The following is a 40444-nucleotide window of genomic DNA, read 5'->3' on the forward strand; positions in this document are numbered from 1 at the left end:
ATATTATTGAAATTGCAAAGTATAATATAACACCAAGTTTTTACAAAAAAGTATTGAAATATATTAAATTTTATGTTAGTATAATTTTAAAAATAAAATATTATAAAGCCCTTTAAATGATCCTGAGAGATTGTAAGGTAGATATCTAATAAGTCTATATAAATGTCTTGGCTATGGGTCAAGGCATTTTTGATTTTAATATAGATGAAGGGTGGAATTAGGTTGAATTTAAAGGCTGTAATAATGGACGATGTAAAGATCAAAAGATCCATAATTAGAATTTCTCATGAAATAATTGAGAAAAATAAAGGTGGACAGGATGTAGTATTAATAGGAATAAAAAGAAGAGGGGTACCAATAGCTAAAAGAATTGCAGAGAATATAAAAGATTTTGAAGGTATAGATATACCAGTGGGAGTTTTAGATATATCTTTATATAGAGATGATTTATCTGAATTGTCACAGGATCCAATAGTTAAAAATAACAAGTTACATATAGATATTCAAGATAAAAAAGTGATTTTAGTAGATGATGTAATTTATACCGGAAGAACAGTGAGAGCTGCTATACAGGCTATATTTGATAATGGTAGACCTAGTAAAATTCAATTAGCTGTTTTGGTAGATAGAGGACATAGGGAACTTCCAATAAGACCAGATTATGTTGGAAAGAATATACCTACTTCATTGAGTGAAGCTATTTTAGTAGAACTTAATGAAATAGATGAAAAAGATTCAGTTAAAATCCTTGTACATCCTTTATATAAATAGTATTAAAGGTTAATTGCAAAAATTTTTATATTATTATATATAAAATTTGTACAAGGTTTTCATAAAATATAAAATATAGAAATATAAACTATGCTGTGTTAATAGTCATGAAAATGTTAGCATTTCTGCAAAATGCAGATATTGTTAAAAAAATGACGAAATGCTAGGAAAATTTATGGTTAAATTTCCCACAAAGCAGCATAGGGTTTAATTTTGCTTTAAATAATGAAAGTAGGTCATTTCTAAATTAGAAATGACCTGCTTTTTTTGTTAAAATATTGGTGTGATTGCAATTAACCTTTAAATATTATATAAAGGAGGAATAATATTGGATAATAAATTTAGTTATTTAAAAGAAAGAGAAGAAGTATTTACACCTCTTCTAGCTATTGAAGAAGCGTCTAGATGTTTATTATGTCATGATGCACCTTGTACAAAGGCATGCCCAGCAGGTACAGATCCTGCAAAATTTATACGTTCATTACGTTTTAGAAATTTTAAGGGTGCTGTAAATACAATACGTGAAAATAATATTTTGGGTGGAGTCTGCGCAAGGGTTTGTCCTACAGATAAATACTGCCAAGGTGCTTGCAGTAGATGTGGTATAGACAAGCCTATTCAAATTGGAAGACTTCAAAGATACTTAACAGATTATGAACAGTCAACAGGAATAAAAGTATTAGAACCTATAGAAACTATAAAGGAAAAGGTAGCTATTATAGGTTCCGGCCCAAGTGGTCTTGCTACAGCTGCTAAGTTATCTTTAGAAGGATACAAAGTTACTGTATTTGAGGCAAGAAATGAATTAGGTGGATGGCTAACTTATGGAATACCAGAAGATAGACTTCCACAAGCAATTGTTGAAAATGAAATTAGATACATAAAAGAATTAGGTATTAATTTTAGAACTAATTGTAAAGTGGGATCAGATATTACTATAGATGAGCTCAAAAAGGAAGGATTTGAAGCATTCTTAGTAGCTGTAGGAATGCAAAAAAGTAAAGATATAGATATAAAAGGAAATAATCTAGAAGGTGTTGTCGCAGGAACAGACTTTTTAGCTAAAGTTAAGACTTCAAGAGGAAAAGTTAATATAGGAAATAAAGTTATAGTTATAGGCGGTGGGGATGTAGCTATGGATTGTGCTGTAACATCTAAACTGTTAGGAGCAGAGGATGTTAAAATAGTGTATAGAAGAACTATAGAAAGAATGCCAGCAGATAGAAAAGAATTAGCTTATACTCAAGAATTAAATATACCTATATTTACTGGGTTAAAGCCTGCTGAGATAATTGGACATGATGGGAAAGTAGTTAGATTTAAAGCTGAAGGAATGTTTGATGATTCAGAGATGAATCTTCCAGCAGATATGATCATATTTGCTATTGGTCAAGAAGCAGAAGAAGTAAATGAATTAAAAGAGGCATTAAAAGAAGTAGCTGCGGCTAAAGAAGTAATAGCAATAGAATTTAATGAAAGAGGAATTATTAAAACTTGTGATTATAGTACTAATGTACCAGGTATTTTCGCTTGTGGAGATATAATTGAAGGGGATAAAACAGTTGTAAGTGCAATAAAACAAGGAAAAGAAGCAGCAATAGTTATAGGAAAATATTTAACAGCTAAGAAAGAAGGTGTAAGATAATGAAAAGAAGAGATCTTTCAATAGAATTTTGTGGAGTAAAATGTGAAAATCCATTTTTCTTATCATCATCACCAGTAGGAAATTGTTATGAAATGTGCGCAAAGGCTTTACAAACTGGTTGGGGCGGTATAGTATTTAAAACTATCGGTTATTTTATTGCAAATGAAGTTTCCCCACGCTTTACTAATTTAGAAAAAGAAGGTACTCCATTTTTAGGATTTAAAAATATGGAGCAAATAGCAGAACATTCATTAGAGGAAAATCTAGAAGCTATGAGAAAATTAAAAAAGAATTATCCCAAGAAAGTTTTAGTAGCTTCAATAATGGGACAAAACGAAGAAGAATGGGAAAAACTTGCAAAGCTTGTTACAGAGGTAGGGGCCGATATAATAGAATGCAATTTTTCATGTCCCCAAATGACCAGTAGTACTATGGGATCAGATGTTGGACAAAATTCACAGTTGGTTAAAAAATATTGCGAAGCAGTAAGAAGAGGAAGTGATCTTCCAATACTATCTAAGATGACTCCTAATATAGGAGATATGACTGTTCCAGCAATAGCTTCTATAGAAGGTGGAGCAACAGGTATAGCTACAATAAATACAATTAAATGTATTACAGGGGTAGATTTAGATAAATTCATAGGATATCCTATAGTAAATGGTAAATCATCAATATCTGGATATTCAGGAAAGGCTGTAAAACCAATAGCTTTAAGATTTATACAACAATTAGTCACAAATGAAAGACTTAAAGATGTTCCTATAAGCGGTATAGGAGGAATAGAAACTTGGGAAGATGCTGCAGAATTCATATTATTAGGTTCAAGAAACTTACAAGTAACTACTGCTATAATGCAATATGGATATAGAATAGTAGAAGATATGATAGAAGGGTTATCATATTATATGGAAGAAAAGGGATTTGAAAAATTAGAGGATATGGTTGGATTAGCAAATAAAAATATAATCCCAGCAGAAGAATTAGATAGAGGATATATTGTATATCCAAAATTTAATGAAGAAAAATGTGTAGGTTGTGGAAGATGCTATATATCTTGCTATGATGGTGGACATCAAGCAATCAAATGGGATGTAGAAAATAGAAAGTCTATATTAGAAAAAGAAAAATGTGTAGGATGCCATTTATGTGCTAATGTATGTCCAGTTCAATGCATATCAAAAGGTGACATAGAGTTAAAAAAAAGTGAAGAATATAGAGAAGTAGTACTTTAATATAAGTAAGATACAGAAGTATAGAAGTATGCTTAAACCTTTAAGGGCTACATTAATTGTTATAATATCTAATTGTTTAGTTAGACTTTTCGTTAGTAGAAATGAAGTTGTTATTGATATAATTAAAAATGAAAGCAACCTGATATGGTAGCTTTCATTTTTATTTTTTATAGTGACAAAATTATAATTAAAGTATAATTATAAAATAGTATTACAAAATATTAATGACTATGTGGTAACCTATTTAGTTATTTCATAAATGTGATTATATTAAGTAATTCTTTTAAATAATTGAACTTTTGATATAATTATATTTAGAATATATAGAGGCTTAAATTTATATTATTGGAAAGGAATTTATACCTATGGATAGAGTTATTATGCACGTTGATATGGACGCATTTTTTGCATCTGTAGAACAAATGGATAATAAAAAACTTAAAGGTAAACCTGTAATAGTAGGAGGAATAGGGGAAAGAGGAGTAGTTGCTACTGCATCTTATGAAGCTAGAAAATATGGTGTTCATTCTGCTATGCCCATTTTTGTAGCTAAAAAGAAATGTCCATTTGGTGTATATGTTCCTACAAGACATAGTAGATATAAGGAGATTTCAAATAATATATTTGAAATATTATTTCAGGTTACATCCATAATTGAACCTGTATCTATAGATGAAGCTTATTTAGATATTAGTCATATTAGTTATGAGCCAATTAAAGTGGCAGAATATATAAAAAATAGAGTTAAAAATGAACTAGGATTAACCTTATCTGTGGGGATTTCTTACAATAAGTTTTTAGCCAAACTGGCTTCTGATTGGCATAAACCTAATGGCATAAAAATGATAAATAAGGATATGGTTCCTAAAGTATTAGAGCCTCTTCCTATAAGTAAGATTTATGGAATGGGTAAAAAATCTGTAGAGAAGTTACATAACATAGGGATTTTTACTGTAAAAGATATGTATAAATTATCTAAAGAATTCTGTGTAGAGTATTTTGGTAAATTTGGACTAGAAATATATGACAGAATAAGAGGAATAGATAAAAGAGAAGTAAAAGTTAGCAGAGAAAGAAAATCTATAGGAAAAGAAATAACCCTAAAAAAAGACATAGTAAATAAGCAAGAAATGAAGAAATATCTTTTAGATTTTTCAAAAAACATATCCTACAATTTATACAAAAAAAATAGTGGTGGAAAAACTATTACTATAAAAATAAAAACTTCTAATTTTGAAACTCATACAAGAAGTAAGACAGTAAATTATTATTTAACAGATAAAGAGGAAATCTATAAATTGGCCTGTGATATATTAGAACAAATAGATTTTAAGGAGCCTATAAGACTCATAGGACTTACAGTGTCTAATTTAGTACAAAATAAAATTCAACAAATAAGTTTTAACATTTATTAAAATATAAAATAATTAAATATATTTATAAAATTAACATATAAGCTATATGAGTTATATATATTTAGGCTCTATTGATAGAATTATTGTATAAATGTATAGTTAAATACAAACAAAATTACCCCTGTGAAATATCATATATTAATGATTCACAGGGGTAATTTTATTTTAATACATTATTGATTTTATCTATATATTCTTTAATTTTTTCATTTTCAATTGGAGCGCCTTTATACCAAGGATCATTTATATTAGTATTTTTTTTAAAATATCTAGATTTTATTATAATTTCTGGTCTATATTCATAATGTAATATATCAAAATGGTTCCATTTTCCACCCCATATAAAGTTGTTTTTTTCAAAAATTTCAACTAATTCTTTTGGATAAGAATTTAATCTTTCTTGTCCTTGTTTTTCTGTAGCCCATTTCCAATAATCTTTATTGTTTCTTACTAAATCAATTGCAATTCCAAATGCATGAGGACTTAAAAGATTAGTACCTGCAATATGTCTATAATTAAAAGTACCATTAATAGGAGATATATTAGAACTAATTTTATTATTATTTTTTGAAATACTATGAATTTCATCTAATGCTTTTTTTAAGCTTTCTGCAGCCTTATTATTATTATTGAATTGGAATGTACCATAAGGTGTATTAATGTTTTTTAAATTCTTCTGGATTATAGCAGAATTATTTCCATAAACATAATTTAATAAGCTATATACTCGAAATCTTCCAGGATCAAAATCTTTATTCATTAACTTACGCGTAGTTTCTAAAGGATATATTTGTTCCAACATGTCTTGTATGTCTGAATTATATATTTTTTCATTAAAAGTTTTATTCTTTTTATCGTCATAAATAATTTTTTCACCAGATTTAGTTATTATATATACTTTATTATCTTTAACTTCAATATCTTTTATATAATCATCATATGCCATCATTAATGATAGAATATCTTGTTTCATAGTTCTATTGTATAATTGTTTGTTATTTTCTATGCCAAAGGCCTTTACTTTAGAAATATTTATACATAAAGCATAAAATAATATATTTAAAATAATAATTTTTTTAAATAATTTTTTTATAATAAATCACCTCTTTTATTGTATATTTAAACAATTTTTATATTTTATATATAATTAATTCAAATTTAAATTCATATTTTTGAAAATATTTTTTTAATATTATTTTATATTAAAAATCATATTAAAAATGTACTCTAACTAACCAGAATTTTATTCCTTTATCATTCCATCCAAGATCCCAAGGAACTTTGTTTCTATCTGTATTATGGCAGGTTACTAAAGAATATCCTTTAGAGTCTGCTCCTGTCACCATTGATATATGAGTTATGTCTCCTTTTTTTTCATAAGCTACAAAATCACCAGGCAGAAGTTTATAAGAAGCTTTATATACTTTTTCATAACTTCCATGGGCAATTATAGATGCTCTACCACTATATATCATATAATCTTTGAAACCATCTGCATTTACCCAAGCTCTAGTAGCCCCTTTGGAATCGTAGTTCCAAGCAGAGTTTTTTTTGAATTTTCCTCCCTCAAATAATATTTGAGAAGCAAAATTAGCACAATCTCCTCCTTTAGGGTTATAATCTCTATATTTTTTGTTATATTTATATTCATATTTTTCATCAGTAGCAGCTCCGCAATATTTTTCAGCATATTCTATAGTATTTAATCTTCTTTTATCTAAATTAGAAAAATCTCTAAAAGAATTATTTATTATATTTTGTTTTATATCATCAGCTTTTAAGTTATTAATATTAAGAGAATCAGCAAAAGGATCTTTATACCATTCTTTTGTAATTACCCATTCATCATCTTTTTTTGTAAGTTTTATTAGATGATATGTACCTATGGTAGATTTATTAATTTTTTTTGGTTCATCTTCATAGGTGTATTTATATTCTGTAGAACATATTAAATTAATTGAATAACTATCTTTTAGATTTTTCATGTTTTTGATAACAACCTTGGGATTTATATCAATAAATTTAACACCCTGTTTTTCTTCCCAATTATGCAGATATTTTATCTTTTTTTTCTCATGTTCATAAGCCCATATACCATATTTACTACTTGTATCATAAATAGATTCAATAAATTCTAAATCTCCTTTTAATAATGCTTTATTTCTATTTTCAAATATATCATTTATTAAATTAGTTATTTTGGCATCATCTGTAGTTTCATGAGCCTTATAAACTAAGACATTTTTCCATTGAAATATTGATATAAAAAAAATTGATAAAATCATTATTATAGTAAGATTAACTATAATTTTTTTACTTTTATTCCTTTGAAAAAATCTCATAATTTTTATCTCCTTTGTTTCATATTATAGCTAATTTACTCAGTATTATTTTATAATTTAGTCTATGATATTATGGCTTAAAACTTAATAAAATAAACACTTTAATTTTTCATAATTATAAAGAAAAAGGATTAACATGAAAATTTATAAAAATAAATTTAATTTCTCATTTGGTTTAAATACAAATTTTAAAATATATAGAAATAAGAGTATAATTGGTATGTATTTATTATAATAATCTTTATATATTATTATTTCATTTATAATTTGTAATTATGTAAGATATAAATAGGGGGAAATTAACAAAATGGAAAATATAAAAAATATAAATCCCATTAGATTAATAATATTTGTAATAATAATAGTAATGGGAATAAGTTTATATAAAAATAGTTTTTTTTATATTGGCTCAAATAATTATTTATCAACAGTACAAGATGCGGAAAGAAGTGTTTATTTTAAAAGAAATGAAAGAGATAGTTTAGATGGAAAGAAATTTGATTTTGGTAAATTTACAGGTAAATGGTCTTTATTAGAATTTACTTCATATAAAGATAATAGAATAGTTATAGAAGATAAAACAAGAATTAGTAAAGGTAGCCTTTATCTTGTAGTATTAGATTCAGACTATAATATTATAGCTAAAAGAAATGAAAGAGAAGAAAATAATGATATAAGCTTTACTACACCAAAAAGTGGAAAATATATTATTAAAATTGTTGGAAAAAATTTAACTGGAAATTTTAATATAAAAATAAAAGCAAATGATAATATAGTAATTAAGCATATAGATTTTTTCAAGTAATTATAAATTAGTAGGAAACTAAAAATTATTAAATAAGGAATAAATGGAGCTTTAACTAATAATAAAATAGAAATAAAGAGCATCTTTTATGAAAAATAATATGGAGATGCTTTTTATTTTTATTAAGTATACTATGAATAAATAATCTTTTTATATAGAAAGAATAGTATAAAATATAAATAAGTATATTTATAAATATAATAAATAATATACAATATATAGTGAAAATATAAGATGCTTATACAATATATTGAGTTTATCCTCATAAATCATATTTTTATATTGTTGATTTTAGATGTAATTACTTATATAATTTATTTAAAAATAATTATTTTATAATATATTTTATTAATTAAACAAATTTTTAAGAAAGTAAGGTTTGAATAATGAGTATTAAAATAAAAAAGAGAAATGGACAATATGAAGAATTACAAGTTGAGAAAACAAAAAAAATGGTTAAGCTAGCATGTGAAGGTATAGAGGGCTGTGATCCTATCGAATTGGAATTAGATTCTAGAATCCAATTTAGAGATGGAATGACTACAAAAGAAATTCAAAAAACATTGATACAAACAGCTATAGAAAAAGTTATCCAAAGTAGCAAAGATAATAATGGGAACAACATAAAAAAAACTAATGTAAATTGGCAATATGTTGCTGCAAGGCTTTTGTGTTTTGATCTATATAAGGAAGCTAAAATTAGTAGATCTTATAATAATTTTGGTTATGGTGATTATTATGAATTAGTAAAAAAGTTAGTTAAGATGAAACTTTATGGTGAATACTTAACTGAAAATTATTCTGATAAAGAAATAAAAAAATTAGCAAAATATATAAAGCCACAAAGAGATGAATTATTTAATTATGAAGGATTGAAATTATTGAATGACAGATATTTGATAAAAGGACATAATAGAGAAATATTAGAACTTCCACAAGAACGATTTATGACTATAGCTATGCATTTAGCTATGCCTGAAGGAAATAAAAAAGTTTTTTATGCAAAACAATTTTATGATCTTTTAAGCCAGTTAAAAGTTACAGTTGCTACGCCAACTTTAGGAAATGCAGGTACACCATTCTACCAGTTAAGTAGTTGCTTTATATCTGCAGTAGGAGATAATTTGTGGTCAATTTACGATGTGAATCAAAAATTTGCTCAAGTTTCAAAACATGGTGGAGCATTAGGCATATATATGGGAAAAATAAGAGCGTTGAATAGTGAAATAAGAGGACATAAGAATGCATCTGGTGGGGTTATACCTTGGATAAGACTTTACAATGATACTGCTGTAGCGGTAGATCAGCTTGGCAAGAGGAAAGGAGGGGCAGCCATAACTTTAGACATATGGCATAAAGATATATTTGATTTTTTAGATCTTAAAACCAATAATGGGGATGATAGAAGAAAGGCACATGATATATTTCCTGCTGTAAGTATTCCAGATTTATTTATGGAAAGATTAGAAAATAGAGAGAGTTGGTCTTTATTTGATCCTTATATGATAAAAAAGATAATGGGATACAATTTAGAAGATAGCTTTGATGATGTAGACAATAAAGAGTTTGCCCAAAAATATGTTGAATTGGAAAAAAATACTAGTATTCCTAGGGAAACAGTACCCGCTCTTGATATTATGAAGAGATTAATGAAAAGTGCAGTAGAAACTGGAACGCCTTTTATTTTCTTTAGAGATACTGTAAATAAAGCAAATCCCAATAAACATAAAGGCATGATATATTCTTCAAATCTTTGTCATGAAATTGCACAGAATATGAGTGAAAGCCATCTTTTAGAGGAAGAGATAGCTGATGATAATGGAGTTAAACAAGTTGTTCAAAAAGTTAAGGCTGGAGATATGGTAACTTGTAATCTAAACTCAATAAATCTTAGTAAGGTAAAAAAAGAAGAGTTTAGTGATTGCATTCCTCTTCAGATAAGGATGTTAGATAATGTTATATCTATTAATAAGCTTCCTGTTAAGGAATCTAGGATTACTAGTGATAAATATAGAGCTATTGGATTAGGTACAAGTGGATATCATCACTTTTTAGCAAATAATAAGATAAGATGGGAAAGTGATGAACATATTAAAATAGCAGATGACATTTATGAAGAAATAGCTTACATAGCCATAAAGGCCTCTATGGAATTGGCTAAAGAGAAGGGTAGTTACCCTGCTTTTAAAGGTTCAGAATGGGATACAGGAAAATATTTTGAAAGAAGAGGTTATAACTCCGAAAGATGGAGAAAACTTCAAGTGTATATTAAAAAATATGGAATGAGAAATGGTTATATTACAGCTATTGCTCCTACAGGTAGCACTTCTAACATAGCTAATACAACAGCAGGAATAGATCCTGTGTTTAAAAAGTTTTTTATGGAAGAAAAGAAAGGCAGCTTTACTCCCAAAACTGCACCAGATTTAAATGAAGAAAATTTTTGGTATTATAAAGAAGCACATACTATAGATCAACAATGGAGTATTAAAGCTTGTGCAGCTAGACAAAAACACATAGATCAAGCTCAATCCTTTAATTTATATATAAATCCAAATATGAGAGCTAAAGACATATTAAACATGTATGTAGAATCTTGGAAACAAGGTATAAAGAGTATTTATTATATAAGAAATAAATCTTTAGAAATGGATGAATGTACAAGTTGCTCAAGCTAATTATATGTTTAATGTAGCAAATAAAAAAGTTATAATTTTTCAGTAAATTTAATATAAATATTTGAAATAATAACTATATAGATAATTATATTTATAAATATAATTATCTATATTACTAATATAAAATAAGTAGATTTAGAAAACGATATGTTAAGAAAGGGGTTTTACAGTAAATGTTGAAAAAAATAATATTTAACGAAAATGGTCAGCGTGGAACGGAATCAATGATAAATGGAAATACTACCAACTTAAGAGAATGGAATAGAATAAAATATAATTGGGCTAGTGATTTTTATAGAACAATGCTTAATAATTTTTGGATACCGGAGGAAATTTCTCTTAATGAAGATGTAAAACAATTTCCTTATTTAACAGATGGAGAGAGAAATGCCTTTGATAAGATCATTTCTTTTTTAAATTTTCTTGATTCAATACAAAGTGAAAATCTCCCTAATATATCAAGATATATAACTGCTTCAGAAGTTTCTTCTTTGTTAAATATTCAAACTTTTCAAGAAGAGATACACGCACAAAGCTATTCTTACATACTAGATACAGTTACAAATCCAATTACTAGAGATAAAATATATGATCAATGGAGAGAAGATGAGCATCTTTTAGAAAGAAATAAATTTATAGCAGGCATTTATGAAGAGTTTAATGAGAATCCTGAACTCCATAATTTTTTAAAAGTAATCATGGCAAATTATATATTAGAAGGTATATATTTTTATTCTGGATTTAGTTTTTTTTATACCTTAGCAAGACAAGGAAAGATGACTTCTACTAGCACAATTTTTAAATATATAAATAGGGATGAAATAACCCATCTTGTGCTCTTTCAAAATATAATTAAGGAGTTAAAAAATGAAAATCCTCATATATTTACAGAGCAATTAGAAGAAGAATTTAGACAAATGATGAGAATGGGAGTAGAACATGAAATTAAATGGGGACAATATGTAACTAACAATGAAATATTAGGGCTCAATGATGAATTAATAGATAGATATATTAAATATCTTTCAAATCTTAGGCTGGAAGCTATAGGTCTAAAAATATTATATCCTGAAGTTCATAAGCATCCTATGGAGTGGATAGATAGTTTTTCAAAATTAAATAGCACAAAAACTGATTTTTTTGAGGCGAAGGTTACAAGTTATACCAAGGCAGCAGCCTTTGATTTTGATGATCTTGATTGATTAAATATGTAATATTTTACTGTGCATTAGAAGTTATTTAATTTGATCCAAAGAAAAACTATAATAAGCAATGCATAACAGAAAAGCTATAGGATTAATTAAAACTGATCTTATAGTTTTTATTTTACATATTTTAATTTTAGAGAGTTTTAATCATATTAATTATTTAATTTATGATTTATAAAAAATATATATTTAAATTTGGTATAAATATCTTATTTTCCCTATTATTATAAAAAAATAGACATAAAATTCTAAAAATATGTTTTAAATTTATATTTTCTAATATATAATGGATATAGTAAAAAATAATGGAGTAAAATTTAGTTTAATGTGTAATAAAATACATATTTTTACAATGAAGAGGGGGAAAATAAATGAAAGTTAAAAATATTATTCAAAAGAGCATTTTTGCTAAAATGATGCTTTATATTCTTACAGCTGTACTTTTTGTATTTTTGACTTCCGGGATTTTTTTGGGGTTGAAAATTAAGAATATTGTGACTAAAATGAATTACGAAAATTTGGTTACGGAAGCTAGGGCTGCGTCTAATCAAAGTAATGAAATGTTTAAAAAAAGTGAAGTTTTAGTAAAACAAATGGCTACAAATCAAGATATTATAAAATTAATGAAGGGCGCAAAAACTAAGGATAAAGTGAAAAGTCATCCTGATTATAAGGATGTAATAAGTTCTCTACAACAAATAAAAAATACAGACAAAAATCTTCAATTAGTATGGGTTGGGTTAGAGGATGCTAGTTATTTAGTTTCACAAGATGAGGTTGCCTCCAATAAGGAGTGGATTATTAAAGAAAGACCTTGGTATGAAGAAGCTTCAAAATTAAAATCTGATGAGGTACTTTATACAGAACCATATATGGATTCAGTAACAGGAAAAATGGTAATCAGTGTTATAAAGATAGTACAGGATGAAAAAGGGAAAAAATTAGGTGTAGTAGCAGTAGATATGCTCCTTGATGAATTACCTAAAATTATGGAAAAATATAAAATAGGTAAAACTGGATTTGTATTTTTAATCAGTAAAAAGGGAGAATTAGTTTATCACCCTGTAAAGGAAATGATTTTAAAAAATAATATGACAAAAGAACAAGGTGGAATGGATGAAATAGGAACAAATATGATGGCCCAAAAACAAGGCACAGGAAAGTATTCCTATAAAGATACTCATAAATATGTAGGGTATTATCCTATAGAGTCTAATAAGTGGTCTGTGGCTGCAGTAATAGATGAAAATGAATTTAATGAAAAGATCTGTGATATAACAAGAATTTTTGTTATTTGTTATGTATTAGGAGCAGCTATTATTGCTATGTTAATTTTCTTAGTAGGAAAAGCTATAGTAAATCCTATAAAAAGTCTTGAAAAATATGGTGATAAAATGGCAGATTTAGATTTTACAGAAGATGTATCCAAAGAATTAGTTAAAAGAGAAGATGAAATTGGATTATTGGCAAAAGCTTTTGATAATATTGTAGTAAATTTAAGAGATTTTGCTAAAAAAACATTGGAAAGTGCAGAGCAAGTGGCAGCATCCTCAGAGGAGCTTACAGCCACTAGTCAACAGACTGCAAAAGCGGCTAATGAAATTACAAAAACTATAGAAGAAATGGCTAATTCTTCAGAAGATCAGGCAAGGCAAACAGAAAGTGGTGCCACAAATGTAAACATGCTTGGAGAGACAATTTACAAAAATCAGCAAATGATGGACGATCTAAATGATGCAATAGAAAAGGTAGATACTTTAAAAGAAGAAGGGGTAACTACTTTAAAGGAATTGGTAGAGCAAACTATGGATAGCCAAAGGATATCAAAAGAAGTATATAAAGTTATTATGGATAGCAGTAACAGTGCAGAAAAAATTAAAAATGCTAGTGAAATGATAAAGAGTATTGCCTCTGAAACTAATCTTTTAGCTTTAAATGCGGCTATTGAAGCAGCTAGAGCAGGAGAGTCAGGAAAAGGTTTTGCAGTAGTAGCAGATGAAATAAGAAAATTAGCAGAGCAATCAAATGCTTTTACTGATGAAATTTCTTTAGTAATTAATGAATTATCAATTCAGACAGAAAAAGCAGTTCAGAGTATGGAAGTTTCTAGTACCAATACAAAAGAACAAACTAAGCGTGTAGATAATACAAATTCAAAATTTGAAGGAATCTCTGTAGCTATAGATGAAATGAAAAAAGTTGTACAAATAGTGAATGAATCAGGAAAGGATATGGAAAATAAAAAGAATGAAATAATTTCAGTAATTGAAAACTTATCTGCTATTTCCGAGGAAAATGCAGCAGGAACAGAAGAAACTGTAGCTGCAGTAGAAGAGCAAACCGCTTCTATTTCAGAATTAGCTAATGCTAGCGAGGAATTAGCAAAGTTATCAGAAGATATGCAAGAAAGTGTTTCAAAGTTTAAATATTAGATGTTTTTAAATTAGTGCCTTAATAGGCACTGATTTTTTTATTTATAATATATATGGTATAATAAAAAAACATTACATAATTAATTTTTATGGTATAATGTAAAGATAATTTTAATAAATAATAGAATAATATTTAATTTATGGTTAGGTTTTCTTATTTTTAAATTTAGTCAAATATACCCATATACTTTACAAAAAGCATATATATATTATAAAATGAGAAGTATTAAACTTTAAAAGTATAAGGCAAATAAAGAATGTATAGATTTACACACAAATTATAGGAGCGTGATAAATTGAGTAAAAAGATGTTATCCTTTATTATAATGCTAACCTTAATTTTAAGTACAGGCAGTAATGTTTTAGCTGCGCCATCAGTTAAGGAGTCAAATAATTTAAAGGAAACTAGAGAACAAAAGAAGGAAATACAGCAAAGAGTTGGGAAAATGGACAGTGAAATTGACAATGTAATAGATGAAATAGATAAAAATAAACAGCTTATGAATAAAATTGATAAGGAAATCAAAGATACAGAAAGTAAATTAGCTGAAGTAAAAAAGAATGTGAAAACAAAAGAAGATTTATTTGCCAAAAGAGTAAGAGCTATGTATATAAGTGGTGGTGATAGCTACTTAAATATAATTTTAGCATCAAAAGATTTAGGCGATTTTATGTCAAGAATAGATATAGTTTCAAAAATAATGAATTTTGATAAAAATGTTGTTACTAAATTAAAAGCAGAAAAAGAATCTATAGCAAAACAGAAAGAAAACCTAAATGAAGAGAATAATAAATTAGCAGAATTAAAGAAAAATAATCAAGAAAAATTAGCAAGACTAAATACAAGTATACAAGAAGAAAAATTGGTACTTAATAAAGTAACAGAAAAAGAAAATCAAATAGTAGCTGATGAGGCTGAAAAAGCTAGACAAGCTGAAGAAAATACTAGAAAAGCCAGAGAAGTAGCAGTTAATAATAGTAATAGTTCACAGGGAGAGACTTTATCTCGTGGTGGGTCAATTTCTGGATCTTTTTCAAAAACATTAACAATGGTAGCAACTGCTTATGCAGGAGATGGTATAACCGCTTCTGGAAATCCTACAGTTAGAAATCCAAATGGATACAGCACCATAGCAGTAGACCCTAGGGTAATAGCTCCTGGGACTAAAGTTTATGTAGAAGGTTATGGTTATGCAGTAGCAGATGATACTGGAGGAGCTATTAAAGGAAACAGAATAGATTTATTTATGCACTCAGAGGCTGAATGTAATAGCTGGGGTGTAAGAACTGTGACAGTTCATATAATAGGGTAATAAAATATATATTTTTAAATAAATAGCATTTTAAAAGATAATTTTGTATGTAATAACAATAAAATTAATTTATAAAAAATAGTTTTATTAAAAGAATTGAGCTTTAGTAATAGATTTATAATGTAAAATATTTAATTTTATAAGATTATACCCTGTAGCGTAGAGGAATGAAGAGAAACTACACTATAGGGTATATTTTGTTTTTAAAAATTAAATATGTTAATTAGAAAGTATATTTGCATACTGTTAAAATAAAGTTAAAGCACTTACATAAGAAAAAATAAAGTTGAAAAACTTACATAGGAGGAAATAGATGGGATATAATATTATAGATCTTATAGATAGATCTATAGATACAGGAAACAATATTATTAAAATATATATTGATATGAATAAACAATATGATGATACTAATCCCTTCAGTATATTTTCTAAGATATTTATGAAATATGAAAAGGAAAAGATAAGTTATTATAATTTTCTTAAGACAACTTTGAAAAAGGAAAAAATGAAAGATATTGATATATATACATATGATAAAATATCTTCTTTAATTGCCCAGTTTAATAATAAGATCTTAATAAAGTGCCATAAGGATAAAACCATAAAAGAATTTATAGAATACATATTAGATATTAATAAGGATATAAGAGCATTATTTATAGATATAAGAGGAAGAATGATACAAAAAAATGGAGATGGAGATAGCTATGAATATGAAGTGTTAACTAATATAATAAAAATGGAAGAAAAATACATAAGGGATTTAGAACAAGTTATGTAAAAATAAAATTTTAACATAAGAGAATGTAAATATACATAAAAATTAGGGGTAAATCATTAAATTTATAGTTGTTTAATGATTTACCCCTAATTTACTCTCATTTACATTAGTGTTAATCATCTTTTCGTGTAATTGCTATGGATTTATTATTATCGTAAATATATAGTAATTGTGCTTTTAGATGCTCTAGGTCATTCTTGTATTAATTTATAGCATTTTTAGGACATATATTTACGCATTTTCCACATTGTATACAATCCGGATGGCTAATGGTGTTGTTTTTGTAATTATAAGGAACTATGCCCATAGGGCAAGTTTTTTTGCAAAGTTTACAAGAAATACAATTTGAATATACAGCTAGTTTTTTGCTATCTCTTTTAAAATAAGATATTAAAGATGAGATACTTCCCATTGGACAAAAATTACACCAAGTTCTGTTGTTATAAAAAAAGCTTAGTATTATACCAACAAATGTTGTAATTACAATCATTCTATAAAAAACCATGCCTATGCCCATAATATCTCCCCAATTTTTATATATTCCACTTCCAAACATATAAAACATAAATATAATAACTAATAGTCTGAAAAATTTTGATTTAAGAAATTTAGGAACATTGTTATGATTGCTAAATTTATATAGAACATTATCAAAGAAACTACCACGTGGACAAATATTTCCACACCAAAACCTTCCTTTACCTAAGATTGCAAGTAAAATAGGTCCAATCATACAAATAATAGCTATTAGAGCTATTTTAGGGTTGAATAATCCTACAACTATAAAAAATATAAGAATAATATAACCATATTTTTTACAAAGATTTAAAAAAGAAGAACTCATTAGATCACCTCATAAAAATGATATATACCCAATAGGGGTATATAAAGATTTTATTATATTACAAAATCTATGTCAATAAAATATATTAAAAAAATAATTTAAATATAACATAATTTGTTTATTATATTTTTAAAAGATGATAGTTTGACATAAGTATAAATAATATACTGTAGCAAAAAAACTTTAATATTACATATAAATCTTTCATATAGGATAAATTACTATTTAAAAATATAAAGTATTAAAATCGTATATAAGTATTGAAATCCATGTGATGGATAATGAAATTACTTTTTTAGTATTTAAAGTATATTAATTTAATAGTTGTCTAATATAACACATTACAAATAATTAATATAACATTTGTTCAGAGAATATGTTGAAATAATACCCAATATATGTTAATATAATAACAAAGATATTGTTAATAAAATAACAAATAACTTTCATCTAAAAATATATTATTATAAATAAAGAGGTGTATTTGTATGGGAAAATTAAAAGTTTTAGTTCCAGTGGATTCATCTGAGAGAAGTAGTTATTCTTTAGATTTATTAAAAGATATGTTTGATAAAAAGCAGGTGGAAGTTACTTTAATAAATGTTAAAGAAGTAAAAGTGAATAATATCTTTTTAATTCAAGAAAAATTAAGAAAGCTTAAAGCTAAAAGTGAAAGAGTCATGAATGAAGCAAAACAGAAAATTATAAACCTGGGATATGAATATGAAATGTATTCTTGTTTTGGTATACCAGCTGATAAAATAGTGGAAAAGGCTGAAAAAGATAATTTTGATATGATAGTTATGAGTAAATCTAATAAAAAAGGATTAAAAAAAATTATGAGTTCTGTAACTGCTAGTGTAGTTAAAAATTCTCAAATACCAGTAATTGTTGTCTAAATAAAATTGAGCTCTTGTTTTTAAACTATAAAATAAAAACATTATGGAATTAATTTAACACTAATTCCATAATGTTTTTGTTTATTAATTATTAAAACTATAAATTGTCTGATTGTGGATTAGAATCTTTATAGTTGTTTTCGGTTTCCTTTCCCATGTTATCAGCATTATCAGCTGAATCTGTAAAGTCTTCATAAAAATCTTTAGAATTTTCTACAACTTTATCTATAGTATCTTCCACTTTATCTTTGCTTTCTTCATATATATTATTTATATCTTCACCAGTTCTATTTATGTTTTCTTCTATCTTTTCAGATTTTTCCTTTAAAATTTCTTTTATATTTTTTCTTTTATCTTTCATTTTATTTTTAAGGTTATGTCCTTCATTCTTCATGTCTTGAATCTTAATTTTGAAACTTTTGCCATAATCTGTTTTTTTAAAATCGCTACATCTAAATTTTTGATGGGCCTTTTTTAATATAAGTACAGAACCTGCTATAGCTATTGTAGAACCTAAAATTTTCCCAATAGTACTTTTATTTCTTTTCATAATGTACCCTCCTTAAAAATCTATAGAATTATATAATTATATTATGTATGTTTTTGAAATAAATACTTTTAAAATATAATTATAATAACCACAATTATAAGTGATTTATATACGATAAATCGAAAAAAATTAAAAATAATTTAGATATATGTGAAATAATTAAGTAAAAAATAAAATGCAGATAATTTAGAAAAAATGAATATATATTAACAGATAATAATTTTTTTAACATTATACCATAAAAAATATATTAAAAAAATAGCTTTAAAACATATTGCATATAAAATTTATTTGTGATATTCTATAGAAAGTGATTTAATAAGATAAAAACTAGGGTCTGCTTTTTTAAGAAGTATAGATTTTTCTTTATTAAATTAAAATAAATTTTCTTAAAAAAGGAGAGATATACAAATGTCAGATAAGAATATTACATGTAAAGATTGCGGAAAAGAATTTGTTTTCACTGAAGGAGAACAAGAATTCTACAAAGAAAAAGGATTCGAAAACGAACCACAAAGATGTCCAGATTGTAGAAGAGCTAGAAAACAATCTAGAAACAACAACAGATCTTTTAGATAATTAGAAAAGATTTTTTATTGGCTGTTGATTATATGTCAACAGCCATTTTTAATTAACAACCAGAAAGGAACATTGTATGGAAAACAAAAACTTTGGAAATTTAAACTTAAATGAAGATGTACTAAAAGCTATAGAACATATGGGATTTGAAACTCCATCTGCAATACAAGAAAAATCAATTCCAGTATTATTGGAAGGTGCAGACGTTATAGCACAAGCCCAAACAGGAACAGGTAAAACTTTAGCTTTTGGAGCTCCTGTAATAAGTGCTTTATGTAATGAGGAAAAAAGAAAAGGAGTAAAAGCTTTAGTGTTAACTCCTACAAGAGAATTAGCTCTTCAAATAAAGGATGAGTTAAAAAGATTGTCTAAATATAGTAAAACAAAAGTACTTCCTGTTTATGGAGGAGAATCTATAGAAAGACAAATAAAGGATATTAAGAGTGGAGTAGATATAGTAGTTGGAACTCCAGGAAGAATATTGGATCATATTAACAGAAGAACTTTAAAACTTGGAGGAATCAATTTCCTAGTTTTAGATGAAGCAGATGAGATGCTTAATATGGGATTTATAGAAGATATAGAAACTATAATGGCAAGCACACCTGAAGAAAAACAAACTATGCTTTTTTCAGCCACTATGCCAGAATCTATTAAAAAATTGGCTTTAAACTACATGAAAGAAGATGTAGAGCATATAGCTATTTTGAAAAAATCTTTAACAGTAGATAAAATAGAACAAAATTATTTTTCAGTAAAAAATAAAGATAAGCTAGAAGCTTTATGTAGAATAATAGATTCTGAGGAACCTGAAAGTGCTATAATATTTTGTAGAACTAAAAGAGGTGTTGATGAATTAGTAGAAGCTATGCAATCAAAAGGATATAATGTAGAAGGTATGCATGGAGATATGAGTCAAAATCAAAGAATAAATACTTTGAAAAAATTTAAAAAGGCTAACTTAAACTTTTTAGTTGCAACAGATGTAGCAGCTAGAGGAATAGATGTAGAGAATATATCTCATGTTATAAATTATGATATACCTCAAGACGCGGAATCCTATGTTCACAGAATAGGAAGAACAGCAAGAGCTGATAAAGAAGGAACAGCCTATTCTTTAGTTACCCCTAGAGAAGTATCTTCTATTAGACAAATAGAAAGAATAACTAAGAGTAAAATTAAGAAAAAAGAGTTACCTACATTAGAAGATATATTAGAAAAGAAATATGATAATTTATTAAATAATGTAACTTCTAAGGTGAAAGAAAATAATTATGAGAATTTTATGCCAATGGTGAAAACTTTAGAGCAGAATTTTGATTTATCTCAGGTTGCAGCAACATTAATGGAAATGTTATTTAGCAAAGAAATGAGTTTTGATTATACTAATAATAAACTAGAGGCAGAAGTTCCAGTAAGATTATTTTTAAGTGTAGGAAGAAAAGATAGTATAAATGTAAAAAGCCTATTAACATTTATTCAAGATACAGCATCTGTAAAAAATCATGAAATTGGAGATATAGACATATTAGATAAATTTACTTTCATAGATGTACCATCAAATGTTGCAGAAAAGATAATAAATAAATGTTCAGGTAAAAAATTAAATAGAAGAAAAGTTAATATCGAGATAGCTAAAAGTAAAAAATAGATTATTTTAATTTTTAGTTATTTAAAGGGGAATTACTAAGGAATTTAGAAGCTAAGAGGTGAATTTTATTTGTTTCTTAGCTTTTGTTATTTTTTGATAAAAATGAGAATAAATTATTGTGTTTTAATTTTATAACATTAATTATTAATATTATAGGCATCATGTATTTTATATTTATAATTTATCTATATTATACAAATATTAAATATAAATATGAAAATTAAGGTAGAATAATTTAATCTCTAAGACTAATAATAAAACATAGAGTGAGCCTAAATAAATATCATAATAAAGATTTAGGAGGGATATGTTTAAGTGAATAGTAAATTTAGAAAGTTCATATATCTATTTTTATTCATAGCGTTAATTTTTAGTGGAATTACTTCATTTAATTATAAGGTTAAAGCTGATAAGAAAAATGATGCACATGAGAAAAAAGAAATTTATTTAACATTTGATGATGGACCCAGTGATAAAACTACAGAAAACATACTTCAAGTATTAAAAGAAAATGATGTGAAAGGTACCTTTTTTATAATAGGAAAATATATAGATGGTAGAGAAGACGTACTTAAAAAAATAGTTAAAGAAGGTCATAGTATAGGACTACATACCTATAGTCATAATTATGAAACTATTTATAAAAATAATAAAATTTTTATAGATGAAATGGAAAAATGTAAAGATGAAATATATAAAGTTACAGGTGTTAATACTAATATAATTAGATTTCCAGGAGGAAGTGTAAAAAGATTAAATCAAGAATTTAAGAATGAATTAGAGAAGAAAGGTTTTAAAATATATGATTGGAATATGGCGCTAACGGATGGTATAAACCCTAAAGCACCTGTAAGTAAATTTTATAAAGAGGGTACTAAAAGAAAAAAAACATTATCTAAAATTATATTACTTATGCATTGCGATCATTTAAACAAAAACACTTGTAAAGCTCTTCCAGATATAATTAAATATTATAGAGCTCAAGGATATGAATTTAAAATCATTCATAAAAACACACCAGAATTTATATTCCCTTACAAGGAGTAATGATGAAAATGAGACTGTGGCACTAAGAATAAATTCTACAATATATTGTGTTGACTTTAAACTTGCGAAACAATATATTGTGCTTAAGTTATCTAGTGCCATAGTCCCATTTTTCTTTTGCAATTGTATGGGATCATAATGTATGGGTACAATTGATGGAATAGCATTTCTGTGAAATAATGGTATCACTTAATTGTAAAATATGAAAAGGGGGATCTATTTATGGAAAATAGACAGAAATTAAATGAAAATTTAGCACAGATGCTTAAAGGCGGAGTTATAATGGATGTTGTAAATGTAGAGCAAGCTAAAATAGCAGAAGAATCTGGAGCAGTGGCTGTAATGGCGCTGGAGAGAGTACCATCAGATATTAGAAAACAAGGTGGAGTTGCAAGAAGCTCAGATCCTAAAATGATAAAAGAGATAATACAGTCAGTTTCTATTCCGGTTATGGCAAAAGTGAGAATAGGGCATTTTGTAGAAGCTCAAATATTAGAAGCTATAGGAGTAGATTATATAGATGAAAGTGAAGTTTTAACACCAGCAGATGATTTATATCATATAAATAAAAGAGATTTTAAGATACCATTTGTTTGTGGAGCAAGAAATTTAGGGGAAGTTTTAAGAAGAATAGGAGAAGGAGCTTCTATGATAAGAACTAAGGGGGAAGCTGGCACAGGAAATGTAGTGGAAGCTGTAAGACATATGAGAACTATAAGTTCAGACATGAGAAAGCTACAACTAATGCCAAAGGAAGAATTAATGACAGCAGCAAAAGAAATGTCTGCTCCATATCATTTAGTAGAATATGTGGCTCAAAATCATAAACTGCCAGTAATAAATTTTGCAGCAGGGGGTATAGCAACACCAGCAGATGCAGCCTTAATGATGCAATTAGGTTGTGATGGAATATTTGTAGGATCTGGAATATTTAAATCAGATAATCCTCAAAAAAGAGCAAAGGCAATAGTTAGAGCAACAACTTACTTTAATGATCCGGAAATTTTAGCTAATGTTTCAAAAGATTTAGGAGAAGCAATGTCAGGTTTAGAAATTAGCAAATTAGAAACAGAATTTGCTGAAAGAGGCTGGTAATATGATAAATGTAGGAGTGCTAGACCTTCAAGGTTCTGTAGCGGAACATATTAAAATTCTAGAAAAAATTCATGATGTATTTCCTGTAAAAGTGAAATACAAAGAGGATTTAGATAATATTCAAGGAATAATATTGCCAGGTGGAGAAAGTACCACATTAGGTAAACTTTTAAAAGATTTTCATATATATTATCCATTAAAAAATAAAATAGAAATGGGACTACCTGTATGGGGGACTTGTGCAGGTATGATATTGTTGGCAAAACATATACAAGAACAAAAAGAAGCATATCTTAAATGTATTGATATAGAAATAAAAAGAAATGCTTATGGTGGCCAATTAAATAGTTTTTCTACAGAAGGAATTATAAATGAGGTGGACAAGAAGCCTATAGAATTAGTTTTTATAAGAGCACCTTATATAACTAAAATTGGACCTAATGTAACCATACTAAAAAAGATACGGGGAAATATAGTAGCTGTAAAAGAAAAAAATATTTTAGTTACATCTTTCCATCCAGAACTTATAGAAGATACAAGATTTCATAAATATTTTATAGATAAATTTATATTAAATAAATAAATAAAGCATTTTAATCATTTATTTTGTATAAATATAATTCAATAAAAGTATACTTAATAGAAACTCTTTTTAATTATATATAAATATAAATTAAAAAGAGTTTCTATTATGTTCAATATTTTCAAATATTATTTTAATTATATAAATAAAAAACTAAAAAATACTTACAAATATTTGAAAAACATTTGTAAAGGATGTATAATATAAATATGCTTTGGAATTTTATTCGAATGGAGGTTGGTCGGTATGCTAGATAGGGGATTTATACAAAATGGATATGTTTATAATGAATGTGGAGATAGAATTTACCTTATAGAAGATATTTATATTTATAATATAAATAATATGCTTTGTGAATTTTACATTAAAGATAATTTAATTTGTGAAATGGAAGGGCCAGGAAAGTATTGGCTAAATAATAATTCTATTTATTTTTTAGGTAAACAAGCTATGTAAAATAAGTAATAAAGTTAAAGAAATAAATATGAAAAGTTATTATTATGGGAACATTACTTAACAATATAATAATGCACAATGAGGATATAATATATTAAAGGCACTATGAAAATTTATATAAATTTTTATAGTGCTTTGTGATTTTTTGAACTAAAGATTTATTTAACCATTAAGATTTTAGAGATCTGATGAGTAATACAATTAATTTTGGAAAATTTGAACATAATATAGATAGGTATATTAATTAAGTTATATTAAGAAAGGATAAAAAATGAAATATATGTTAAATAATAAGATGAAATATATCTTAGATAAACTTAATGAACCAGATAAATTTAATGTAAAAAAGATAAATTTAGGTAAAGGTAATAATATAAAAATAACATTGGTTTATGATAAGGATTTAACAGATAGAAATCTGATGAACAACTACATATTAAAACCTTTAATGCTTCATGTAGATGAAAGTTTTACAGGGAAAGAAAATATCACAGAAATTTTAATAGAAAAATATATATGTGTAGATGATATTATTTTAAAATCAGATAATGAGGAAATAATGGATTTTATAAAAAAAGGATTCACAGCAATTTTTGTTCCTAGTAGTGAAGATATAATAATTATTAATACTGTTAAAAGAGAGTATAAGCCTATTCTACCACCAGAAATAGAAAGCTCTATTAGGGGACCTAAGGAGGCTTTCACGGAAAGCTTAGAAAGTAACTTGTGCATAATTAATAGAAGAATAAAAGATAAGAATTTAAGAATAGAAAGATTTATAATTGGAGAAAGATCACAAACAGAAGTTGCAATTATATATATAGAAGACATAGCAGATGAAAATATAATAAATCAGATAAGAGAAAGGCTAAATTTAATACAAGTAGATCATATAAAAACTATAGGGTATATAGAGCAGTATATAGAAAATAATGCTTATACTGTTTTTCCACAATTTTATACCACGGAAAGACCAGATGTAATGGAAGCTAATATTATGGAAGGTAGGATAGGCATAGTTATGGAAGGATCTCAGCAGGGAATAACTGTACCTGCTATTTTCACAGAATTCTTTCAAACAGTAGAGGATTATAATCAAAAATTTATGTTATCAACGGTTATAAGGATTTTTAGACTAATAGCTGTAATTTCAGTATTAAGCCTGACATCTATATATTTAACTCTTGTAAAATTTAATGTTGAATTACTTCCAGATAAGCTATTGCAACCTATCGTACAATCTAGAGTTGGTATTGCACTAAGTCCAGTGATGGAAATCGTTTTAATGGAACTTATAGTAGAATTTCTAAGAGAAGGGGGTTTAAGATTACCTTCTAAAATAGGGCAAACTCTAAGTGTAGTTGGAGGAATTATAATTGGAGATGCTGCTATAAAATCTCATCTTGTAAGCTCTACAACGCTTTTAGTAGTGGGAGTGTCTACCGTATCTACATTCCTTATCCCTAATTATGAAATGTCTTTAGCCATTAGGATATTAAAATTTCCTATATTGTTTTTAACTAATGCTTTAGGAATAATAGGTGTTGCTATAGGTTGGTTTTTTGTATTGGTGGAATTATGCTCTTTAGATAGTATGGGAGTTCCATATCTTCAATTGAAGAAATCAGACATGAAAGATATATTTATAAGAGCACCTTTGTGGAAAATGGAAAAAAGACCCAAGGCTATCCCAAATAAAAATCCTGTTCGTCAGAAGAACTTTAGAAGAAGATTTAGGGAGGGTGAAAATGGAGAACAGCAATAAAAATACGTTGACTACAACTCAAGCTATATCTATTATAGTAGGATCAATGATAGGCATAGGAATATTATCATTACCTGCTAATTTAGCCAGTATAGCTGGTAATGATGGTTGGATGGGAGTAATTATAGGCAGCATATACCCCTTTTATATGGTGGCATGTGCTATATTTATTTTTAAAGATGCTTCTTATCAAGATAGAAATATAATAGAAATAAGTAAAAATTATTTTGGAAAAGTTATTGGCAGTATACTTGCTTTTATATTCAGCTTTCAATTTTTTACTTATATAATTATTACTACTGCTAATATAAGCAGCATGTTAAGAGTTTATTTAGTTCTATTTTTGGAACAGTATAGATTAGCTATTCCCATACTATTAATTTCAGTATACACTGCTACCAAAGGAATAAAAACTTTAGGAAGAATAAATGAAATTGTTCTTTATTTATCTATTCCATTAATAGCAATCACTGCTTTGGCAATAAAACAAGGTAGTATTTTAAATATTAAACCTATATTTGATGCCCCTCTTTTTTCTATTATAAAATCTAGTATAGAGCCTATATATTCTTTCGTAGGAATAGAGATTATTTTTTTAATTACTCCTTTAATGAAACATAAAGAAAATATAAAAAGTTCTTTTTTAAAAAGTGTATCAATAATAGTTTTTTTGTATGTATGGTTAAGTTTTATAGCTATATATTATTTAGGTGCAGATGTTGCACAAAATTTATACTGGCCTACTTTATCTCTTGCAGAAACAATTGCTATACCAGGAATAAGCAATTTTAAATTTGTATTCATGTTTTTATGGAGTAGTATAGTTTTTAAAACAATAGCAAATCAAAATTACTTTTTTTATTATTCATTGTCTACAATATTTAAAAAAATAAATCCATATATTTTATATATATTAGTATTTTTAGTTGCAGGTAGTATTATTAGTAGAATAAATAGCTTAATGCTTCTTAGAATGATTAATAAGACTATTAGTATATTTTATTTAATATTTAATTTAGTATTTATAACTATCATAACTATTATGAAGATTATAAAATATGGAGGGAAAAATGAAAAAGTTAATGGAGAAATTAAGCAACAATAGAATAATAATAATAATTTTAATAATAATAATTTTAAATATATATTATTATAATCCTGATATAAAATATGCAGAGGAATTGGATATACCATCTGGTATAGGTTATAATTTTCAAACGAAGATAGATAACATTAGGTATTATGAAATACCAATAAGTGCTTACATTTTTAATCCCAATGGTACAACTACAAGCACTATACATGAAGGCAAAGGAGAAACCATATTAAAAACTCGTCAAGATAGACAGAGACAGACAAATAGAAAGTTTTTATTAGGAAACGAAAAGATTTATCTTATTGGAGAAAAGGCTGCTTATGATGGTGTAAGTGAATTTATAAATCTTTTATTTTTTAATCCTTTGGCTAATCCCCAAGCAGTTTCATTAGTTTGTTCTGGAAATCCAAAGGATATGTTAAGTCATAAAGTAAAGGGATATCCTAATGCTGCAGAATATATATATGGATTGATTCAGAATTCACCACAGTATAATTTCTTTCCCACTAAAGGATATCTAACAAATCAAAATTATTATACATTAAAGACTGAAGGCAAAACTCTAGTTCTACCTTATATAGAAGCAAAAAAACATGGCATAGAAATTACGGGCTTGGCACTTTTTAAGGAAGGTAAGATGCAAAGAAAAATAGATTCAGATGAGATGAAAGTATTAAATGGGTTAAGAGAAAATGAAACTAAAGGAATTATTAGTGTTATAAAAAGTAATGATAAATTTATAGATGTAGATTGTTATGTAAAGAGAAGAGTGAAATGTTACAAAGATAAGGGAAAATATAAGTTTGTAATAAAGCTTGATATAAAGGGAGATGTGATTAATTGTAAATCATGTAAATATAATTTATCTACAACAGAAGGAAGAGAGGCTATACAAAGGGAGATCAAAGAAAGAGTATATAATAAATCTACTGCATTTATCAATAAAATGCAAAAGGAATATAGATTAGATGTTTTAAATTTAGGTAGTGTGGCAGCAGCTAAGTATGGAAGACATACTGGGGTGGATTGGGATGAAGTAATAAGTGATTCAGAAATAGATGTGGATGTAGATATAGATTTAGTTAGAGGTGCTAGGGGCACATTTTAAAATTAATGTAACTGTCAATAAGATTGGCTCAAAATTTAATTTACCACAATATGACTTATAAAGATACTTTAACTAGCACAATAGATCAATTTATGTAAAAAATAAATTTGGCTGTTGAAAAAAATATATTTATCAACAGCCATGCATTAATTTATAAACTAATAAATTTAAATTATTTTAAATTTCATGTGAATATATTAGGAATTTTCATAATTCAATTTTTTATTAGATAATATATTAGTATTTATAAGTGTTATGTTTTATTAAAATGCCCAATCTCCATTTTTAAAGATTTGAATTTTATCACCATTTTTATTTTCACCTATAATATCTAGATCAGGGGAGCCTACCATGAAGTCTACGTGAGCTAAAGAATTGTTGGCACCGGCCTTTTCTAATTCTTCTTTTGTCATATTATCTCCATTTTTAATACAAGTAGGATAAGCTTCACCAAGGGCTAAATGACAAGAAGCATTTTCATCAAATAGTGTATTATAAAAAATTATATTTGAATCTGAAATAGGAGAATGAAAAGGTACTAAAGCTACTTCGCCTAAATAGCAGGAACCTTCATCTGTTTCTATTAATTTTTTTAGAGTTTCATAACCTTCTTCAGCAGAGAAATCTACTACTTTACCATTTTTAAATTTTAAAGTGAAATTGTTTATTAAATTTCCACTATAATTTAAAGGTTTTGTACTTTTTACTATACCGTTAACTCCAGTTTTTAGAGGAAGGGTAAATACTTCTTCAGTAGGCATATTTGCTACAAAATAAGTTTTATTTTTATTGTATTCTCCTCCTCCGCACCAGATATGACCTTTAGGTAGTTCTACAGTTAGATCAGTATCTTTTGATTTATAATGTAGTTTAGTTAGCTCTTTATTATTTAAAAAATTAACTTTATCTGCTAAATTATTTAAATGTTCTTCCCAAGCTTTTACGGGATCTTCTCTATCTATTCTAACTATATTAAATATATTTTCCCAAAGTTTTTTTATAGCTTCTTGTTCTTTTAAATTTGGGAATACCTTTTTTGACCACGCTGCTGTAGGAACAGATAGAACGCACCATGATACAAAACTATTCATTATGTATTCATAATATTTTTTTAATGCTATTCCCCTTGTTTTATTAGCTGTTGCTATTTTTTTAGGATCAACGTCTTTTAATAATTCTGGATTTGAAGCTGATATAGATAAAAAGGCAGCATTTTCTTTTGCTAAACTTTCTAATCCATCGGCTTCCCAACAAGGAAACTCTTCAAACGTTTCAAAAGGAGCTTTCATATATTTTATAAGAGACAGCTGTTCATCACTCCATCTCACATTAACATTTTTAGCACCTGCGTCATAAGCTTTACTAGCTATGATCCTTACAAATTCCGCGCATTCTATAGGGGAATTTATAACAAGAGTTTGGTTAGGTTGTATGTTTATACCTATCTTAACAGCTATGTCAGCATATTTTTCTAAAAGTTCTTTAAAATTATTCATAAAAAACACTCTCCTTATAATATGTGCTTTATACTAGCATATATTTCTTTTATTATTAGTTTAAACCAATAAATATATAAGTCAATTATATTAATAAATTAATTAAGGATATATATATATAATATTATTAGACAAGTTAGCTCTATTTTATTTGATTCTTATAATATTTCTTATTTTTAACAATAAAATAATAAAAAACATAAAAAATCACAGAGCCTATAAGATCTGATATTAAATCTATCATGGTATCATTAATACCACAATATTGTACTCTTTGCATATTTAGATTAAAAAAGGTGTCCATGGTAAATTCATATATTTCCCAAATAACACCACATAGTGCTGTAAGAGATAATACGAAAACAAATATAAAAAAAGCATTATCAGTATCTATTCCCATAGGAGTATTATATTTTTTTAATATAATAATAGCACAAAATCCTATTATTATACCGGATATAGTATGAACCATGGTATCCCACCATTCATAACTATAGAAATTATTTAAAGTACCTAAATAAAGAGAAATAAATATAAAAAATATAATAGATAAATATAAAGTTTTATCTGCTTTAATCTTTAATATTTTAAATATTAAAGGAGGAATAAATGTTAATATAAAGGCAGCAATTCCAATTACAGTGAAATAATAATCCTTTTTAACAATATTACTTATTATATTAATAAAAATAAGAGTTCTTATGATGTATTTACATGTATTATAAGTTACTGTTTTTATTTTATAGTTAATTTTCAAAATATCACCTAGCCTTCCTTTGAGTAATGGCCAATATATAATATTATATGGTGATTAATATGTTATTATTATGAAAATATTTCACCTAAAAGTTTATACCACCTTTAGATTAAAAAAAGGATATGTGGTTAGAAAGGCAACTCACTTCAATAAGAGATTCTAATTTGTTTTTCCTTAAAATATATGATTCCAAATTATAACTCGCTGAACGCTCAAACAATAATTTAGAATATACATATATTTTGGAATAACAAACAAGAATCTCTAATTTTGTTCAAATACCTTTTACACCACATATGCCAATTTTTCAATCTAAAGGAAGATAGTATAATTGTTTGAATGTAACTTTTTATTGAAGAGAAAGTACAAAAAGGGTATTTTACTTCCTCTTTTTACGTAAAATCTACAATTATATTTTTATTATTTAAAGAAAGGACTTAAAAAATTTTTTAGTTAGAAAATTCGTGGGTATTATATCAACTAAATATAATCTTTATAAAATTTATATAGATTAATTTTACATATAAAGTAGCTACATAATAATATGCTTTTAAAGATATTAAAACAAAAAATACTTTTAGAGAAGATAGATATCTAGAAAAATAATTAGGACATTTTATCTGTGAACTAATATTTAAGTGTGAAGTAAACAGGACGTTTACTTAGATCTGTTGCCACAGGACGTGGCATTAGGATCCGTTAGCTTAAATATTAGAGCACAAATATTAGTATCCTTTATTTTTATAGCCATCTATTGACTAAAAGTATTCCTTGTTTTAATTTTTATACTTTAAAAGATGTTACGTGGTAATTTTCTTATTTAGTTCATGAACATTTTTATATCTTCATCCACTGTTGATATAGTTCCTATTCCAAAGTTTTCAACTAGTACTTTAGCTACATTTGGTGATAGGAAAGCTGGTAGTGTTGGTCCTAAGTGAATGTTCTTCACACCTAAGTGAAGTAATGCAAGTAATACTATTACAGCTTTTTGCTCATACCATGCTATATTATAAGAAATTGGTAATTCGTTAATATCTTCAAGTTCAAATACTTCTTTTAATTTAAGAGCTATTACAGCTAATGAATAAGAATCATTACATTGACCTGCATCTAATACTCTAGGTATTCCATTGATATCTCCTAAATTTAATTTGTTATATTTATATTTAGCACAACCTGCTGTTAATATAACTGTATCCTTTGGAAGAGCTTTTGCAAAATCTGTGTAGTAATTTCTACTCTTCATTCTTCCATCACAACCAGCCATTACAAAGAATCTTTTTATGGCTCCAGTTTTTACTGCATCAACTACCTGTGGAGCTAGAGCTAAAACTTGATTATGAGCAAATCCACCTATAATTTCACCTTTTTCTATTTCTTTAGGAGCAGCACATTTTTTTGCATGATTAATTATTTCAGAAAAATCTTTTTTACCATCTTTTGAAGGATTAATATGTTTAACTCCTTCGAAACCAGTTACACCAGTAGTGTACATTCTATCTTTATAAGAAGCTTTAGGTGTAACAATACAGTTTGTAGTCATTAAGATTGGTCCATTAAAAGCTTCGAATTCTTCATTTTGTTTCCACCAAGCATTACCATAATTACCTACAAAGTGTTTATATTTTTTGAAAGCTGGGTAGTAATTTGCAGGAAGCATCTCGCTATGAGTATATATATCTACTCCAGTTCCTTCTGTTTGTTTTAAAAGTTCTTCCATGTCTTTTAAATCATGTCCACTTATTAATATACCAGGATTATTTCTAACACCTATATTAACTTTTGTTATTTCAGGATTTCCGTAAGTTGATGTATTAGCTTTATCTAATAGGGCCATAGCATCTACCCCATATTTTCCACATTCTAAAACTAAAGCAGTTAAGTCATCACCAGAAAGTGTATCATCTAAAGTGGCTACTAAAGCTTTTTCCATGAATGCATGAATGCTATCTTCGTCATACTCTAAATTATTGGCATGTTCTAAATAAGCTGCCATTCCTTTTAATCCATAAGTTAAAAGTTCTCTTAAAGATCTTACATCTTCATTTTCTGTAGCTAATACGCCTACTGTTTCAGCTTTCTTTTTAAAATCTTCAGGATTATTTGCAACCCATACTGCAGCATCGTGAATTTCTTTTTCATCTTTATCATTTTTTATTCCTAAAACGCTTAAGAATTTAGAGGTCCAGCTTTTATTTTCTTTTGAATCATAAGAACCACCAGCATTTATGATAGAATCTTTTAAGTTTTGTCTTATCTTTAAGCCTTGTTGTACTCTAAAATTTAGTGCTTTAGCATCAAAATTAGCATTAGTTATAGTGGAGAAAAGACTCTCAACTATAAATTTATCAGCTTCATTAGTCTTTAGTCCCATTTCTCTAGCTTTAGAACTATATATTGCAATTCCTTTTACTACATAAATAATTAAATCTTGAGTTTTGGCTATATCTTCAGTTTTACCACACACACCTTTTACAGTACAACCACGTCCACCGGCAGCTTCTTGACATTGATAACAAAACATACTCATTATTAATACCTCCATATATTTTAAATTTTTTTAAAATTACTTATTTTTAATAGAGTAACCTTATCGCTTAACTCTGAATTAATTGTATAAAAAAAACACTTATAATTCTGTAACTTATGTTACCTAACAAAAAGTTTTTTAAATTTTTTTGTTTTTTAATTGTTTATATGATTTACACAAGATAAAGATGTAGGTATTTGATGGTGATATGAATAATTCAATTAATAATAGATTTTTTGATAAATTAGAAATTATTATAATAATAAATATAATTATATTGACAATAGATGGAATATATAGTACTGTATTAAGTGTACTATATATTATAGTACACTTAATACTCATAATACACTTTATTTTTATAGAGAGCATACAAAAGATAAATTTGATAATTGTTTAATATCCTAAAAAACCAGGGTTTAGAGTTGAAGAGGAGTAAGATTTTATAATTTATATTCATTAATTATAAAAGATATTATATATTTCATAATAATATGTCATTATATTCAACGAGGCGATTTTAGAATGAAAAAGAGAATAATAAATATTTTATTTTTTACTGGGTTTGTATTTTATATTCTATTCTTATTGGAGAACATTCCTTTTAAATATGTATTACTTAGTAGCAACAGATATTTTTCTAGAACACTTAATTTAATTCCCTTTTATGATGTTTTTAATGGAAATTATAATGGATTAGATATTTGGGGAAACGTAATTCTATTTATTACATTAGGAATCTATATAAATATGGTTAAGTGGAATATATCGAAGAGCACAACAAACAAAAGAATATATAACAGTTCCATAATACACAAAAAGATTTGTAAAATTATATTAATTAGTTTAGCTTTTGAAGTGGGGGAATATATATTTGGTATAGGTGCTACCAATATAACAGATGTTATTACTAATACTATGGGAGGAATCATTGGTATAACTATATATATTGTAATTAAGAAGATTTTTAAACAGGATAATAAAGTAAAAAAATTTGTTACTATATGTAGTATTGTAATTATCATACCAGTTGCAATTATAGAGATAGGACTATTTATATACAATTAAATTATCCATAGAATCTTTATTAAATTAATTTAGTAATTTCAATATTAAGTAATCTCAATATTATATAAATTATATTAAAAAGAATATCAACACCAAATGTGTTTTGATTTATGCTTTAATATTAACAATACTTTGTAAAAAACATATAAAAGTAAAAACATTATTTAAAATCAATAAAAGAAGGTGGTGAAATAATGATAAATATAGACAGTAGAAGTAGTAAACCTATATATGAACAGATAATAGACAGTATAAAGGAAAATATCATAAGAGGAATATTAAAGTCCGGAGATAAATTACCATCGGTGCGAGAAATGGCTGTAATGATAACCACGAATCCTAACACTGTTAGTAAGGCTTACAAAGAACTAGAAAGACAAAAAGTTATAGAGGTTTTAAGAGGAAAGGGAACTTATATATCAGATTTTAGTCCTAAGGAGGATGAGGAAAAAATGAATTTTTTAAGAAAGGAATTAAAACAGCTTCTTATAGAGTCACAATATATGGGAATAGATAAAAAAGAATTTATAAAGCTAATAGAAGAAATTTATAATGATTTGGAAGAAAAGAGGTGATGGAGTTGATAAGCATAAGTAATGTTTCAAAAATATTGGGAGATAAAAAAACTTTAGATAATATTAATTTAAATATAGAAAAGGGAAGTATATTTGGTATTATAGGAGAAAATGGAGCAGGTAAGACAACTCTTATAAAGTGTATGTTAGGAATATACAAACAGGATGAAGGAGAAATAAAGATAGATGGTCAGTGTGTTTTTGAAAATCCTATAATAAAGGGAAAGATAGGTTATGTGGCAGCAGAAGTTCAATATTATTCATCCTTTAAAGTAAAAGAACTTATAAAATTTTATGCTTTAACTTATACTACTTTTTCCTATGAAAGGTTTAAAGAACTTAATAAAATATTTAAAATACCAGAAAATAAGAGAATAAGAGAACTTTCCAAAGGTATGAAAATGAGAGTTAGTTTAATGTTAAATTTGAGCATATATCCTGAAATATTAATATTAGACGAGCCTACTTCTGGATTAGATCCTATAATAAAAAGAAAATTAATAAACATATTAGTAGAGGAAGTTTCAGAAAGAAATACTACTATATTTATAGCAAGTCATCATTTAGATGATTTAGAAAGAATATGTGATTCTATAGCTATTATAGAAAAGGGGAAAATAAAATATACAAATAACATAGAGAATATGAAAAAATATATAAAGAAACTTCAAGTTTTATTTAAAGATAAAAATAAAATAAAGGAAATAAAAAATTGGCATGAGATAATGACAGCTGAGAATATAGGAAGAATAAATTATTTAATAACAAATGATTACACAGATGAATTACAAGAAAAATTATTAAACGCAGGAGCAGAGTTTGTAGAACAAATAGATTTAAGTTTAGAGGATATGTTTATATACTCCATGGAAGGGGGTAAAAAAGATGAAAACTTTATTTAAGGATCCTTTGTTTTATAAAGAGTGGAAAAATAGCAAATGGATTTGTATACTCATGACATTAATTTTATTTTGGCATAAGGTTAACTACATTTCTAGTCAGCTGGATTTTTTTAAAGATACTACTAAGGGTAATCAGGCTATGTTTGATAAAATGTGGTTTAATAAATATTTATTAAGTTCAGGCACAGATGGAATTATGCTTATGGCAGGGCCAACACTATTACTATGTATATTATTGTTCAAAGGGGAAAAACAGGATTCCACCTGTGATTTATTACATTCTATGCCTTTTACCAGAAAAGATATTATAATATCCAAAATTAAAGTTGGAATTTTAACTATAACTATACCATTTTTAATTAATTTTATACTGCTTACATGTTTCTATTTAAACAATAAATCTTATATAGGAACTTCTTATATGGATATACCTAAGTTTTATTCTATAAATTTATTATTTATTTTGTTCTTTTTTGTATTCTTAGTATTTATGGAAACTATAGTGGGACAGTATTTTGCGGCTGTTGTATTTTCTCCAATAATTTTGACGGTGCCATATATGCTTACATCTTATGTAGTAGATTTAATAAGATTTACGCAAGGATTACAGTATGATGCTTTTAAATTTGTTAGTATAAGTAAAATTAGTGAAAATTTATTTATATATGGTATAATCCAATCTAAACCATTATTAATAGATAAAAAGGATATAAATGGGGAAATAATAAGAGATGTTGATAAGCTTATATATGAAAATTTTAATATTAAAATAATGATACTTATAGTTTTAATAGTAGTATTTTCTATTTTAGCAGTAATCATATATAAAAAAGTTAAGTTAGAGAGAGTAAATAAATTAATTATATTTAAACCTATTGAAACAATATTTAAATGGGGAGTAGCCATATGTGTAGGTATGATTTTCTCACAAATATTTGGATATCCTCATAAACCAGAAGAATCAGCTAATATGCCTCTTATATACACTACACTAGTAATAGGTACAGTTATAGGATATTTTATATCAAAGTTAGCCTTAAAGTTTTCCAATAGATAAAATTGTATAATAGTGTTATTCACTTTCCTTAAATAATAAATTTCAAATAATCTAAAATATTACTGAAAGTTGATTTAATATGTAAAATATGATTCTGTAATATTAATTTAACTAGCACAAGGAATTAAATAAATTTTATATTAAATAGTATTATACTGGCATTTTCAAAGATAAATAAAAAAACAACTGCATAACAAAAGTCATATAATTGGAATATTATTTTTTACATTTATAATGATTGTAGTTTTTTTATTAACAAGTATTTCTCCTATTAGTGGATTTCACACAGATATTCCGCTTGATGAGATATCATATATTCCAGTTATAAGTACCTTGACAATGGTTAAGGCGGTATTTAATGCAAATATACCAGGAAATGAAGATGTGTTATATCTTGTTGCAAACATACTTGGAAACATTTTGATGTTTATAATTTGTTATTGATAAATATAAAAATTGCTAGTAATTAACAGCTAAGTCAGTATTACTAGCAATTTTTATATTAAAGACAAATAATTAATCAGTTATAACTCCAGTACCAGAAGCTGTTACCATAAGCATACCTCCACCTTGACCTAGGACTTCGTAATCTATATCTATTCCAACTACTGCATTGCAACCTAATGAGGTAGCTCTATCCATCATTTCATTTATAGCTTCATTTCTGGCGCGAATTAGTTCTTCTTCATATCCTTGAGATCTTCCACCTACCAAATCTCTTATACCTGCCATGAAATCTTTTAGAAAATTTACTCCTGTAATAACTTCTCCACAAACTATTCCTTTATATTCTATTATTTTTTTACCTTCTATATTGTTAGTAGTTGTTGTTATCATAATTAAAACCTCCTAAAAATTATTATAGAATGAATTCTATATAGTTTATGTAAATCCTTCAAAAATAATATTAAAAATTTTTCATGTAATGGTATTTTAAATAAATTTCAGAAATATACTAAAATAGAATACTATATAAAAATGGATTACGAATATATTTATTGAAATATATGTATTAATATTAAGAATGCAATTACAAAATTTTATAAATTTATATATTTTGTATAACTAATTTTAATAAAATAAAAAATATCTATTGAAAACGTAAACAAAAATGATAAAATGTAATAAATTTAATAATATTAGGCGGAGATAAGAGAGCCAATTCATTACATTTTTATGGGTGAATTGGCTTCATTTTGTCTTTTTTAGAATTCAAATAATTTTCACAGGGGGAGTAAAAATTATGTCAATTTATATGGCGGAGTTTTTGGGTACTATGATGCTTATTTGGTTAGGAGATGGTGTTGTAGCCAATGTAGTTCTTAATAAGAGTAAGGGAAAAGATGGAGGATGGATTGTTGTAACTGCTGCATGGGGATTAGCTGTAGCTATACCCGCATATATTTTTGGAGGTATAAGTGGAGCACATTTAAATCCAGCAGTAACTATTGGTAATGCTATAGCAGGAAGTTTTCCTTGGTCAAATGTATTAGGCTATATTGTAGCTCAAATGCTAGGAGGATTTGCAGGAGCTGTTTTAGTTTGGCTTACTTATCTTCCACATTGGAAAGCTACAGAGGATAAAGCTGCTAAATTGGGAGTGTTTTGTACAGCTCCAGCAATAAGAGATACAAAAGCTAATTTTATAACTGAATTTTTAGCAACAGCATTTTTAGTATTTGGTTTAATGGGTTTTGGACAGGCTAAAATGGTAGCTGGTTTTGGTCCATTAATTGCAGGTGCATTTATATTTGTTCTAGGACTTTCTTTGGGTGGACCAACAGGATATGCTATAAATCCTGCGAGAGATTTAGCACCAAGAATAGCCCATGCAATCTTACCTATAGCAGGAAAGGGAGATTCAGATTGGAAATATGCTTGGATACCAGTAGTGGGTCCAATATTAGGTGGAATATTAGGGGCATTAGTATTTATGCTAGTTTTCTAATTTAAAAATTGTAAAGGTTTTGGGATAAATAATTATAGAAAAGACAAGTTTAATAATTATTAAATAAATAAAATGAAACAGAATATTTATGACTATTTTTAAAATTTAAATATAACAAAGTAGTATTTAAATATATGATTTTACTAGTTTTAATTATTATAATATTTCATTTTATAGAATTGTTTTGATAAAACCAATTTTAAACAAATACTGTTTTATAAAAAGGGAAGGTGGAGGTTGTAATGGAAAAATATATAATGTCTTTAGATCAAGGTACTACTAGTTCAAGATGTATAATATTTAATAAAAAAGGTGAAATAATAAGTGTGGCTCAAAAAGAATTTACACAAATATATCCTAAAGCAGGATGGGTAGAGCATGATCCACTAGAGATATGGGGAAAACAAGCAGGGGTAGCAGGCGAAGCATTAAATATAGCAAGAATATCTCCAGAACAAATAGCTGGTATAGGTATAACCAACCAAAGAGAGACTACTGTTGTTTGGAATAAAAGAACAGGAATGCCAGTATATAATGCTATAGTATGGCAATGCAGAAGAACTGCTGGTTATTGCGATGAATTAAGAGAAAAAAATATAGATAAAATTATAAAAGAAAAAACTGGATTAATGTTAGATGCATATTTTTCAGCTACAAAAATAAAATGGATATTAGATAATGTAGAGGGAGCAAGGGAGTTAGCAGAAAGAGGAGATTTACTATTTGGAAATATAGATACTTGGTTAATATGGAATATGACAAAGGGAAAAGTTCATGTAACAGACTACACCAATGCTTCAAGAACTATGTTATTTAATATACACGATTTGAAATGGGATGAGAAATTATTAGATATATTTGATATTCCAAAATCTATGCTACCAGAAGTTAAGCCATCTAGCTGCATATATGGAGAAACAGATGAAATACTATTTGGAGTACCAATTCCAATAGCAGGAGATGCAGGAGATCAACAAGCAGCCTTATTTGGACAGACTTGCTTTAAGGCAGGAATGGCTAAAAACACTTATGGAACAGGTTGTTTTTTATTAATGAATACAGGAGAAAAGGCGGTAGACTCTAAAAACGGACTACTAACTACTATAGCTGTAGGTATAGATGGAAAAGTTGAATATGCATTAGAAGGAAGCATATTTATAGGTGGAGCAGTAATTCAATGGTTGAGAGATGAACTTAGAATGGTAAAGAGTGCTCCAGAAACAGAAAGATATGCTACAGCAGTTGAGGATAACAACGGGGTTTATCTTGTACCAGCTTTTGTTGGAATAGGGGCACCTTATTGGGATTCTTATGCAAGGGGAACTATATTAGGTCTTACAAGAGGAGCTAAAAAGGAACATATAATAAGAGCAGCCTTAGAATCTATGGCATATCAAACTCATGATGTTTTAAAAGCTATGGAAGAAGATTCAGGTATAGAATTAAAAGCATTAAAAGTAGATGGAGGAGCCTGTCAAAACAATTTCTTAATGCAATTTCAATCAGACATATTAGATGTTGAAGTAGATAGACCAGAAGTAGTAGAAACTACAGCATTGGGCGCAGCGTATCTTGCAGGACTTGCAGTAGGATATTGGAAAAATAAAGAAGAAGTATCACAAAATTGGGCAATTTCAAGAAGTTTTGCTCCAGCAATGGAAAAAGAAAACAAAGAAAAACTTATAAAAGGATGGCATAAAGCAGTAAGAAAAGCAATGGACTGGGAAGATAAAGAATAAAATTTACATATGTTAATTTTCATACTAAATATTTATGCGTTAGCAATGAAAATTCGTATGATTAATTT

34 protein-coding genes are annotated in these 40444 nt (G+C 26.7%); 26 read left to right on the forward strand and 8 right to left on the reverse strand.

Going from position 1 to position 40444, the window contains the following annotated elements:
• The first annotated feature begins 222 nt into the window (after nt 1-222).
• From pyrR to NGI68_RS16395, 4 genes are all read left to right on the forward strand, one after another.
• On the forward strand, nt 223-771 hold the full coding sequence (gene pyrR / locus NGI68_RS16380) for a bifunctional pyr operon transcriptional regulator/uracil phosphoribosyltransferase PyrR (protein ID WP_251862515.1): 549 nt from the start codon (nt 223-225) through the stop codon (nt 769-771).
• A 328-nt stretch (nt 772-1099) separates the two neighbouring features.
• The gene (locus NGI68_RS16385; protein WP_251862516.1) at nt 1100-2416 is read left to right on the forward strand and encodes an NAD(P)-dependent oxidoreductase; all 1317 of its coding nucleotides are present in this window, start codon (nt 1100-1102) and stop codon (nt 2414-2416) included.
• The gene (preA, locus tag NGI68_RS16390; protein ID WP_251862517.1) at nt 2416-3651 is read left to right on the forward strand and encodes an NAD-dependent dihydropyrimidine dehydrogenase subunit PreA; all 1236 of its coding nucleotides are present in this window, start codon (nt 2416-2418) and stop codon (nt 3649-3651) included. Before NGI68_RS16385 ends, preA begins: the two co-directional genes overlap by 1 nt.
• Nucleotides 3652-4016: 365 nt before the next feature.
• Entirely contained in the window at nt 4017-5066 is a 1050-nt protein-coding gene (locus NGI68_RS16395) for a DNA polymerase IV (RefSeq protein WP_251862518.1), read from the forward strand.
• Between the two features lie 160 nt (nt 5067-5226).
• On the opposite strand, the gene NGI68_RS16400 is transcribed toward NGI68_RS16395, so the two are convergent.
• Nucleotides 5227-6072, reverse strand: coding sequence for a M15 family metallopeptidase (locus NGI68_RS16400; protein ID WP_251862547.1), 846 nt, complete (start codon nt 6070-6072; stop codon nt 5227-5229).
• A 208-nt stretch (nt 6073-6280) separates the two neighbouring features.
• Nucleotides 6281-7408, reverse strand: coding sequence for an amidase domain-containing protein (locus tag NGI68_RS16405; RefSeq protein WP_251862519.1), 1128 nt, complete (start codon nt 7406-7408; stop codon nt 6281-6283).
• A 307-nt stretch (nt 7409-7715) separates the two neighbouring features.
• Between NGI68_RS16405 and NGI68_RS16410 the strand changes: the two genes are divergently transcribed.
• From NGI68_RS16410 to NGI68_RS16435, 6 genes are all read left to right on the forward strand, one after another.
• Nucleotides 7716-8213 (forward strand): hypothetical protein, encoded by a 498-nt coding sequence (locus NGI68_RS16410; protein ID WP_251862520.1) that lies wholly within the window; start codon nt 7716-7718, stop codon nt 8211-8213.
• A gap of 386 nt (nt 8214-8599) precedes the next feature.
• Nucleotides 8600-10891 carry a ribonucleoside-diphosphate reductase subunit alpha gene (locus tag NGI68_RS16415; protein WP_251862521.1) on the forward strand — a complete coding sequence of 764 codons (2292 nt, stop codon included), beginning with the start codon at nt 8600-8602 and terminating at the stop codon, nt 10889-10891.
• Between the two features lie 173 nt (nt 10892-11064).
• Nucleotides 11065-12093 (forward strand): ribonucleotide-diphosphate reductase subunit beta, encoded by a 1029-nt coding sequence (locus NGI68_RS16420; RefSeq protein WP_251862522.1) that lies wholly within the window; start codon nt 11065-11067, stop codon nt 12091-12093.
• A gap of 377 nt (nt 12094-12470) precedes the next feature.
• Nucleotides 12471-14531 (forward strand): methyl-accepting chemotaxis protein, encoded by a 2061-nt coding sequence (locus NGI68_RS16425; RefSeq protein ID WP_251862523.1) that lies wholly within the window; start codon nt 12471-12473, stop codon nt 14529-14531.
• Nucleotides 14532-14827: 296 nt separating this feature from the next.
• Nucleotides 14828-15844 (forward strand): 3D domain-containing protein, encoded by a 1017-nt coding sequence (locus tag NGI68_RS16430; RefSeq protein ID WP_251862524.1) that lies wholly within the window; start codon nt 14828-14830, stop codon nt 15842-15844.
• Nucleotides 15845-16157: 313 nt separating this feature from the next.
• Nucleotides 16158-16628 (forward strand): hypothetical protein, encoded by a 471-nt coding sequence (locus NGI68_RS16435; protein WP_251862525.1) that lies wholly within the window; start codon nt 16158-16160, stop codon nt 16626-16628.
• Between the two features lie 202 nt (nt 16629-16830).
• On the opposite strand, the gene NGI68_RS16440 is transcribed toward NGI68_RS16435, so the two are convergent.
• The gene (locus tag NGI68_RS16440; protein ID WP_251862526.1) at nt 16831-17472 is read right to left on the reverse strand and encodes a 4Fe-4S binding protein; all 642 of its coding nucleotides are present in this window, start codon (nt 17470-17472) and stop codon (nt 16831-16833) included.
• Nucleotides 17473-17960: 488 nt separating this feature from the next.
• Here NGI68_RS16440 and NGI68_RS16445 point away from each other — a divergent pair, with 488 nt between their 5' ends.
• Nucleotides 17961-18371: a universal stress protein gene (locus NGI68_RS16445; RefSeq protein WP_251862527.1), complete on the forward strand. Its 411-nt coding sequence runs from the start codon at nt 17961-17963 to the stop codon at nt 18369-18371.
• 97 nt (nt 18372-18468) lie between these two features.
• On the opposite strand, the gene NGI68_RS16450 is transcribed toward NGI68_RS16445, so the two are convergent.
• A complete protein-coding gene (locus tag NGI68_RS16450) occupies nt 18469-18921 on the reverse strand; it encodes a YtxH domain-containing protein (protein WP_251862528.1) in 453 nt (150 codons plus the stop codon).
• Nucleotides 18922-19332: 411 nt separating this feature from the next.
• Between NGI68_RS16450 and NGI68_RS16455 the strand changes: the two genes are divergently transcribed.
• From NGI68_RS16455 to NGI68_RS16495, 9 genes are all read left to right on the forward strand, one after another.
• Entirely contained in the window at nt 19333-19500 is a 168-nt protein-coding gene (locus NGI68_RS16455; protein WP_251862529.1) for a zinc-ribbon domain-containing protein, read from the forward strand.
• A gap of 76 nt (nt 19501-19576) precedes the next feature.
• Entirely contained in the window at nt 19577-21151 is a 1575-nt protein-coding gene (locus tag NGI68_RS16460) for a DEAD/DEAH box helicase (protein WP_251862530.1), read from the forward strand.
• A gap of 315 nt (nt 21152-21466) precedes the next feature.
• A complete protein-coding gene (locus NGI68_RS16465; RefSeq protein WP_251862531.1) occupies nt 21467-22198 on the forward strand; it encodes a polysaccharide deacetylase family protein in 732 nt (243 codons plus the stop codon).
• 222 nt (nt 22199-22420) lie between these two features.
• Nucleotides 22421-23293: a pyridoxal 5'-phosphate synthase lyase subunit PdxS gene (pdxS, locus tag NGI68_RS16470; RefSeq protein ID WP_251862532.1), complete on the forward strand. Its 873-nt coding sequence runs from the start codon at nt 22421-22423 to the stop codon at nt 23291-23293.
• A gap of 4 nt (nt 23294-23297) precedes the next feature.
• Nucleotides 23298-23876 carry a pyridoxal 5'-phosphate synthase glutaminase subunit PdxT gene (gene pdxT, locus NGI68_RS16475; protein ID WP_251862548.1) on the forward strand — a complete coding sequence of 193 codons (579 nt, stop codon included), beginning with the start codon at nt 23298-23300 and terminating at the stop codon, nt 23874-23876.
• 246 nt (nt 23877-24122) lie between these two features.
• Nucleotides 24123-24332 (forward strand): hypothetical protein, encoded by a 210-nt coding sequence (locus NGI68_RS16480; protein WP_251862533.1) that lies wholly within the window; start codon nt 24123-24125, stop codon nt 24330-24332.
• 271 nt (nt 24333-24603) lie between these two features.
• Nucleotides 24604-26097, forward strand: coding sequence for a spore germination protein (locus NGI68_RS16485; protein WP_251862534.1), 1494 nt, complete (start codon nt 24604-24606; stop codon nt 26095-26097).
• Nucleotides 26081-27202 carry a GerAB/ArcD/ProY family transporter gene (locus NGI68_RS16490; protein WP_251862535.1) on the forward strand — a complete coding sequence of 374 codons (1122 nt, stop codon included), beginning with the start codon at nt 26081-26083 and terminating at the stop codon, nt 27200-27202. Before NGI68_RS16485 ends, NGI68_RS16490 begins: the two co-directional genes overlap by 17 nt.
• Nucleotides 27168-28301 (forward strand): Ger(x)C family spore germination C-terminal domain-containing protein, encoded by a 1134-nt coding sequence (locus tag NGI68_RS16495; protein ID WP_251862536.1) that lies wholly within the window; start codon nt 27168-27170, stop codon nt 28299-28301. Before NGI68_RS16490 ends, NGI68_RS16495 begins: the two co-directional genes overlap by 35 nt.
• A 263-nt stretch (nt 28302-28564) precedes the next feature.
• Here NGI68_RS16495 and NGI68_RS16500 read toward each other — a convergent pair whose 3' ends face one another.
• The 3 genes from NGI68_RS16500 to hcp all read right to left on the reverse strand — a co-directional run bounded on the left by NGI68_RS16500 (nt 28565) and on the right by hcp (nt 33087).
• The gene (locus NGI68_RS16500; protein WP_251862537.1) at nt 28565-29797 is read right to left on the reverse strand and encodes an aminopeptidase; all 1233 of its coding nucleotides are present in this window, start codon (nt 29795-29797) and stop codon (nt 28565-28567) included.
• Between the two features lie 142 nt (nt 29798-29939).
• On the reverse strand, nt 29940-30554 hold the full coding sequence (locus tag NGI68_RS16505) for a DUF2238 domain-containing protein (protein ID WP_251862538.1): 615 nt from the start codon (nt 30552-30554) through the stop codon (nt 29940-29942).
• A gap of 820 nt (nt 30555-31374) precedes the next feature.
• Nucleotides 31375-33087 (reverse strand): hydroxylamine reductase, encoded by a 1713-nt coding sequence (gene hcp, locus NGI68_RS16510; RefSeq protein ID WP_251862539.1) that lies wholly within the window; start codon nt 33085-33087, stop codon nt 31375-31377.
• A gap of 525 nt (nt 33088-33612) precedes the next feature.
• Here hcp and NGI68_RS16515 point away from each other — a divergent pair.
• The 4 genes from NGI68_RS16515 (at nt 33613) to NGI68_RS16530 (ending at nt 36689) form a co-directional block, all read left to right on the forward strand.
• Nucleotides 33613-34155, forward strand: a complete 543-nt coding sequence (locus NGI68_RS16515; RefSeq protein WP_251862540.1) for a VanZ family protein — start codon at nt 33613-33615, stop codon at nt 34153-34155.
• Nucleotides 34156-34349: 194 nt separating this feature from the next.
• Complete coding sequence (locus NGI68_RS16520) at nt 34350-34730, forward strand: GntR family transcriptional regulator (RefSeq protein WP_251862541.1); 381 nt, start codon at nt 34350-34352, stop codon at nt 34728-34730.
• 5 nt (nt 34731-34735) lie between these two features.
• Nucleotides 34736-35632: an ABC transporter ATP-binding protein gene (locus NGI68_RS16525; protein ID WP_251862542.1), complete on the forward strand. Its 897-nt coding sequence runs from the start codon at nt 34736-34738 to the stop codon at nt 35630-35632.
• Nucleotides 35616-36689 (forward strand): ABC-2 transporter permease, encoded by a 1074-nt coding sequence (locus NGI68_RS16530; RefSeq protein WP_251862543.1) that lies wholly within the window; start codon nt 35616-35618, stop codon nt 36687-36689. The genes NGI68_RS16525 and NGI68_RS16530 overlap by 17 nt, the downstream gene beginning before the upstream one ends.
• Nucleotides 36690-37205: 516 nt before the next feature.
• Here the strand turns inward: NGI68_RS16530 and NGI68_RS16535 are convergent.
• Nucleotides 37206-37526 carry a YbjQ family protein gene (locus tag NGI68_RS16535; RefSeq protein WP_251862544.1) on the reverse strand — a complete coding sequence of 107 codons (321 nt, stop codon included), beginning with the start codon at nt 37524-37526 and terminating at the stop codon, nt 37206-37208.
• A 406-nt stretch (nt 37527-37932) separates the two neighbouring features.
• Between NGI68_RS16535 and NGI68_RS16540 the strand changes: the two genes are divergently transcribed.
• Nucleotides 37933-38637 (forward strand): MIP/aquaporin family protein, encoded by a 705-nt coding sequence (locus NGI68_RS16540; protein WP_251862545.1) that lies wholly within the window; start codon nt 37933-37935, stop codon nt 38635-38637.
• A gap of 242 nt (nt 38638-38879) precedes the next feature.
• Nucleotides 38880-40376, forward strand: a complete 1497-nt coding sequence (gene glpK, locus NGI68_RS16545) for a glycerol kinase GlpK (RefSeq protein ID WP_251862546.1) — start codon at nt 38880-38882, stop codon at nt 40374-40376.
• The last annotated feature ends 68 nt before the right edge of the window (nt 40377-40444 follow it).

Source organism: Clostridium sp. Marseille-Q2269 (assembly GCF_943736985.1).
Lineage (GTDB): Bacteria > Bacillota > Clostridia > Clostridiales > Clostridiaceae > Clostridium_F.

Excerpts from the sequence above, each read along its gene's own strand:
- preA (WP_251862517.1), top strand. The coding sequence starts at position 2,416 with ATGAAAAGAAGAGATCTTTCAATAGAATTTTGTGGAGTAAAATGTGAA.
- NGI68_RS16395 (WP_251862518.1), top strand. The coding sequence starts at position 4,017 with ATGGATAGAGTTATTATGCACGTTGATATGGACGCATTTTTTGCATCT.
- NGI68_RS16405 (WP_251862519.1), bottom strand. The coding sequence starts at position 7,408 with ATGAGATTTTTTCAAAGGAATAAAAGTAAAAAAATTATAGTTAATCTT.
- NGI68_RS16410 (WP_251862520.1), top strand. The coding sequence starts at position 7,716 with ATGGAAAATATAAAAAATATAAATCCCATTAGATTAATAATATTTGTA.
- NGI68_RS16415 (WP_251862521.1), top strand. The coding sequence starts at position 8,600 with ATGAGTATTAAAATAAAAAAGAGAAATGGACAATATGAAGAATTACAA.
- NGI68_RS16420 (WP_251862522.1), top strand. The coding sequence starts at position 11,065 with ATGTTGAAAAAAATAATATTTAACGAAAATGGTCAGCGTGGAACGGAA.
- NGI68_RS16425 (WP_251862523.1), top strand. The coding sequence starts at position 12,471 with ATGAAAGTTAAAAATATTATTCAAAAGAGCATTTTTGCTAAAATGATG.
- NGI68_RS16435 (WP_251862525.1), top strand. The coding sequence starts at position 16,158 with ATGGGATATAATATTATAGATCTTATAGATAGATCTATAGATACAGGA.
- NGI68_RS16440 (WP_251862526.1), bottom strand. The coding sequence starts at position 17,472 with ATGAGTTCTTCTTTTTTAAATCTTTGTAAAAAATATGGTTATATTATT.
- NGI68_RS16445 (WP_251862527.1), top strand. The coding sequence starts at position 17,961 with ATGGGAAAATTAAAAGTTTTAGTTCCAGTGGATTCATCTGAGAGAAGT.
- NGI68_RS16450 (WP_251862528.1), bottom strand. The coding sequence starts at position 18,921 with ATGAAAAGAAATAAAAGTACTATTGGGAAAATTTTAGGTTCTACAATA.
- NGI68_RS16455 (WP_251862529.1), top strand. The coding sequence starts at position 19,333 with ATGTCAGATAAGAATATTACATGTAAAGATTGCGGAAAAGAATTTGTT.
- NGI68_RS16460 (WP_251862530.1), top strand. The coding sequence starts at position 19,577 with ATGGAAAACAAAAACTTTGGAAATTTAAACTTAAATGAAGATGTACTA.
- pdxS (WP_251862532.1), top strand. The coding sequence starts at position 22,421 with ATGGAAAATAGACAGAAATTAAATGAAAATTTAGCACAGATGCTTAAA.
- NGI68_RS16480 (WP_251862533.1), top strand. The coding sequence starts at position 24,123 with ATGCTAGATAGGGGATTTATACAAAATGGATATGTTTATAATGAATGT.
- NGI68_RS16485 (WP_251862534.1), top strand. The coding sequence starts at position 24,604 with ATGAAATATATGTTAAATAATAAGATGAAATATATCTTAGATAAACTT.
- NGI68_RS16490 (WP_251862535.1), top strand. The coding sequence starts at position 26,081 with ATGGAGAACAGCAATAAAAATACGTTGACTACAACTCAAGCTATATCT.
- NGI68_RS16495 (WP_251862536.1), top strand. The coding sequence starts at position 27,168 with ATGAAAAAGTTAATGGAGAAATTAAGCAACAATAGAATAATAATAATA.
- NGI68_RS16500 (WP_251862537.1), bottom strand. The coding sequence starts at position 29,797 with ATGAATAATTTTAAAGAACTTTTAGAAAAATATGCTGACATAGCTGTT.
- hcp (WP_251862539.1), bottom strand. The coding sequence starts at position 33,087 with ATGAGTATGTTTTGTTATCAATGTCAAGAAGCTGCCGGTGGACGTGGT.
- NGI68_RS16515 (WP_251862540.1), top strand. The coding sequence starts at position 33,613 with ATGAAAAAGAGAATAATAAATATTTTATTTTTTACTGGGTTTGTATTT.
- NGI68_RS16520 (WP_251862541.1), top strand. The coding sequence starts at position 34,350 with ATGATAAATATAGACAGTAGAAGTAGTAAACCTATATATGAACAGATA.
- NGI68_RS16530 (WP_251862543.1), top strand. The coding sequence starts at position 35,616 with ATGAAAACTTTATTTAAGGATCCTTTGTTTTATAAAGAGTGGAAAAAT.
- NGI68_RS16535 (WP_251862544.1), bottom strand. The coding sequence starts at position 37,526 with ATGATAACAACAACTACTAACAATATAGAAGGTAAAAAAATAATAGAA.
- NGI68_RS16540 (WP_251862545.1), top strand. The coding sequence starts at position 37,933 with ATGTCAATTTATATGGCGGAGTTTTTGGGTACTATGATGCTTATTTGG.
- glpK (WP_251862546.1), top strand. The coding sequence starts at position 38,880 with ATGGAAAAATATATAATGTCTTTAGATCAAGGTACTACTAGTTCAAGA.